The 53028-nt window shown below is 59.0% G+C and carries 44 protein-coding genes, 10 pseudogenes and 1 riboswitch; of the genes and pseudogenes, 23 read left to right on the top strand and 31 right to left on the bottom strand.

Annotated elements, in window-relative coordinates; genetic code table 11:
- Positions 1–33 precede the first annotated feature (33 nt).
- Complete coding sequence (locus tag NKH02_RS26835; RefSeq protein WP_352882724.1) at positions 34–105, top strand: hypothetical protein; 72 nt, start codon at positions 34–36, stop codon at positions 103–105.
- Between the two features lie 317 nt (positions 106–422).
- Here NKH02_RS26835 and NKH02_RS26830 read toward each other — a convergent pair whose 3' ends face one another.
- The 7 genes and pseudogenes from NKH02_RS26830 to NKH02_RS26800 all read right to left on the bottom strand — a co-directional run.
- Positions 423–1256, bottom strand: coding sequence for an aldo/keto reductase (locus NKH02_RS26830; protein WP_352882713.1), 834 nt, complete (start codon positions 1254–1256; stop codon positions 423–425).
- Between the two features lie 97 nt (positions 1257–1353).
- A pseudogene (locus tag NKH02_RS26825) lies at positions 1354–1756 on the bottom strand (2-oxo acid dehydrogenase subunit E2).
- On the bottom strand, positions 1747–1818 hold the full coding sequence (locus NKH02_RS26820; protein WP_352882722.1) for a hypothetical protein: 72 nt from the start codon (positions 1816–1818) through the stop codon (positions 1747–1749). Before NKH02_RS26820 ends, NKH02_RS26825 begins: the two are co-directional and overlap by 10 nt.
- A gap of 140 nt (positions 1819–1958) precedes the next feature.
- Positions 1959–2960 (bottom strand): alpha-ketoacid dehydrogenase subunit beta, encoded by a 1002-nt coding sequence (locus NKH02_RS26815; RefSeq protein WP_352882721.1) that lies wholly within the window; start codon positions 2958–2960, stop codon positions 1959–1961.
- Between the two features lie 5 nt (positions 2961–2965).
- Entirely contained in the window at positions 2966–3982 is a 1017-nt protein-coding gene (locus NKH02_RS26810; RefSeq protein WP_352882712.1) for a thiamine pyrophosphate-dependent dehydrogenase E1 component subunit alpha, read from the bottom strand.
- 264 nt (positions 3983–4246) lie between these two features.
- Positions 4247–4429 (bottom strand): annotated as a pseudogene (locus NKH02_RS26805) (peroxiredoxin); the annotation flags it as partial.
- Positions 4430–4768: 339 nt separating this feature from the next.
- Positions 4769–4897 (bottom strand): annotated as a pseudogene (locus NKH02_RS26800) (hypothetical protein); the annotation flags it as partial.
- An 804-nt stretch (positions 4898–5701) separates the two neighbouring features.
- Between NKH02_RS26800 and NKH02_RS34595 the strand changes: the two are divergent.
- The 4 genes and pseudogenes from NKH02_RS34595 to NKH02_RS26775 all read left to right on the top strand — a co-directional run bounded on the left by NKH02_RS34595 (position 5702) and on the right by NKH02_RS26775 (position 7992).
- Positions 5702–6430: pseudogene (locus NKH02_RS34595) on the top strand (LuxR family transcriptional regulator).
- A 90-nt stretch (positions 6431–6520) separates the two neighbouring features.
- The gene (locus tag NKH02_RS26785; RefSeq protein WP_352882709.1) at positions 6521–7147 is read left to right on the top strand and encodes an acyl-homoserine-lactone synthase; all 627 of its coding nucleotides are present in this window, start codon (positions 6521–6523) and stop codon (positions 7145–7147) included.
- 34 nt (positions 7148–7181) lie between these two features.
- Entirely contained in the window at positions 7182–7439 is a 258-nt protein-coding gene (locus tag NKH02_RS26780; RefSeq protein ID WP_352882707.1) for a transcriptional regulator domain-containing protein, read from the top strand.
- A gap of 85 nt (positions 7440–7524) precedes the next feature.
- Positions 7525–7992 carry a DUF2285 domain-containing protein gene (locus NKH02_RS26775; RefSeq protein ID WP_352882706.1) on the top strand — a complete coding sequence of 156 codons (468 nt, stop codon included), beginning with the start codon at positions 7525–7527 and terminating at the stop codon, positions 7990–7992.
- A gap of 12 nt (positions 7993–8004) precedes the next feature.
- Here NKH02_RS26775 and NKH02_RS26770 read toward each other — a convergent pair whose 3' ends face one another.
- Entirely contained in the window at positions 8005–8280 is a 276-nt protein-coding gene (locus tag NKH02_RS26770; RefSeq protein ID WP_352882704.1) for a DNA -binding domain-containing protein, read from the bottom strand.
- Positions 8281–8444: 164 nt separating this feature from the next.
- On the opposite strand from NKH02_RS26770, the gene NKH02_RS26765 reads away from it, so the two are divergent.
- From NKH02_RS26765 to NKH02_RS26755, 3 genes and pseudogenes are all read left to right on the top strand, one after another.
- On the top strand, positions 8445–8642 hold the full coding sequence (locus tag NKH02_RS26765; RefSeq protein WP_352882719.1) for a helix-turn-helix domain-containing protein: 198 nt from the start codon (positions 8445–8447) through the stop codon (positions 8640–8642).
- A gap of 176 nt (positions 8643–8818) precedes the next feature.
- Positions 8819–9034: a helix-turn-helix domain-containing protein gene (locus tag NKH02_RS26760; RefSeq protein WP_352882703.1), complete on the top strand. Its 216-nt coding sequence runs from the start codon at positions 8819–8821 to the stop codon at positions 9032–9034.
- 445 nt (positions 9035–9479) lie between these two features.
- A pseudogene (locus NKH02_RS26755) lies at positions 9480–9665 on the top strand (ArdC-like ssDNA-binding domain-containing protein); the annotation flags it as partial.
- Positions 9666–10044: 379 nt separating this feature from the next.
- On the opposite strand, the gene NKH02_RS26750 reads toward NKH02_RS26755, so the two are convergent.
- Positions 10045–10740 (bottom strand): OmpW/AlkL family protein, encoded by a 696-nt coding sequence (locus NKH02_RS26750; RefSeq protein WP_502913864.1) that lies wholly within the window; start codon positions 10738–10740, stop codon positions 10045–10047.
- Between the two features lie 49 nt (positions 10741–10789).
- Here NKH02_RS26750 and NKH02_RS26745 point away from each other — a divergent pair, with 49 nt between their 5' ends.
- The 4 genes from NKH02_RS26745 to NKH02_RS26730 all read left to right on the top strand — a co-directional run bounded on the left by NKH02_RS26745 (position 10790) and on the right by NKH02_RS26730 (position 17231).
- The gene (locus NKH02_RS26745) at positions 10790–11041 is read left to right on the top strand and encodes a hypothetical protein (RefSeq protein WP_352882701.1); all 252 of its coding nucleotides are present in this window, start codon (positions 10790–10792) and stop codon (positions 11039–11041) included.
- Positions 11042–12348: 1307 nt separating this feature from the next.
- A complete protein-coding gene (locus NKH02_RS26740) occupies positions 12349–13611 on the top strand; it encodes a lysine N(6)-hydroxylase/L-ornithine N(5)-oxygenase family protein (RefSeq protein ID WP_352882699.1) in 1263 nt (420 codons plus the stop codon).
- 497 nt (positions 13612–14108) lie between these two features.
- On the top strand, positions 14109–14888 hold the full coding sequence (locus NKH02_RS26735; RefSeq protein WP_352882716.1) for a phytanoyl-CoA dioxygenase family protein: 780 nt from the start codon (positions 14109–14111) through the stop codon (positions 14886–14888).
- 339 nt (positions 14889–15227) lie between these two features.
- Positions 15228–17231, top strand: a complete 2004-nt coding sequence (locus NKH02_RS26730; RefSeq protein WP_352882697.1) for a class I tRNA ligase family protein — start codon at positions 15228–15230, stop codon at positions 17229–17231.
- 817 nt (positions 17232–18048) lie between these two features.
- Here the strand turns inward: NKH02_RS26730 and NKH02_RS26725 are convergent.
- The 3 genes and pseudogenes from NKH02_RS26725 to NKH02_RS26715 form a co-directional block, all read right to left on the bottom strand.
- Positions 18049–19356 (bottom strand): annotated as a pseudogene (locus tag NKH02_RS26725) (NAD-dependent succinate-semialdehyde dehydrogenase); the annotation flags it as partial.
- Between the two features lie 13 nt (positions 19357–19369).
- Positions 19370–19962, bottom strand: a pseudogene (locus NKH02_RS26720) (M16 family metallopeptidase); the annotation flags it as partial.
- A 972-nt stretch (positions 19963–20934) separates the two neighbouring features.
- Positions 20935–21162: a hypothetical protein gene (locus NKH02_RS26715; protein ID WP_245260682.1), complete on the bottom strand. Its 228-nt coding sequence runs from the start codon at positions 21160–21162 to the stop codon at positions 20935–20937.
- 372 nt (positions 21163–21534) lie between these two features.
- Here NKH02_RS26715 and NKH02_RS26710 point away from each other — a divergent pair, with 372 nt between their 5' ends.
- A complete protein-coding gene (locus NKH02_RS26710) occupies positions 21535–21747 on the top strand; it encodes a cold-shock protein (protein ID WP_023679670.1) in 213 nt (70 codons plus the stop codon).
- Between the two features lie 218 nt (positions 21748–21965).
- Here NKH02_RS26710 and NKH02_RS26705 read toward each other — a convergent pair whose 3' ends face one another.
- A complete protein-coding gene (locus NKH02_RS26705) occupies positions 21966–22436 on the bottom strand; it encodes a Ros/MucR family transcriptional regulator (protein ID WP_023783325.1) in 471 nt (156 codons plus the stop codon).
- A gap of 398 nt (positions 22437–22834) precedes the next feature.
- Between NKH02_RS26705 and NKH02_RS26700 the strand changes: the two are divergent.
- Both NKH02_RS26700 and NKH02_RS26695 read left to right on the top strand, forming a co-directional pair.
- Positions 22835–23466: pseudogene (locus tag NKH02_RS26700) on the top strand (ISL3 family transposase); the annotation flags it as partial.
- Positions 23467–23625: 159 nt separating this feature from the next.
- Positions 23626–24594: a glycosyltransferase family 10 domain-containing protein gene (locus NKH02_RS26695; RefSeq protein WP_352882695.1), complete on the top strand. Its 969-nt coding sequence runs from the start codon at positions 23626–23628 to the stop codon at positions 24592–24594.
- A 136-nt stretch (positions 24595–24730) separates the two neighbouring features.
- Here NKH02_RS26695 and NKH02_RS26690 read toward each other — a convergent pair whose 3' ends face one another.
- Positions 24731–25084: a hypothetical protein gene (locus tag NKH02_RS26690; protein ID WP_023737108.1), complete on the bottom strand. Its 354-nt coding sequence runs from the start codon at positions 25082–25084 to the stop codon at positions 24731–24733.
- Between the two features lie 949 nt (positions 25085–26033).
- Between NKH02_RS26690 and NKH02_RS26685 the strand changes: the two genes are divergently transcribed.
- The gene (locus NKH02_RS26685; protein WP_352811188.1) at positions 26034–27089 is read left to right on the top strand and encodes a cytochrome-c peroxidase; all 1056 of its coding nucleotides are present in this window, start codon (positions 26034–26036) and stop codon (positions 27087–27089) included.
- Positions 27090–27546: 457 nt separating this feature from the next.
- Here NKH02_RS26685 and metE read toward each other — a convergent pair whose 3' ends face one another.
- From metE to NKH02_RS26650, 7 genes are all read right to left on the bottom strand, one after another.
- Positions 27547–29898, bottom strand: coding sequence for a 5-methyltetrahydropteroyltriglutamate--homocysteine S-methyltransferase (gene metE, locus NKH02_RS26680; protein WP_352882693.1), 2352 nt, complete (start codon positions 29896–29898; stop codon positions 27547–27549).
- Between the two features lie 95 nt (positions 29899–29993).
- Positions 29994–30195, bottom strand: a riboswitch (cobalamin riboswitch).
- A 568-nt stretch (positions 30196–30763) separates the two neighbouring features.
- Positions 30764–32458, bottom strand: a complete 1695-nt coding sequence (locus NKH02_RS26675) for an alpha,alpha-trehalose-phosphate synthase (UDP-forming) (RefSeq protein ID WP_352882691.1) — start codon at positions 32456–32458, stop codon at positions 30764–30766.
- Between the two features lie 878 nt (positions 32459–33336).
- A complete protein-coding gene (locus tag NKH02_RS26670) occupies positions 33337–34329 on the bottom strand; it encodes an adenosine kinase (protein WP_023812682.1) in 993 nt (330 codons plus the stop codon).
- A gap of 49 nt (positions 34330–34378) precedes the next feature.
- A complete protein-coding gene (metK, locus tag NKH02_RS26665; RefSeq protein ID WP_023812683.1) occupies positions 34379–35551 on the bottom strand; it encodes a methionine adenosyltransferase in 1173 nt (390 codons plus the stop codon).
- 53 nt (positions 35552–35604) lie between these two features.
- Entirely contained in the window at positions 35605–36942 is a 1338-nt protein-coding gene (gene glyA / locus NKH02_RS26660) for a serine hydroxymethyltransferase (RefSeq protein WP_352882689.1), read from the bottom strand.
- A gap of 33 nt (positions 36943–36975) precedes the next feature.
- Positions 36976–37296, bottom strand: a complete 321-nt coding sequence (locus NKH02_RS26655) for an ArsR/SmtB family transcription factor (RefSeq protein ID WP_352882687.1) — start codon at positions 37294–37296, stop codon at positions 36976–36978.
- A gap of 263 nt (positions 37297–37559) precedes the next feature.
- A complete protein-coding gene (locus NKH02_RS26650) occupies positions 37560–37904 on the bottom strand; it encodes a recombinase family protein (RefSeq protein WP_352882686.1) in 345 nt (114 codons plus the stop codon).
- Positions 37905–38302: 398 nt separating this feature from the next.
- On the opposite strand from NKH02_RS26650, the gene NKH02_RS26645 reads away from it, so the two are divergent.
- On the top strand, positions 38303–38605 hold the full coding sequence (locus tag NKH02_RS26645; RefSeq protein WP_352882684.1) for a hypothetical protein: 303 nt from the start codon (positions 38303–38305) through the stop codon (positions 38603–38605).
- On the top strand, positions 38602–39078 hold the full coding sequence (locus NKH02_RS26640) for a type II toxin-antitoxin system VapC family toxin (protein ID WP_352882683.1): 477 nt from the start codon (positions 38602–38604) through the stop codon (positions 39076–39078). Before NKH02_RS26645 ends, NKH02_RS26640 begins: the two co-directional genes overlap by 4 nt.
- 802 nt (positions 39079–39880) lie before the next feature.
- On the opposite strand, the gene NKH02_RS26635 is transcribed toward NKH02_RS26640, so the two are convergent.
- The 5 genes and pseudogenes from NKH02_RS26635 to NKH02_RS26615 form a co-directional block, all read right to left on the bottom strand.
- Positions 39881–40402 carry a MaoC family dehydratase gene (locus tag NKH02_RS26635; RefSeq protein WP_352882714.1) on the bottom strand — a complete coding sequence of 174 codons (522 nt, stop codon included), beginning with the start codon at positions 40400–40402 and terminating at the stop codon, positions 39881–39883.
- A gap of 451 nt (positions 40403–40853) precedes the next feature.
- Positions 40854–41249: a bifunctional hydroxymethylpyrimidine kinase/phosphomethylpyrimidine kinase gene (locus NKH02_RS26630; RefSeq protein ID WP_352882682.1), complete on the bottom strand. Its 396-nt coding sequence runs from the start codon at positions 41247–41249 to the stop codon at positions 40854–40856.
- A gap of 101 nt (positions 41250–41350) precedes the next feature.
- Positions 41351–41821 (bottom strand): annotated as a pseudogene (locus NKH02_RS26625) (thiamine phosphate synthase); the annotation flags it as partial.
- Positions 41818–42064, bottom strand: a pseudogene (locus NKH02_RS26620) (thiazole synthase); the annotation flags it as partial. The pseudogenes NKH02_RS26620 and NKH02_RS26625, both read right to left, overlap by 4 nt.
- Before the next feature lie 33 nt (positions 42065–42097).
- Positions 42098–43255, bottom strand: a complete 1158-nt coding sequence (locus NKH02_RS26615; protein WP_352882681.1) for a porin — start codon at positions 43253–43255, stop codon at positions 42098–42100.
- A 1006-nt stretch (positions 43256–44261) separates the two neighbouring features.
- Here NKH02_RS26615 and hemN point away from each other — a divergent pair.
- Positions 44262–45623 (top strand): oxygen-independent coproporphyrinogen III oxidase, encoded by a 1362-nt coding sequence (hemN, locus tag NKH02_RS26610; protein ID WP_352882680.1) that lies wholly within the window; start codon positions 44262–44264, stop codon positions 45621–45623.
- Positions 45624–45799: 176 nt separating this feature from the next.
- On the opposite strand, the gene NKH02_RS26605 is transcribed toward hemN, so the two are convergent.
- From NKH02_RS26605 to NKH02_RS26595, 3 genes are all read right to left on the bottom strand, one after another.
- Positions 45800–45991: a hypothetical protein gene (locus NKH02_RS26605; protein WP_023727257.1), complete on the bottom strand. Its 192-nt coding sequence runs from the start codon at positions 45989–45991 to the stop codon at positions 45800–45802.
- Between the two features lie 499 nt (positions 45992–46490).
- Entirely contained in the window at positions 46491–47270 is a 780-nt protein-coding gene (locus tag NKH02_RS26600; RefSeq protein WP_352882679.1) for an NAD(P)/FAD-dependent oxidoreductase, read from the bottom strand.
- 254 nt (positions 47271–47524) lie between these two features.
- A complete protein-coding gene (locus NKH02_RS26595; RefSeq protein ID WP_352882678.1) occupies positions 47525–49180 on the bottom strand; it encodes an MFS transporter in 1656 nt (551 codons plus the stop codon).
- Positions 49181–49510: 330 nt separating this feature from the next.
- Here NKH02_RS26595 and NKH02_RS26590 point away from each other — a divergent pair, with 330 nt between their 5' ends.
- Positions 49511–49825, top strand: a complete 315-nt coding sequence (locus NKH02_RS26590) for a hypothetical protein (RefSeq protein ID WP_352882677.1) — start codon at positions 49511–49513, stop codon at positions 49823–49825.
- Positions 49826–50392: 567 nt separating this feature from the next.
- A complete protein-coding gene (locus NKH02_RS26585; RefSeq protein ID WP_081726247.1) occupies positions 50393–50680 on the top strand; it encodes a hypothetical protein in 288 nt (95 codons plus the stop codon).
- A gap of 280 nt (positions 50681–50960) precedes the next feature.
- On the opposite strand, the gene NKH02_RS26580 is transcribed toward NKH02_RS26585, so the two are convergent.
- Entirely contained in the window at positions 50961–51113 is a 153-nt protein-coding gene (locus NKH02_RS26580; protein WP_352882676.1) for a hypothetical protein, read from the bottom strand.
- A 38-nt stretch (positions 51114–51151) separates the two neighbouring features.
- Between NKH02_RS26580 and NKH02_RS26575 the strand changes: the two genes are divergently transcribed.
- Complete coding sequence (locus tag NKH02_RS26575) at positions 51152–51610, top strand: hypothetical protein (RefSeq protein ID WP_352882674.1); 459 nt, start codon at positions 51152–51154, stop codon at positions 51608–51610.
- Positions 51611–52042: 432 nt separating this feature from the next.
- Complete coding sequence (locus tag NKH02_RS26570; protein WP_023737084.1) at positions 52043–52216, top strand: hypothetical protein; 174 nt, start codon at positions 52043–52045, stop codon at positions 52214–52216.
- Between the two features lie 21 nt (positions 52217–52237).
- Here NKH02_RS26570 and NKH02_RS26565 read toward each other — a convergent pair whose 3' ends face one another.
- Complete coding sequence (locus NKH02_RS26565) at positions 52238–52999, bottom strand: hydroxymethylpyrimidine/phosphomethylpyrimidine kinase (protein WP_352812273.1); 762 nt, start codon at positions 52997–52999, stop codon at positions 52238–52240.
- Positions 53000–53028: the final 29 nt, after the last annotated feature.

Raw genomic sequence — 53028 nt, 5'->3', positions numbered from 1 at the left:
GTCCAACAGCTCAATCCACTCCTTCGCGGATGGATAGCCTATTATGGCCGCTACAGCCGTTCGGCCCTGTCGACTCTGGCTGATTGCGTGCCAGCCTCTTCGTGAGAAAGCTGGCGCGGGAAAATCCAGGACTGTTTGTGCACTGGAAGGCGTTCGGAACGAACACGTTTGCCTGATGGGAGCGGTGTGAATCGAGAGGTTCACGCACCGTTCTGCGAGAGGCAGGCAGGTGAAATCCCTCCGGCCTACTCACCCATGAGAGGAACGTCCAAACGGGCCCAGCACGTAGCGCACCAATGATGCTGGCACGCTTGCAAACAGACTCGCACGAAAGCGGGGGAATTGCAGCTGTTCCGATCTTCCCCGAGGCCAGAGACCTGCCTCGCTGGTTTGGTCCCGCTCCGGAGCTTTGACGCGGGCCACTAAGCAGGCTCATCCCATTGCGGCGAGTAATCGCGATCGTAGATGCGCAGGTTGCGCGACCGGAGCCGCGAGATCGCTATCATCTCCCCACCGGAAAGCTCGAAATCGAAGACGTCGATATTTTCCGCCAGCCTCTCCTTGCGCTCGCTGCGCGGAATGGCGACCCCACCTTTCTGCTGGACGTGCCACCGAAGCACGATCTGCGCCGAACTTTTACCGTGCCGTCTGGCGGCGTCCCCGATCGCTGGTTGCTTGAACAACGCCTCACCGCGACCGAGCGGAGCATACGCAACCATCGCCATGTTGGCCGCGCGGCAAGCGGCATAGACCTTGGTCTGGTCAAGAAAAGGATGATACTCGACCTGGTTGGCCACAAGCGGCGCATCCGACAGGTGCACCGCCTCCGCAAGCATCACGCTTGGGAAGTTCGACACACCAATATGCCGCGCCATGCCGGAATCGCGAACCGCGTTCAGCGCCTTGATGGATCCCGCCAGCGGGATTTCCGGGTTCGGCCAGTGGATTAGCAGCAGGTCGAGGGTGTCGAGCTCAAGGCGCTTCAGGCTCTCCTCGGCCGATCGCTCCAGGTCTCCCGGAGCGATATCGGTCAACCAAACTTTGGTTGTGACGAAGACGTCGTCGCGCGGCACGCCGGAAAATCGCAGTCCCTCGCCCACGTCGCTCTCGTTGTCGTAGGTCGATCCGGTATCGAGATGGCGGTAGCCAAGCGACAGTGCGTGCGCAACCAACTCCGAGCACATTTCGCCCTTGAGCATCCAGGTCCCCAGCCCGATTACCGGGATTGCCGCGCCGTTCACCATGACGTTATGCATAAGAACTCACTTCCTTCCCCCGCCGGAGCTTGGCGCGCTCTTCTCCAAAGCAAAAACCAGCCCCAGCGCGGCTGAATGGAATTGGAGCGGCTCAAACTCACCCCAATCCGCCTGGATCTGAAATGACGTGCCGTAAGCTCTGCAGGAATTTGCTCGCTTCGGCTCCATTGATCGCGCGATGGTCAACTGAGAGCCTGCAGGTCAACATTGTTGCGACCCTCGTTCTGCCGAGACGGTCTGAAACCACTCGCGGGTCGCGCTCCCAACCGTCAGGATGGCACCTGCGGTGGGTTATGATGGCATCGAACTGTTCAATCCCATAGCCGTCAAGATTAGATATGCTGAACGAGCCCGGATATCTCACTAAACCTGAGCGCGTTGCAACCTGCTCGCTTGGCGAAATCCTTTACTTCCGCTGATATTTCTATCACTGACTTGGCCTCGGTTCCGCGTACTACTGGAGTTGCGAGGCCACCTTCAACAGCTATTACTACGGAAATGTCTGCGCTTTCGCCGGCTCTTCGATTTCCACAGTTGCCTTGGCTGTCTCGACTTCGACAATTATTTCGCCCTCAATGACCTTGTCTCCAATGAATGCCTTTTAGCCAGCGAACTATCGTTTCCTCGATACCCATTCCACTCGACGGTAGAACAATGTCGGTTGTCATTTTTGCTCAGCCTTCTATCGTAACGTTATGCATTTTAGAGCAGCCGCCGTATGGCAGCCATAATGTGCTCCTTCGTGGGGTAGAAGTTCTTCTCGAGGGCCGGACTGAAGGGCACGTGAATGTCCGGAGCGCTCAGGCGCAGGATCGGTCGCTTCAACAGATCGAAAGCTTCTTCCGCCATCACCGCTGCAATTTCACTTCCGACGTTACAGACGGGGTGCGCGTTCTCAACAATTACTAGCCTTCCGGTCTTCGCGACCGATGTTTTGAACGCCTCGTGATCGAGCGGTTTCAACGTACGGGGGTCAATCACCTCGACCGAAATGCCTTCTTCGGCGAGTGCGTCTACAGCTTCCATCGTCGGCCGAATTGCACCGGCAATAGCGACGAGCGTTACGTCTTTTCCTTCGCGCTTTACGTCCGCTTTGCCAATCGGGATTACCTGCTCCGGATCTGTGGACACATCGCCTTTGAGCGGCCAAAGGCGGGTGTCTTGGAAGACGAGGACGGGATCACCGTCGCGAATGGCCGATTTCATAAGCCCCTTCATGTCGGCGGCGCTGGTCGGGCAAATGATCTTGAGGCCCGGCACATTCATGAAAACCGGATAAGGCCGGTCGGCATGCTGCGCCGCTATGGACCCCACTGAGTACATATAGCAACTAACCACGATCGGAATGTTGATCTGACCTCCAGTCATATAACGCAATTTCGACGCCTGGTTAATGATCTGATCGGAGGCCAGATAGACGAAGCTGGCAGTTGAGAGGTCAACAACCGGTCGCAATCCGTTGATGGCAGCCCCGATTGCTAGGCCGGTAAAACTGTTTTCTGAAATCGGCATGTTCCAAATTCGGTTCTTGCCGAACCGCTGAATAAGTCTGTCTCCGCCGAAGACCGCGATGTCCTCTCCCATCAGGATGACGCGTTCATCACGATTCATTTCCTCTATCTGCGCCTCCATGATGGCCTCAAGATAGGTCATCCGAACATGGGTGCCGGGCGCTGCGGCTAGTTTCTGGGCATGAGTTTGCATGTCGATCAATTCCTCTCCAGCCCATCCACGAAGCTGTGACTGTTCGCAAGGGGCGAGTTGAACATGTAGTCCGGCAAAGTTTCGAGCCGAGGCATGGGGCTGGCCAAAGCAAATTCTACAGCCTGCTTGACGGCTTCAGCGACTTCGTGCTCGATCACTCCTAGAGTCTTTTCGTTTACGCCTTCTTCGAGGAGCACAGCGCGATAGAGCAAAATCGGATCGCGGTCGCGTTTGTGAGCCTCGACTTCCTCAATCGGCCGATAAGGCTGCCTCGGAATCACCAAGCCGAAATTGTGCTCATCGAACCGGTAGGTGTTAGCTACTATAAGAGTAGGCCCTTCGCCCGCGCGCGCTCGCACGACAGCCTGCGCCGCAGCTTCATAGACGGCCCTGACGTCCTGCCCGTCAACCCTTATCCCTGGCATGCCGTAGCCCGCCGCCCGCAACGCGATGTCCGGCTGCCCGTGGCTTTGTGCCACCGAGGTGGAGATTGCATAGCCGTTGTTCTCGCAAAGATAGACGACGGGAAGCTTCCACAGCGACGCCATATTGAGGCTCTCATGGAACGTACCCTGGTTCACCGCTCCATCACCGAAGAAGCATAACGTAACCTGATCCACACCCCGCACCATGGCGCTGAACGCGCACCCCGTGGCAAGGGGAATGCCCCCTCCGACGATACCCGATTCGCTGATAATACCGACCGACTTGTCTGCAAAGTGCATCGAGCCCCCACGCCCCTTGCAAATGCCGCCCTCCTTTCCCATCAGCTCGGCCATGAGCGAGTCCAGATGCGCACCCTTGCCGATTGGATGGCCATGCGAACGATGCGTTCCGGTCATGGCGTCATCGCCCCGCAGGGCGAGACATGCCCCTACAACAGCCGCTTCCTGACCCACGCTCGCGTGGAACCAACCAGGGATTTTGCCAGCTTTCGTCTGGCGCATACCCTCTTCTTCGAATCGGCGAATGCGGAGCATACGCCGATAAGCCTCTAGTCTCTCATCAACCTTCAACTGCATGATCCAAACGTTGCTCCAATATCCAAGTAAAAGATGCCGCCGGGGATGGCAGAGCGCAGGTCCTGTAAATTCATCGCGTATAATTCATCCACTTTCCTGGTTCTCTCAAAATCCGGAACGAAGAGCGTGCCAATAAACTATCAGGCCGCGCACTTGGCCGTAGTGATGTAATTGAAAAAATTGCCTGCTCTGAAGTCATGCGGCCTCAGCTTTAACGGCCTTCGCGACGAGTGCCATAGGGGTCGGTATCGCAATTGTCGAAGAAACCTGGTAGGTCGTGCAGGTCGGGGTGAAGGCGTTGGGCGGCGAGAACAGAATGACTCGCTTGCCGCTGAAATGACCGTGGGATGTCTTGTTCTCCCAGCGGTAAGGGTTTGGCCCCTCGATCGATTCATCGCGCACACGCGTGCGAAAGGTGACGAAGGGAACGTTCTTTTTCACGGTCACCGCTATTGCTCCTTTGAAAGAAAACTGACGCATTGCTTCTCGGTTGGGACTGACGCAAGCCGAACTCGATCGGCATCCCAAGGCATAAGATGAGTCTTTGCGGCTCCCACCTCTTTGGCATCCGGTTGTAAAGGAGATCTTGGCCCCTCGCCTTCGGCCGCCCGAACGACCACGTCGGTATGGGTGATCAGGGTGCCTTCGGGTGGATCGAGCAGGCCTTCCAGGCTGATGGCGCCGGAACGGACGTTGATGATCCGCGTCTCGTCCTCGAGGCAAAGGGTGATGGTGATCGGAAGTGTCCGTGCCGAAATAGGCGTGGGATGGATCAGCTGTGATAATGCGCAAAAGCCCCGGCTCGCGAGGCTGGTTCAGCGCTTTGTAAAGGGTTGCGAATGAGAGGCCGAGCTTGGCTTGGCTAGCCCTATGATGGCATCCTTTCGCACTCACACGCGGATGGCCGCCGGTCATCAGCAATTCTGCGAGCGCCACGCGTTGGCGCGTAGGCCTCCTCCGACCAGCTATGCGCAACCCAGCTACCGAGCACGGACCTCTGGAGTGGACGATGTCCCGATGTTCAGCGGGAATGCACGCGGTCTCCTCAGGCGCTTGTATGGAGCTTCGTGTCAGCAATGGCTTTGTTCCGAATCTTCTACGTGCTTTCTCTGGGCCTAGAAAGTCGGAAGCAAGCGCCGTACCATTTGACTGGGGGCTGGGCAATCTCATTACTTCTGCAGCCACGACGCGTCGCCCCAAGAAATCCGCAAGCTTCTTTTGTCCGAAGCTGGACAGGAATGTCGGAACCCAAACAAATGTATGGGGGCCGGGCCGGCGCTACGGAGAAGCGGCGCGCTTGTCCTCGCTTTGAGGTAGGTCTGCTCTTAGGACATGTTGTGCAATTTTGCGAGATTGCTTAGATGAGGCGTATTGGGATGCAGCGGAGCGGGCACAGATCGCCGCTGATGTGCAATGTTTCGTGAGGCTGAACTCCTCGATGGAAACAGTCTCAACAACTGCAAACGGGCACCCCGACCGTAGTGAACGTAAACCAAGGGGACAACTGTCACCTGCTACTGGAAGCTGACGCTGGATAAGAATTTCGGTGTCGGCAAGAGCATCGCCGAAAGCACTATCGCCCTCCCAAGGCGCACCGGCCCGGCACGGAGCTCAGTCTCCGGCCGGGCTTTCTTCCCAGAATGGCTGCGCTTTGGTCGACCCGTCTGGGCTCCGACATGTCGGGCCAGAAGCCGTGGGCGAACTCACCGCAGTTTAGCTATGCAAGACGTTTTTCATAGATTTGTAGAGCAAATCGCAGACAGCGCTGACGCACGGACCTGCGCAACGCTTTGGGGGAGATTGCCTCTTCGTTCGATTTGCCGTCTTTTGCCTATCTTTTCCCTTCGCCTAGCAAGGGCCGCAAGGTGCGCCTGATTTCCACCTACCCTCAATCTTGGACATCTCACTACCTTCACAGTCGGTATGAAAAGATTGACCCGGTTATCCATCAGGCGCGTGGTGGTCAGGAACCATTCAACTGGGATGCGCACGGCGCTGATCTCGAACTGTCGACGCAGCAGCGACAGTTGATGGATGAGGCGACGCAATTTGGCATTCACTGCGGCTTCACGATCTCGATCCACGACAGCACCGGTACATTTGCAGCACTTGACCTTCGCCTCGGATGAAAGGCGACCAGTGTTCTTCCGCTTGATTGACCGATATGACCGCGCGCTCGAGCTCATCGCGATCTTCTTCCATCTTCATGCCTGTCGCAAGCTGGCCGACGGCAGGATCGTGGATGGCGTTACCCTATCTCGAAGGGAAATCGAGTGTCTGAAGTGGGCGGCTCGCGGAAAGACGGCGTGGGAGATCGGCCGCATCTTGGGAATCAGTAGGCACACCGCAGCCTATCATCGGGATAACGCCAGGAAGAAGCTTGGCGTGAAGACGGCTATTCAGGCAGCTGTTCGGCTTGCACTATCCCGGCCATCTTTCTTCACCTGATCTCCGAAACCTGGGCACATACACAGGTTGTATCAACTCCGGCCTTTGCCTTCAATCGTAGGTGTTATCCATGCGAGGGAGAAGGCCATCATGATGCAGTTGATCACGCCGGATTGCTACGCTGAGTTCAGCGACGAGCTCGAGCAGATGCACCGCTTGCGGTATCGCGTCTTCAGAGATCGACTTGATTGGGACGTTTCGTTCAGCGGCGGCTATGAGGTCGATCCGTTCGACGCGCTTCGTCCCCACTACCTGTTGCTGCGTGCGCCCACCGGGCGCATCGACGGTTGCGTGCGCCTGTTGCCGACCACCGGACCGACGATGTTGCGCGACAGCTTCTGCGCTCTCCTTTCAGACCGTTCGGCGCCGGAAGATCCGCGGGTTTGGGAAAGCAGCCGTTTTGCGCTTGATCTGCCGCCTTCCGCGCCCAAACAGGCGGGCGTCGCCATTGCCACCTACGAGCTGTTTGCCGGAATGGTAGAGTTTGGTTTGTCACGCGGTCTGCGCAGCATCGTTACCGTAACGGATCTGCGCATAGAGCGGATCTTGCGTCGCGCCGGCTGGCCACTCGAACGGCTGTCCGATCCGCAAACAATAGGCAACACGCGCGCCGTTGCCGGATATCTCGACGTCTCAACAGAGAGCTTGCAAGCCCTCCATCGCAATGGCGCACTCAAGGGCCCGGTACTGTGGACACCGGTCATGAAGATCGCCTGAGCCTGGAATCCAACCCGTTCCTGGAAACGATGCAATGGACGAAATAATACCTGGCCCTGCCTGGCCGGACAGGCAAGATTATGGTGACTATGGCTATGTCGAGCGGCTGACCAGCCGAGGCTGGGCCTGGGAATTCCTCAGGCGCAATCCGGACTTGCAGAAGGATCTGGCGAACGCGCTGCGCGGTGCCGAACGCAAGAACGCCCGGTCCGTGGATATTATCAGCCTGCCGTCGACCCCTGTTGATTTCTCGCGGTGGGGCCTTCTGTTTTGCAAGCTCGAAAGGAACTGATGCGAGCGTCTTTTGGTGCCCCTGACAATGTCCGCATGTTTTGCCGGTTGCTGCCGAAATGGCGGCGCGGCCGCGCGGGGTCGACGTGCTCGATCTCGCCGCGCTCTCCTGCCGCATCTCCATACTCGTCATGCGGGATGGGCATCAGCACCTCCTTGTCGAGGACAATGGCAGGAGCTTCCAGTTGGCTGCTTCAGGCGTCAGCATCCTCGAACCTGTGCATTTGACATCCTCCGCCCTCTGGTCGCCAGAGGAACTGAAGCAACGCCTGAACGCGCTGGAATGTCTGAACAACCTCCGTTCGACCGGCAGGCTGCAACCAGGATTCTTTCCGACCGAGCCCCGTTGCTCGCGGTTGGGCCGAGTGTTGCGTGCGCTCGACGGCTCCATCGCTGGCGCACCACACCGCGAAATCGGCCTTGCCCTCTTCGGCAGAGCCCGCATCGAGCAGGACTGGGCCGACCCCGGTGACCATCTTCGCGACAGCGTCCGCCGTGCAGTCAGACGCGGGCGCTCGCTTATGAACGGTGGGTATAAGCGGTTTCTTCTATAGCGATCGTCACCATCAGGCCTCTTGGCCAGAGAACAGCTCTTTGTACCCCGCGATCACCAGCCAGTGGGCGCGCGCGAGATGGCTGCGAACCGCCTTTTGGGCGCGAGCCGGCTCTTGCACTGGATCGATGCCCAATATCGCCTGCGCCATCTCTTCTTCGCTGGCATTCCCGGCGCATGCGTCTATGAGTCTCAGATAGATCCTGAAGTGCTCATTGTCATAAGCGGTCAGGCTCTCCGCCCAGGGGACCTCGTCGGGAACAGCAGGTTGGAGCAATCTGTCTTCCATTTCATATCTCGCTATGAATTATCCCGCGTCCGCCTTCGACTGGACAATATCCTAAGATAGGATAATCCGAAACTGGGATTAGTCGGTGAGCCAGTTGTTCCTGGCCGGTTCGTCTGTTGCCGAAATCCCTTCGATCACCTCGCCAGCGCTGGCTGCTGAAAAGGTTGATTGCGGCGCGCAAAAATAACGGATTCACCCAGAGCCAGATTGCTGAAATACTAAGCCGCCCGCAGTCGTTCGTCGCCAAGTATGAGGGTGGTGAACGTCGGCTGGACGTAATTGAGTTTCTCGACGTAACCGAGGCTCTCAAGATCGATCCTTGCGAGCTTCTGGCACAAATGCGTCGCTCTCGTGACCTATAGGTGACGTAGCACTTTGTTTGGGTGTCAAACTTCACGATTTGGTGTCCTTGAGTTCACGGATCAGGAGGATTTGCTCACGCTAAAGCGATGCCGTGCAGCCGCTCCCCATTGTTGTCTTGATCTTTGTAGAGAATACTCCGTGGTGAAATCCTCGACAAGAGGGTGGCTTCTCGTGCATGGAAATCCGAGAGGTCTTTGCCCGCAATCTGCGTAGGCATCGCCAAAAAAAGAAATTGTCGCAGGAAGCGCTGGCGCATGAGGCCGGTGTCGACCGAACATATGTCAGCGCACTTGAGCGCTCGGTCTATGCCGCCAGCATTGATACGGTGGCAAAACTCGCCAGAGTGCTCGGAATCGAGCCGGCCGATTTACTCAACCCTCATTCTGAATAGACCTGGAAGCACGGACGAAACCGCGGTTGATGAGACTCGACCAGAAGGTTTTCAGGCATTTCATGCTGCTGCCAGGAGCGCCCGCGCGCCTTACAGCGCGCACCGGGTGCTCGTGAACCGAGCTCGCTTTTCTTCGGCAAGCTCAGGCGGTCTGGGCCATTCGGCTTCGCCCCTTGGCGTGGGCAACCCTTCGGGCTGTGACAGCCGCCGCCCTTGCGGGCGGCGCGGTGTGTCTGTTGGCCTTTCCCGGTGGCGCGGGGTGGGCGGCACTCCCTTCTAGGCCCGCCGCGGCAGCCCGCAACCCTTCGCGTGCCGCTCAGGGTCCTCCTCTTCGTTCCGGTCCTTCGGATGCGGTCCGCCCACCACGGCGGGCCTTTCCGGTCGCGACTCGCCGCCCACCCCGCTCCGGGGAAAGGCGCGGCGATTGGTGAGCGGAGGATAAGACATGCGTGCAAACAGCAAGCGTTGTGCCAGCACAGAGGCTGGCGCAGGCAAGGGCGGGCGCCCCGGCGCCAGCCTTTATCAGGAGATCACCGACCGCATCATTGCCGAACTGGAGCGCGGCACCGTGCCATGGGTCAAGCCATGGGGCAGGGCAAAGGCAGGCCTTGGCCTGCCGAGGAATGCTTCCGGGGCGCCAGCCACCGCTCCTGCAGCAAAAGAACAGCAGCTGTCGCAGCATGGCTGAACAAGGCATCTTGTCGGCGTCGAGGAGCTCCGTACTCGCCTTACGCAGGCGCATGCTCTGACATGACGTCCGGGAGACTGATGCCTTCCATCAACAATACCCAACAGCCATCCTGATCCGAACCGCATCTAAGCACGTCCATTTCAGGCGTTAGTCGAGGCCGCATTGACCAAGGGTACCTTCTTGGTCCGCTGGAGGAGGGCGGCCGCCCGTAGACAACGGCTGCTTAAGTGTCGCCCGTGCAGGGACGACCGTAAAAAAGGGCGCACGAGGCGCCCTTCATTTCCGATCGGCTATCAGCAGCCGCCTTCACCTTTCGTTGTTAGAAGCGGTAGGTGACACCTGCGCCTATCAACCAGGGATCGAGCTCCGCCTTTCCCGTCAGCTTCGCGCCGTCGACCGTGACGTCGAAGTCTGGCTTGAGGAAAAGCTTCTTCACGTCGAAGTTGACGCCCCAGTGCTGATCCACCATGTAGTCGAATCCGACCTGCAGCGCGGTGCCGAACGTATTCTTAACCTTGAGAGCATCGGCACTGTCGGCACCCTGGTTATGGAAGATCGTGTAGTTCACGCCGGCTCCGACATATGGCTTGAACACGCCGAAATCGGTAAAATGATACTGCAATGTGAGCGTAGGCGGCAGCAGCCAAACCTTGCCGATATTGCCCAGCCCGCCGATCGTACCTTGGCCCCCGATGTTTGCATAGGTGGTGCCGAGTATGAGTTCGGCGGCGATGTTGTCCGTGAAGAAATAGGAGACATCGAGTTCCGGCGTCACGGTGTTCGAATACGAAAGATCGGAGCCGGGCACTGCATTGACGTAGCCCGAATCCTCAGTGACGACCCCCAACGCACGCAGGCGGATCTGCCAAGGGCTTGGCGCTTTCGTGACCGAGGCTCCTGCCTGCGGGGCGTTCGCCGCTTGCGCAAGGTCCGCCGCGACGGCCTGCTCTCCCATCACAATGAGGGCAACGGCCGCTGTTACTCCCCGCGCCGCGCGCATTTGGTTTCTGGCCATGATATTCTCTCCTTGCTGTTCAGAAATGTGGACTGAATTACGAAAAATCTTGCTCGAATTGCTTGATATTGGCGGAGCGCTCGTGCCCAGTTTGCTTCACGGCTGCGACCGCATGTTCGGCGCGCATGATCATGGGATGATTTCTCCTGTTTCCGTGCCGCAGCGCGTTTTGCGGACTGCGCTGCAGGTGTCGTGCCAAATGAAAAAATCGTTTCATAACAATCCGATCACCCTGATGGCGCTGTGTCTCATGTCCGACATCGTCGAAGATCCGACAACGAACGCAGCCGTGACCGCCTGATAGAACCTCCTGTGCCACTCGGTGGGCACTGCGGAATAAGTAGTGAAGCTCACCGCGAAAATGCCCGAGCTTCGGATCGACATCGGCGACGGCACTACGTCGCTGGTGCCGGGCGCGGCACAGCCTGGAGACTCCGCGGCGGCGATCATCGAATAGCTGCGTTTACGATGGCTCCATCTTGGCCCACCGGTGGGCGCGCAGAAGGGTGCTTTGCGGCCTCATCCCTCCGCCTGGATTGAGTCACAGGGACCGAATGGTGCACGTGCTTTTGGAACCGGCAGAGTGGCCATAACGCAATTGTCTTCCGGCTATCTTTACAGAGATTAGACAATCCAGCTGGTGAAGGTCCCATATCGCGCAAAGCATCGATGCGCTTAGGTCTGGGCATGCGTCCATCCGCAACCATCTCACAAGAGTCGATCCGACACCAACATAGAGAATTGCTTCCCTCTGAGAGAGGGCTCGCGGCGGACACGAGATTGCGTCACTCCTCATTATCTCGGCCTCCGAGGATGTCGGGATCGAGCCAGTGCAACGGCACGATAGGGCGAAGAATCTGGCAGCTCTTGCAACTGCCGACCTCGATGGGAGAGGCACATCGCGATCTGTTCGGCAGAGACAGAAGGTTCTGCACTGTCCGTTCATGAAGACGTCGTGCTGGTCTCCATAGGAGAAGTATTCTGGTGCAGAAAGTGCCCGATTAGCTATTCGGAAAAAGGCGACATCGACGTGCAAATCGAGCGCCGCCGTGAGGCGTCCCTCAATGTCGGATTTCCGACAGGATCGCAAATCCGCCAAGCCATTGTTTAATAAGTTTTTCCTTCTCTGGCACGGCCCATGCATGGGACTCTGCGAACGCATCAGCGAGACGTCGTCCATGATCATGCGCACCGAAAATGCCGTCGCCGCAGTGAAACCGCGCTCTCGCCTGCCATCAAGCCGACCGGCGCGTCATGGTCGAGGCGGGCGATTGCGCCGGCTTCAAACACCTTAATGGGCCTGGAAAGCTCCTCGCGTGACGGCGACGCGGGCATCCAGACGGGCAGAAAGGACATACGTCGTTGCCCCACGTCGCCGGCATGACCCGTCGATTGTCACCGCGCTGGAATGCCCGGGTCTACATTCGACGAACCGAACGCGCTGGACAAATTCTCGCAAACCCGGTCGGGACCGGGGCTCGAAAAGTCCGCGAGGGGGCCCAATGGCTATGGCCGATATTCGCCGCGAACAAGCCGCCTAGCGGGAAGACTCTATAGGAGGAAGCAGTGGAGTTATCTTGCGTTGGGGTAGGTGCTGGGCCGTCTAATTTGAGCCTTGCGTGTCAGATACACGAGCAAGTTGGGCAAGGGGCACTGTTCCTGGATCGGCAGGTCGACTTCCGCTGGCATCCAGGCATCGCATTCGATTCCTCGGAGCTCCAGGTCAGCCACTTCAAGGATCTGGTCACACTGGTGAATCCGCGATCAGCCTACACTTTCGTAAACTTCCTGCACGAGAACGGGCGTTTGTACCACTTCCTGAACGCACAGTTCGAGGCTGTGTTCAGAGCTGAGTTTGAGCAGTACCTGAACTGGGCCTTCCACAGGAACCCACTTGTCCATGGCGGCGAGACCGTGCACGAAATCCGCTTTGACGGCGCTTTTCGGGTGCGGACCGATAACGCGGTTCTCGGCGCCAGAAACGTCGTGGTTGGCATTGGCAAGCAGGCGCAAATCCCGCCTCAGTTTCAGGGCTGGACTGGACGCAACCTGTTCCACTCATCTGTTTTACTGCACATCCATCCCGAGGTGCGGAGAAAGCATGTCTGCGTGGTTGGCGGAGGCCAGTCGGGAGCCGAGGTGATGTTGCACCTTGTCGGCCTGCCGAAAGAACGGCGGCCTGCCTCGATCACTTGGGTCTCGCAGCGCGAAAACTATCTGCCTCTGGACAACAGCCCGTTCACAAACGAGTTGTTCATGCCCTGCTTTTCGGATCGTTTCGCGGCGATGAGCGAGTCGCAGCGCAAGCTGCTCCTGCGGCGTTTCGTGCTTGCCTCGGACGGCATTTCGGAAAGCACGTTGCGCGCGATCTATCAGGCGCTATACCGCCACGCATTTTTCGAGCTAAACCGATGCGACATCACACTGCGGCCGGGCTGCACCGTCTCGCACTGCATCAACGCCGGCGCGGGTCACAGGCTGACCCTGCAGCACGGCATGGACGAATTCGAAGAAGTCACGGCTGACATCGTCATCCTGGCCACCGGCTACGAGAACGCGGTGCCAGACTTCTTGGAACCCATCGCACACCGGCTGGAGCAGATCGACAATGAATTAGCTATTCGCGAGGATTTTTCGGTGAGCTGGGACGGACCGCGTGACAGACGCATCTTCGTACAAAATGCGAGCCTCGGGCAGCGCGGCCTGGCCGATCCGAACCTAAGCTTGCTGGCCTGGCGCGCGCGCCGCATCCTCGATAGCCTACTTGGGCGCGCGCCATGCGCGAACCCCGAGCATCCTGGCTTCATCACCCGTACCTCGATCGAGAGCTGGCCCGACCACGCAGCCGAAGAAATGGGCAGTGGAATATGACTCGTATGCTTTTGATCATCGGCGGTGGCATCCTAGGAATGATGTCCGCCTGCGCTGCGGTGAATCCCGGAGGCTTCTCCGATATCATCGTGATCGACCAAGCCCTTGGACCAAGCGGCGCATCGCATCACTCTGGAGGCGTGCATTTCCCCTACGGTTGCCAAGGCCGTACCAAGTCGCTCACTCGAAAGACCGCCGTGGTCTTGGCGGCCATGGCTGGGTCGGCAGGTAGCGGATGGTGCCGGCCTTTGGCGATGCGTGTCGTGGTTGAACCGGGTGAAGCGATTGATCCGGCCCAGTTTACGGAACCCCTGGACCCGGCTGAGCCTGACATAGGCAGTCTCGCGCCGAGCTTCTGCGGACATACCCGCCGGAGCGGAACGCACTTAGCATCGCCTCCCTCACCACGTGAGTCCGTCTCCGTGGACCCGCAACTTGATCAGCGCCCGACCGCTCTAATTGGTATGTCCAACCAAACCCAAGAGGAGGCTTTTCGCATGTTGACTGATGCACAAAGAGAAAAGTGGCAGAAGGACGGATACGTCAGGCTCGAAAGGTTCTTCGCTCCAGCGGCTCAGGAAGATATCTCTACCTTTGTCAAAGATATGTCACGCTGGGATGTCAGCGACGACAAATGGCTCATGTGGTTCGAGAAGACGACGGACAATCGAAAGATCACCTCCAAGATGGAGAATTTTCTCGACTTCCATGATCCATTGCGTCGTTTGCTCTTAGAAGATCAGCGCATAAAGTCAGCGGTCGAGGAGTTGCTTGGCGAAGATTCGCGCAGGCTCAAGGAGCTGCTGATTTTCCACTACCCCGACAGCGGCGGCTATCTCCCGCATCAGGACATTTATCACATTCCACACAAACTCCCGGACCGGATGGTCCATGCGGTGGTCGCCATAGGCATCGACGACTCCGACGAGGAAAACGGCGGGCTTTTCTTCAGCCCCGGCAACCACAAGAAGGGGGTGTTTCCCATGGACGCCGGTGGGGTGATCGATCCTCAAGTTGCCGAAGTGTTCTCCTGGGAACCCGTAGTATGGAAGGCTGGCGACATCTTCATCTTCGACGATTACGCACCGCACTACTCACGACCGAACAAAAGCAATCGTTCTCGGCGGACACTCTATTTGGTGTTCCAGCGTGCTTCAACCGGCGGGCCGACCCGCGCTGAATATAATGTGCTTAAGCGCGCCCTTAACCCGCCCGAAGGTAAAGTGGCCGATCTCGACAATCTCAAGCCCCCAAATGGCATTTTCTATCGCGATTGAGCTCACGCAGCCAGGCGGAGGCATGCACACGAAACTGATCGACCGCTCAAGAATGCGCGGGGAGTATCGCGTTCTGATTTGCGGCTCGCGGAGCATCGACCGCAGCCCGTTACGACGCTTTGGCACGTGGATTGCGGAGGTGGTCGCAGGCGGTCTTCTGTGCGCCTACAGCCCGACGAGTGCCCCCCCTTGGTCGCCCGCTTGCCGGCCCAGAGCTGCACTATCCTGGCCGGGCCGCCAACGGGTCGGGCTGCCGTTTCTCTCCACGAAGTGCACCTGAGGCTGTTGCGTTGGCAGCCGAAGGTCCGTCCCACTCTTCAACAGCTTAGGTTCGTTGTCATGCGCAAATACACGTTTTCTCGAACGGAACTGTCGCGGGCGTTCGGTATCGACATGGCCACGCTTGGAACGGGAAGCGCTCGCACGGGGTTTTCATTCGGAAAGGTTGGATCCGGCGTCACATCCGAGCCCCATCGGCACGACGAAATCGAGGCCTTCGTGGTCCTGTCTGGTGCGGGCAAGGTCACCACCGACCGGGGGAAAATCTCGGTCGAGGCGGGCGATGTCGTTCTGTTTCACCCTTTTGAAGCGCATGTGCTGCGCAATGATGGAAACAAAGACATAGATTTCGTCGCTGTCTATTGGCGAGACGGCGAGGCCGCCCTTCATGCCGCTGCAAAGACCACGACCCCACGCGGCCCAATCTTCGTCTTCTCCACGCCGCCAACGCCAAATGGCGATCTGCATCTGGGGCATCTTTCTGGTCCCTATTTCGGCGCTGACGTCTATACTCGTTTCCTGCGCATGAAAGGAGTCGAGGCCTATCACCTGACCGGAAGCGACGATTACCAGAGCTACGTCGCGACACGCGCCGATGCCGATCAATCGACTCCTGCAAACGTGGCGCGCTACTACGCCGACGAGATTCGCGCCACGCTTGCACTTCTCGATTGTGAGGTCCACAGCTTCCAAGCCACAATGGGCGATGACGGTTACGGCGAGTTTCAAGCCGCCTGTTTCCGCAGTCTTCTGAGCAGCACGGCGATAGATCTACGCCAGAGCCCTGCGCTTTTCGATGCCGTGACAGGCCGTTATCTTTACGAACCGGATGTTAGCGGCCTCTGCCCCGATTGCGGCGGGTCCGCGGGTGGCAACATCTGCGAGGAATGCGGCGCCCCAAACCTTTGCCACGACCTGCGTGCAGCCCAATCACGGCAGTCTGCCGAGGCGCCGGTGGTCGGCTCCCTCAGCCGTCCGGAACTTGCCATGGACCAATGCTACGACAATATCGACCGGCATCTAAGGGCGTCGGGCGTCCCGCTACGGATCTTGGATCTCTTCGCGCGCCTTCGCCAACGCGGCGACTTTTCAGTGCCCATTACCCACCCCTCGGACTGGGGCCTGCCGGCCGAGGGGTTCCCGGGGCAAGTGATCTGGGTGTGGCCGGAGATGGCATTCGGTTTTCTGTACAACATCCAGGCGCTCGGCCGCTCGATGGGTCGCGACTGGAAGGCGGAGATGCCCGGCAACGACTGGCAGATTGTCCATTTCTTCGGCTTCGACAATTCGTTCTACCACGCCCTACTCTACCCCGCTCTTTACGCCGAGGTCTTCCCCCACTGGACGCCACGCATCGGTTATCACGTCAACGAGTTCTACCTGCTCAACGGCAAGAAGTTCTCAACCAGCTGCCGCCATGCGGTCTGGGGCAAGGAGGTTCTGAGCCCAAAGACAGTCGACGTCGTGCGCCTTCATTTGGGCCTGACACGCCCGGAAGGTGAGCGGACGGATTTCACGCTGGACGCGCTGCGCCGCACCGAGAAAGAGGTGTTCCAAAGCATCTGGCTGAACTGGCTTGAGGCGTTGAACCAGGAAATCAAGCACGATTTTGCCGGCCGTGTACCCGATGCAGGCGACTGGAGCCCGGCCGACCGCGCCTTCTTTGCTCGCATAGAGATCTATCGTGCTGCGATGGAGCGCGCCTATTCGGACGAAGGCTTCTCGGTTCGGCGCGCGGCCACTCAGGTCTGCGAATTCGTGCGCGATTGCGTGATCTACCGCGGGGCGCGAGACTTTGCGGCGGCGCGACGTTTCTATCCCGCCCGCAATCGGACTTCGCTAGCCCTTCAGGCGACGGCCGCTGCGATCCTGGCACCGACACTCGCTCCGCTGATGCCCCGCTTCGCCAGAACGCTGGCGCGAGGCATCGATGGCGCCTCAACCGAAACATGGCCCCGGTCCGTCCATCGCCTTGCGCCCGGGACGCGCTTTGACCTCGGACCCGTGTTGGTGTTCTACGCCAAATCCGGCAATCCTCATCTCGATGACGAGGAAACACTATGAGCCGAAAGGTGCACCAGTGAGCTGTCCCCATCTCGACCAGATCTGCGCGGCAATCAAAGCCGACGACGCCAAAAATCTTGACTCGCTGTCACTGGCGAGGGAAGCCGCTCTGAAACGGTAGAGACTAGATTAGCGGACCTGAACCAACGCGTCGTCAAACAACCCTGGCCCGCGCCTTCGAGGACCGCTCGGCCGATCGCTTCCCAGCCCTTGCTGTTCGTGCCGAAAATGCCGTGTGGGCTCGACTGGGCTGACCAACCTCTTCGGCATCGGGATTTCCGTCCTCCAGCCGGTCAAGGCTGTAATGCGGTTCGACCCGCTTGGTCAAGCTGGCGCGCCCTGGACCGTGCGCCGATCACCAATGTGGATGCGAATGCCGCGTGATGGTACCTTCGGTTCTGTCCGAGCGTGTACCGGCGCGGCAGTCAGCCGAAGAACAGCTGAGCTACTGATATCGGAATGTAGCAGGTCCAAATTCTGCCCCTGACGCCGGATATTGCTCAATCAGCGTTGACGATGGCTTGGTGACAAGCTTCCAACCAGACCCGCGCAACGACAGCCCGTCGCCTGAGGGTAGTCGGCGAGGGCCGCCAAATCGCAAGCGTATCCTCCGTCGCATGCGCGCCGTCTTCGCCGAAAATGCAGACGCTTGTCTCGTCGAGAGATACATCCAGCTATTTTAGGGGGCTCCTCAGGATTCGGTGTTTGCTCGGGTGCGGACCGCCCCTCAGTTCCCAATCGAGGAGCGATTCTACAATTCACATGTTTGGAGATCGCTCGCTAGGTAACCCGTCTGTGAACCCTGCAAGCCGATGCTTCAGATGCCGCCCATGCAGAGGTATTTCATCTCGAGGTAGTCCTCGAGGCCATGGCGGGATCCCTCACGACCGATGCCGGACTGTTTTATCCCACCGAACGGCGCCGCTTCCGAAGACATCCGGCCGGTATTTACCCCGACCATTCCATATTCCAAGGCCTCGGCGACACGCCAGACACGCTTCAGGTTCGAGGCATAAAAATAGGCCGCGAGGCCGTAGATCGTTTCATTGGCATCACGGACGACCTGATCCGCATCTTTGAAGCGAATAATCGGTGCGAGCGGCCCGAATGTCTCTTCTCGCGCGACGGTCATCTCGCTGGTGACACCGGTCAGGACCGTTGGTTGGAAAAACGTGCCATTCGTGCCGAGGCGTTTGCCCCCGCATCGAATTGCGCCGCCTTTAGTTACGGCATCGGCAATATGGGATTCAATCTTGGCCAAAGCCTGCTTGTCGATGAGGGGTCCGATGTCCACTCCGGGCGCGAAACCGTCACCAACTTGAAGTTGGCGAGCCCGTTCCACGAATTTCTCGACGAACTCGTCGTGAACGCCCGACTGGACGTAAAGGCGGTTCGCTGAAACGCAGGTCTGGCCGGCATTGCGGTACTTCGCCTGGATCGCACCGTCAACTGCGGCATCGACATCCGCATCATCGAACACGATGAAAGGTGCATTGCCGCCGAGCTCTAGGCTGACTTTTTTGATCTGGTCCGAGCACTGGCGCATGAGTAGGCGCCCGATCTCCGTAGACCCGGTGAAGCTGATCTTGCGGACCTTGGGATTTGTGCAAAGTTCGCGGCCGACGGCGTCACCTTCGGATGCATAGATCAGGTTGACGACGCCTTCGGGAAAGCCTGCCTGATGGGCGAGGGCGAACATTGCTCCAGCCACGAGCGGCGTCTGTTCAGCGGGCTTGAGGACGATCGTGCAGCCCGCTGCCAAGGCTGGCGAGATTTTGCGCGCCACCATCGAGGCTGGGAAATTCCATGGCGTTATCGTGCCGACGACCCCGATGGGCTGCTTGATCACCAACATTCGGCGGTCCGTCGATGGTGCGGAGATCGTCTCGCCATAGACGCGATTTGCCTCCTCGGCGTACCATTGCAGATACGCCGCAGCATGCGATAGCTCCGATTTGGCCTCTGCAAGCGGCTTGCCCATCTCCGCGGTGAGAATTGCAGCGAGATCGTCGGCGTGGTCGATGATCAACTGATACCATCGCCATAGAACGTCGCTGCGCTCACGGGCGGTAAACCCTGCCCATCCAGGCTGCGCGACATAGGCCTTGTCTGGCCAGCGCCTGGTTCTACGTGCCGGCCACCGCGTCGTTCGGTCGGCAATATTTGTTGTAGATCGTGAATGCGTCGGTGCCGTTCAGCTTCTCCATCTCCTGCATCCAGCCGTTGACCGGAATGCGGTAGGGCTGGTTCGCCGCAATGTCGCGTTGACCTCCTCGTCCAGCAGACCTGCGGGTTCGTCTCTCTGCGCCAACGGCGCTCCTCCAGGATCACATTTCGCTCGGTCTTGATATCATCCTCGTTGAGGATGAGGTTGAACATGCGATCGGCCTCGAAGCCCATCATCTCGCCCAAAACGAGCCATAGGCGGTGAGGGCGTTATTGTAGCCGCCACTCACTTAGACGGCTCGGTGAACTCGCTGTCGGTGCGGTTGGTGGTCGCTTTGAAGATCAGACGCTCGAGGAAATGGGCAAGTCCGGATTTGCCGGGTGCTCGTCCGCGCTGCCGACCTTGTACCAGACTATATGAGTGACGATTGGCGCGCGGTGATCGGGGATGTCGACCCATGCCATTGCCGAGCAGGAAATCCGCGATCTTGCCGCCGTCGGTGGCGGCCAGAGCAGGAGCGGTCGTCACCAGGGCCAGGGCGGTGGCAGTAAACGCCTTGCGCAGCTAGGGGGGCGATCGATGGCTCCGTTTGGCAAGGCAAAGGGTTCGAGGCAAAAGTGATTTGTTCCTCATTTTGATGAACGCGCTGCGTCTTCGCCTTCCCGTGGGAGGATCGGCGGGCAGCGCCGAGCCAGATGAATCATGGGCCCAGGGCTCACTCGAGCCTCACCTTCGGATGGACCCAGGAGACCTGCGGCGGTGTTCTTGGGGAGGTGGTCATTGGAGGGATTTTCCTTGGTCCGCGACGTCTTGCGGACGACCGGGCATGCACCGTGCCAGATCAGAAAACCATTGGAGGCTGTTGACAAATCGGGCTCTGCCATGTTGCGCATCCGACATTGTGGGCGATTGAACAGGGCTGAAGGCGACGCGAGCACGGCTGAGAGTATTTTCTTCCTTCGGAAGACAATTAGGCGCGCTGCCGGGGAGGGGTACAGGATGCGCTTCGAAGGCCGCTGCACCGACGGTCAGAATTGAAATGTTGTCGCTCCAGCGGACCGATGTCCTCGACAGTCAGACCGGGCGGTGCTGAAGGGTAGAGGCGTGAGCAGCGTAGCTAAGTGGGCGCGGACCCAGCTCGCGCGCGAAGACGGACCTGAAAAAAACGGCGGGATGGCGACATTCGCGAGGCGCTGGAAAACGAGGTCGTAGGACTGGGCGGGAAAAACGATGCCGTTGCTCTCTTCTGGCGTGATGGCCTGCCGCGAGGCCGTTGAACTTGGTGAGTTGCTGCGGGAAGGGGAGTGTTTTCGCGGGGACCTTGGTCAACGTAAGAAACAAACTTCGAGCTCGCCTTGGATGGGGGCATGCAGCACATTTGCCGCTGCAGGACAGCAGCACGGAAGCTGTCCGCGCTTGCCGTCGTCCCTGGGCACCAAACAGCAGAATTTAGCGGTCGCGATTGATTTCATGTGCGTAAAATACCGCCTGGTGCGCTCGGCTGCAAATGCATGCCTGGCGGAGTGGTCGCTTAGGTCAAGAGCATCGCGTGAGTAACAGCCTGACCTTGCTCAATCTGATGCGCGCTAACCGCCTCGCCGGATTGTGGAACTGCTCGCGGGTGGCTTCTACCACAAACAGCAAGGTCATGAAATCAAGCAGAAAGTCGTCAATCGCTTGGGCGATTGTTTCTGACTTGCCCTTGAACTGGTCCAGCAAAACGCGCGCGCTATCGATCGCTTCCACGCTGGTCGCATCGATCAACCCCTCGACCCTCTTGAAACAATCCAAATCGAAACTCCTTCATGCGCTTGCCAAGCCGTTATGCTCGAAGGCAGTTCCGTGAACTACCCGGCCTTTGACCTGCGGCACGAGCAGCGGTCGGCCTTACGTCCCGTGCCTCCAAACACGAGCCATCGACGTGGCGCTGAGGAGCGTTGGAAGAAATTGGGCGCTTCCGGCCACGCTCGAGCGGTAGTGTAGGACAGTGCTTGCTGGCGGCTACGCCCACAATGGAGTGCGCCAGCTGATCGGGGCTTAACAATTTTTCGCTTTTTGCTGCGCCCAACTCTCGGCTATGACTCGGACAGGCCTAATGGCCTGCCCACGTTGCATTGTAAAAGAAGGAACAAGTATATGCCGACTGGAACGGTAAAGTGGTTCAACAGCACCAAGGGGTTTGGATTTATCCAGCCCGACAATGGCGGTCCGGATGTTTTCGTCCACATTTCCGCTGTCGAACGCGCGGGCCTCTCGACCCTCGCTGACGGCCAGAAGATCAACTATGAGATCGAGCAGGATCGCCGCACGGGCAAGTCCTCCGCTGGCAGCCTCAGCAAAGCTGGTTGAAATTTTCTCCTGCGTCCTGGCAAGAGTAAGCACATAAGTCCTCACGGCCGCTCGATGGGACGAGCAAAAACTGAGGGCAGCAGATTGCTGCAGGCGTCGCGAATTCCTCATGAAACAAGGTTGTTTGAAAGGAAGGCGGGGTTGGCCCCGCCTTTTTATATGACGCGCAGATTAAGCCGATGGCTGCAACGCTCCAGAACGAATCTCGATTGCCGAAATCAAGCCGCGACCTTCTTGCGGGTTCGCTTCGTCGGCGCAGGCTCCGGCGCTTCCGGCGCCTTCGGTTTGCGGCCGAGCCCCATCGTCTTGGCCAATGTCGAGCGCGCCGCGGCGTAGTTCGGCGCGACCATGGGATAATCCGCCGGCAGGCCCCATTTGGCCCGATATCCATCCGGCGTCAGCCCATAGTGGGTCGACAGATGGCGCTTTAGCGATTTGAATTTCTTCCCGTCCTCAAGGGAGATGATGTAGTCCGGTGTCACCGATTTCCTGATCGGGACTGCAGGCGTAAGGGCGACCGGCTCTTGCGCAGAGACACCTCCGGCCGTCGCTCTCAGAGCCGCATGCACTTGGCCGATGAGGGCAGGGAGATCCCCCACCGGGATCGGATTGTTGGAGACATAGGCCGACACGACATCGGCGGCAAGCTCAATGAGGGTGTCGACGTTTTTTCCGGCTTCTTCTGTCATGAAACTCTCCAGGCGGTGAAACATAGTCAGCGAAGCGTCGCTTCATAGGGCCGGTTGCCGCTGAAAGCAACAACGTCTCGACAGCGTTATTGCCAATGCTCGTCCAGAAGCGACATCGATGCGCCATATTTCCCGTCGTGACCGCTGAGCCACTCGTTGTTGGCGACCCTGCCGTGGTGCGTGGCGCGTCCCGGCTGTAACTTTGCGCCGAAGTTGCTAGTAGTCGAGGCTAAGCGCGCTATTTGTGTCCCGCTTTACTTCTTTGGACTGTGAAATCGAGGGATCGTGATCGCTTGCTGGTGGGCGTCAGGACGATGGACGTTCATTGGCAATGGCCAAATGTAAGTTCATCGCCCGGTGAGCCGCTCTTCCAAGGGGCTGGGAACCGCCGCTGGTAACCAAGGACATCAATGTATTTCGAGGCGTTTCTTAGCCGGTCTTCGAGAGACGGCAATCGTTGCGGACGACACCTGTTCCACGATATCGAACAGCGCGGCGACACGGGCAGCTTCTCGAATCTGGAGCGGCTTCTCGCAAGCTGGCGCCGTGCCGAGAGGCCGGGCAAGGACAGTGCGTCGCCTGCTTCAATCATACGCGTCAACCAGCCAGCGACGCTGTCCCATACGGAATCCCGCGACCGGCCGTGTGATCTCGCCGGTAGTCGCCCCGGCCCTCTGCACGAAGCTCGGGATGTGCTGACGATCAACCAGGCCACAAAGGTCGACGTCCTGAAGCAGGGATCACATGAGTTTGCCACTATGCGCAGGCTTGCCATGCGCTTCCGCGGCATTTTGCGGGGCCTGTGAATTCGGCAAGCTCGACACTTCGATCGACGTGGCGTCAACTCCGGGCTCGTCGCCATCACGCGTTTCGGTCTGGTCCTACGCCGTGACGTTGACGCCGTTCGCGATGCCATTGAACTACCGCGGAGCAACGGCCAGGCGAAAGGGCTGATCAACCGCCTGAAGACGATTAAACGTACGATGTAGGCAGAGCGGGCTGCGAACTCCTTAGGGCACGCATGCTGCCACTCAGCCGGCCTGATCACCGCACAAAGCGAGGAAGAACCTGGTCAAGTGCAAAGCGACAATTGCCTCGACAGCGGGTCCCGGAAGGTTTATGCTGCCCAACGTTACCGCAATCCGGAATGGCCATTGAGTACCTTCACGAGTGAGGGAGGGGAACTGCTTTGTCGGCCAAATTGTTGACGGAACGCCCGGCGCCCATTGTTGCTACATGTCTAGATTCTTGGGGCGTTTTGGATGATGCAATCCACCATCTCACTCCAAAGGGCAGTGGAATCTGGAACAATGTCGCTTTTGTTCGCACGACATCCTTCGTGCCCGATTGGCATATCGTCTTTAACTCTGCTTCTCTTTTTGGGCTCCCTGTTGATATCGAGGCGAGCCCAAACAGGACAATTTTTGCAATCGGCGAACCGCCGACGAAAGCTCATCGCGCGTTTCATGAAGGGCAGGGGAAAAATACTATCGTCCTGACGTGTGACACAGAGCTGGCTGCTCGGCAGAATGCAGCGCGCCGATTCGTTTTGTCTCCACCTATCACTCGGTCTTGGTCTGTAAACAAGACATATGACCAACTTCTGGTCAGCGAAGTCGTGGATAAGCCGCTTCGGCTCTCATGGATTACCAGTGACATCGCCCTGCTTAAAGGACATCGATATCGGCTGGCGTTTCTGGAGCGGCTGAGAAAGGAGGTCGATTTTGACCTGTTCGGCCGAGGTTTTCGGCTGATTGGAGATAAATGGAACGCACTCGCACCCTACCGTTACAGTATAGCGTTCGAGAATACTCGTGCTGATTACTATTTTACAGAGAAGCTTATGGACTGCTTCGTTGCTGAAACAATGCCGATCTATTACGGCAGCCCGGCAATCACGAGGTTCTTCCCTTCGGACTCTATGGTTCTGATTGACCCAGAGGACAAGAACGTAATCCCAAAAATTCAAGAAATCATCGACTCGGACCTCTGGAAGGAACGTCGCGGCGCAATAAGAGAGGCGAAGCGGTTGGTGCTCGAGAAATACAATACGTTTGCTTATCTCGCGGGCTTCATCGAAAGCGTTCAGGATAAACCCTTACCGCCGGAAATTATACACATCGATTCGCCTGAAGTCGATTTTGCAATGGACGAATGAAGTACTCCAACGCTCGCTTCGCGTGCCCGGCGGTTGGTGGTCTGGCGAGATCGGTACGGAACGCTCGGCGGAGAATGTCTGCTGCGCAGACGGCCGGCACGGGCGCACGAGGTCATGCGCCCCCGGCTGCCGCTGATCAGACGAACTGGGGAAGGCCAGGAACGGAATTGAGGACCTCGTCCACGAGTTCGTCGCCGGCATGTTCCTTGGCGCAGGCGATCGTCTCGTTGGCGAGGCCGGCGATCTTTGCCATGCTGAGACCCTCACTCATCAATTGCTGGCCGAGCCCCATAAGGCCGCCACCCTCTGGGTCGTCGCCATGATACTTCGCTACTAATTCCGAAGCTCCCGGAATGGCCTCGATCATGCGCGCAACGGGACCGTCGGCCGCGTGGCTTTGCAGGAAACCCAGCATTAACCCAACGCCCTTCTCTGCGAGAGCCGGGCCGATGCCGGCACCAGTGGCGATGCGCGGTAAGAATTCTTCCATGCAGGGTCTCTCTCTCTTTGATAAGGTTTACACGGGGCCGGTCCGGCGCCCAGCGCCCTTCGCCGAACCACAATTGAACTCCACAAAAATAGGCCGGCGGAAGTGCTATTGCGCGTAAAACCGTCTCTGTCAACGCAAGCTGCGTCGGACGTGCGTGTTTCGCAAACCGAAGATCATTCCAATTCACATCATTACGCATTGGCAACCGCACAGTTTGCGGTGGCTCGCTTATGGGCCAATGCCCCGCGCCCGTCAAATGATGACGACAAGGTGGTCATCGCCTAGGATCTGTGGATCGAGGTGTGAGGCAGTTACAGCCGGTGGACCTGCTCAAGCGCCGCGCCGGCACCAGGGCTAGATTGGCGATACTGCGCGTATTGGCCATGTCTTTCCTCGCGTGATGGGATGTTCGTAGAAGCGGAGCTATATGCCGGTGTGACGATCGACAAGGCGGACCGGCTATTCCGATAGGACATCCATACTGTCGCATAGACCGTCGCTGCTTAGGTATTGAAACCGCCATCGCTGGTGACATCGCAGTCGGCGGGTGTCGATAAGGTCGATTCACGCAATCAGCCGGTCAGGAGGAACGAATGAACCCTGAGGTTTCAGAAGCTCACTTTTCGCAAGGCGTGCAGCGCACATCGTGCAAGTGATTGCCAGTCTTGCGGATGCTATCGACTTTCTCAACGATGGCGGGAAGATCGCAGTGACCGAATCTACGAAGCCGCCCCCAGGGCGTGCTTTGATGCATACAAACGGTTGCCGAGCAGGGATACTCCTCCTCCCTGAAGTCCAATCGAGAAGAGCGATCACTTCCAAGAGGGTCCCAGCTCAGCCGCGAAAACAGGTGCCAGACCCCGATCCTCTCCCTCAACTGATCTAGCTCAGGGCGTTCATGAGCCGCAGATCGCATAGTGGCTGCGTGCACGACGCAGGAAGACCATTTATGAAAATCCTATTCAGAACGATGGCTGTCACCTTGCTGGCACCCACCGCCTTTGCTGCGGATTCGATCCCCACCGACCTCAGAGATACGGCATTGGCCACCTTCAGGGCTTTGCCATCCACCACGCCGACAGTCGCCAACAACCCGATCACCCCGGAAAAGATCGCTCTCGGCAAGGCACTGTTCTTCGATCCACGCGTCTCGGCGTCAGGCGTCTTGTCGTGCAACTCGTGCCACAACCTGGCAACCGGCGGCGACGACAATCACGAAACCTCGATCGGCCATGGTTGGCAGAAGGGACAGCGCAACGCGCCGACTGTACTGAACGCTGTCTTCAACATCGCTCAGTTCTGGGATGGTCGTGCCGCAGACCTGAAGGCTCAGGCGAAGGGACCGGTCCAAGCTGGCATCGAAATGGCCAATACACCGGACCAAGTCATCGCCACGCTCAAGTCCATGCCGCAATATGTCGAGTGGTTCGATGCAGCTTTTCCGGCTGAAGCCGATCGGGTCACCTTCGACAACTTCGCCAAGGCGATCGAAGCCTTCGAGGCGACACTGGTCACACCGGCCCCGTTCGACAGCTTCCTGAATGGTGATGAGCTTGCCATGACTTCCGAACAGAAACAGGGCCTGGCGCTTTTCATGGACAAAGGCTGCTCGTCCTGCCATGCCGGCATCAACGTTGGTGGGCAAGCCTATTTCCCCTTTGGCCTCGTGGAACAGCCCAGCGCCGAGGTCCTGCCGGACAAAGACGAGGGCCGATTCGCGGTCACCAATGCAGCCGATGACTACTATGTTTTCCGCGTGGCGCCGCTGCGCAACGTTGCACTCACCGCGCCATACTTTCATTCGGGCAAGGTTTGGGATCTGAAACAGGCCGTCGCTATTATGGGGACCACCCAGCTTGGCGTAGTACTGGCGGACGAAGAAGTTGATCTGCTTGTTGCCTTCCTCAACTCGCTGACCGGAGAGGCACCCGAGGTCACCTATCCCATCTTACCCTCCGAAACGGCGACAACGCCCCGGCCTGTAACGCAGATCTCAGGAAAATAAGGGCCAACTGGCTGCGGACGTCGCAATCGAAAATGATTGCGGCTTTTACTTGGGCCACACGAATTGCCACGTCCATCTCCGAATTGGCGGGACACGCTAGCAATACCCGAAACCTGCAACCTCGCCCGTAGTCTGCGCAAATCAACTGGGGAAGCGGACAGACGCGCAGCATCATATGCAGCATCATATATTGTCGCCGCCTGAGCGAACATGCCAAGCAGTCTACGTTGAGAAACGACGTGTGTACGATTTGTTCGAGGCGCGGGGCCTGTATGTTCCCAAGGACCAATACTATAGCGTGGTGTCACATTTATATTTCTGCGGGATGAGGACACGTGCCGAAGGAAAATTGCACATTTTCGCCGTGTGGCTTATTTTCAAGAGTGTGATCGGTTTGGCATATTCCCGGCCGACATCCGCCAGCCGGCAACTCCCCACACGGTGAGGAAGAGAAGCCTTACGCCTGCACTTTCTGCCGGAGCGCGCGTGCTGCAGCGACCATGTTCATGAGGGCAGGGCGGACCTCCTCCCATTTGCGTGTTTTGAGGCCACAGTCCGGGTTTATCCACAGTTGGCCGTCGGACAGTCGCTCGCGGGCAAGCATGACTAAGTCCGAAATCTCGCCGACTTCCGGGACGCGTGGTGAGTGAATATCATAGACGCCGGGACCGATTTCGTTCGGATATTTGGAGCTCGTGAAGGCGTCCAACAGTTCCATCTTCGAGCGCGACGTCTCAATCGAAATGACATCCGCATCCATTCCAGCAATCGCGTGAATGATCTCGTTGAACTCCGAATAGCACATGTGGGTATGAATTTGAGTCGCGTCCTTTACACCCGTTGAAGCGATCCGGAAACATTCGACAGCCCAGTCGAGATAGACTTTCCAGTCAGATTGGCGCAGTGGCAATCCTTCGCGAAACGCGGCCTCATCGATCTGGACCATCCTTGCGCCGGATCTTTCGAGATCCGTCACTTCGTCGCGGATGGCGAGCGCGATCTGGCGGCAGGCTTCGGAGCGGGGTACGTCGTCGCGAACAAAAGACCAGTTGAGAATGGTGACTGGGCCTGTGAGCATTCCCTTCACGGGCTTTTCCGTAAGCGACTGGGCGAATTGCCACCAGCGCACTGTCATCGGATTGCGCCTCGATACGTCGCCGAAAATGATGGGGGGACGCACGTAGCGCGACCCATAGCTTTGTACCCAGGCATGCTGGGTGAGCGCGAAGCCGGACAACTGCTCGCCGAAATGCTGTACCATGTCGTTTCGCTCGAACTCACCGTGCACCAGCACGTCCAGCCCGATCTCTTCCTGCCAGCGAATTGCAGCCTCGATCTCCTTCTTCAGGAACGTCTCATAGTCGACATAGCTCAGCTGGCCCTTCGCATGAGCGGCCCGCGCCTTGCGTACCTGCGGCGTCTGCGGGAAGGACCCGATGGTCGTCGTCGGGAACGGCGGCAGCCCGAGTGAGCCGGCTTGGACTCTGGAGCGCTCGCCAAAAGCGCTCTCTCGTCGCTTCGCGCTGTCCTCAATGCTAGCGATCCGCCCCTGAACAAGCGGGTCATGGATCCTCGTGGATGTCACGCGCGTGGCGGCAGCCTCGGCAGACGCTTTCAACGCGGCTGCCACCGCATCCCTGCCTTGGGACAGGGCCCGGGCCAGCAAGACCAGCTCGTCGGTCTTCTGGGCCGCGAAGGCGAGCCACGACCTGATGTCGGCGTCGAGTTCCGTCTCCATGCGCAGATCAATCGGCACATGCAGCATCGAGCAAGAAGGCGCGATCTCGACGCGGTCCAAGGGCCAGCCGGCGACGATCGGTTTGATGCGGTCGAGAATGGCGGGCAGGTTCCCACGCCAGACGTTGCGGCCATCGATCAAGCCAAGCGAGAGCACCAGATCCTTCGGAGCGAGCCGACCCACCGTTTCCAGCTGCTCGGGAGCGCGCACGAGATCAATATGCAGCCCGGCCAGGGGCAGAGAAACCGCGGTTTCGAGATTGTCTCCCAGCGACCCGAAATACGTAGCCAGCATGATCTTCAGCTCGGGCGCGGCTTTCGACAGCTGGCCATAGGCGAATTCGAACGCAGCTCGTTCGTTCGGGTTCAGATCGAGGACAAGCGCTGGCTCATCGATCTGCACCCAGTCGGCTCCCGACAGCTTCAGCTTCTGCAGGACTTGCTCGTAAACGGGCAGCAGCCGCGGTAGGAGCGCGATGGGACCGAACCCCTCGGCAGGCGATTTCGCCAGCTTGAGGAAGGTGATGGGTCCAAGGATGACTGGGCGTGTGTGAATGCCGAGAGCTTTAGCCTCGAGGAAGTAATCGACCGGCTTCGATGAAGAGAGTGCGAACGTCTGATCATCATCGAGTTCCGGCACAATGTAGTGGTAGTTGGTGTCAAACCACTTGGTCATTTCCATCGCGGTTACACCAGGTCCATGAGCCTCCTCCTGGTGACCAGCGTGTCCACAATCCTCCGTCTGACCCTGGTTGCCGCGCGCCATTGCGAAGTAGATGTCAAGTGGGACCTCGCCGCTATTCCAGCCGTAACGGGATGGAACGGCCCCGACCATGGCTGCGGTGTCGAGCACATGGTCGTAAAGCGAGAAGTCGTTCGACGGGATTTTCGACACGCCGCGATCGCGCTGCTCTTCCCAGCTAGCGGCACGGAGCGCCTTCGACGTCGTGAGAAGGTCGCCAGCGGACGATGTTCCGGACCAGTAGCTTTCAAGCGCGAATTTCAGTTCTCGCCGACGACCGAAGCGCGGCACGCCGAGCGTTGCTACAGGAATTTCCTGAGAGTCAGTCATGTCATACCCCGATGGTTGGGGCGCCGATGACAAGGAAGGCGCTAGCAGACCGGCACGAACGCCGGCTCGCAGCGGCCACCGAGACACCCCGCCCGTGGACGTAATTCGCCGTGGCAGGTCTCCTGGCTCGCGGGGTCATAGCCTCTACCCGTCTTCCTGAGGGTATTCGCCTCAGTGACATGAGTGGGGTTGGCTCGCCGCTAACAGTTGCGGGGGCAGCGCCGGCATTGCACCGGCTTCCCTCTTAGCTCCGCTGCGGCAGCGCCGCACGCGAGAACCACGACACGCAGACAATCACAGCAGTCCGCTCTTTTGTCAATGACGCATAACGAAATGTTTATGTCGTTATGTGATTTCGCTTTTATGCTTGTCTAACATTGTGAAATATTCAGTCGCCCATTGGCGGCGCTGCTCCGCTGCCACCATTGTCCAACTAATGGATCCCTGTCGGGCTGCGACATCCCTCGCAGGTCGCCGATGAAGGATTTCGGACAAGACTTCAAGCGCGTGACAACGTCATTAGAATGCAGAAGATCGCATTGGTGGCGATGTTTAACGATGCGGCCGCAAGCCGTGCGTGCGTGGTAGAAGCGGTTTTCTCGGAGTGAGCGCCAAACCGTGGTCCGAGGGGAATTGGCACGCCAGTCGTCATCACGGGTGACTAGGCAATCGTGATGACTCCGCTCGGCGGCAAGAGACCACACTGACGGAGCCTGGCTCAAGGGTCTGATGCAAAGCCCGACTGTGGTCCCGATAAGCCGCTTAAGCCGCATTCAGGCGGTCAGTATAAGTATCTCTCTCTCCAAGCGCTCGGCATTGAGGGATGCGCAAATGCAGGCAAAGCTCGCGTGCTTCATATTCTGCATCATACGATCGGCAGGACCCAGTTTTTATCCAGTGCACGCGTCAGCGCGGTGTGCAATTCTGGCTCGGTCCGATACGAAGGCATTTGGGCCTCGCTGATCCAGCCCAAGCCAACATAGTGGAAGTGATCCGCAGGGACCGTAACCCGGCTGCTGTCCAGTTGCCGAACGAAGTCCGCTGACCAATGGTGGATCGTATACGCTTCAAGTTTGTCCATCATCCTCCGCCAGCGTTGGATGCGTTCTTCGCGCGGCATGCTGGCCGCTCTTGAGATCGCGGTAGCTATCTCGTCGGAGAGCCTCGGATTTACCAGCAGGGCGTCCTCGCCGAAGTCTTCGGCCGCGCCGGCAAACTTCGATAACACCAGAACGCCAGGGTCGCTCGGATCTTGTGCAGCAATGTATTCTTTCGCCACAAGATTCATGCCATCGCGCAACGGCGTCACAACGCAAACACGCGCGGCTCTGTAAAGACCCGCTATCTCAGCTTGGGTGAACGACCTGTTCTCATAGATAATCGGCATCCACTCGTCCGTGCCATGCCGGTTGTTGACTTGATTGACGAGTCTTTCGACGTCGCGCCGATATTCGCTGTACGCTTGGATGTCGCCACGTGAGGGAGTTGCGATTTGCAAGAGCGAGACACGTTGCGGCTCGACTGCCAGCAGATCGAAAGCTTTAATCCGATTGTCGATGCCCTTGGTGTAGTCGAGCCGATCGACGCCGATAACTAGCTTTGCTCCGCCAAGTTTCAACTGCGAAATGTAGGCTTTCTGCGCCTCAAGCGAATCTGCGGCACACTGTTCGAATAGCTTCGGATCGATACCTATAGGAAAATTTTGGCATTGCGTCTGGCCATGGTCCGAGAAAACGACCCCGTTCTTGCTCTCCAGCCCCAAATGAGATTGGACACAGGCGAGGAAATTGCTCACATCACGGTCGGTCTGGAAACCGAGCAGATCATACTCGAGCATACATTTCATTAGCTCGCCAGAATTGGGCACGCGCTCCATCATGTCAGACTCGGGCCATGGCGTATGCAGGAAATGGCCGATCGGCCGGTCAATGCCGAGTCTGTGCAAATCAGCGCCGAGCGGCAGGAAATGGTAGTCATGAACCCAGTAGACTGCGTTATCTCCCAATTCGGACACCGCGCGCGCCATGAAGGCATTGACGTCGCGATAACTTTTATAATCCTCTTCCGAGCCTGAGATCCGGTCCGGCAGCGAGTGGAGCGCCGGCCACAATATTGAATTTGCAAAACCTTGATAGTACCGAGAATAGTCCGCTGCCGGCCCATCAAGCCACCCGATTTGACCTTTGCCACGCTGCACGACGGGCACCTGTTGCTTATCCCCGTCGCCCAGATGCTCGGAAAAACCTACCCAGACCGCGCCGGAACGCTCCACGACGCACTCCAGGGCCGCCGAAAGCCCGCCTGTCTTGGGCTGATCAGAATTGACAGTCGCACCGCGGTTGGAAATTGCGATAAGACTCCTATGTGGCTGCTGGGCCGCCGTGTTGAAGCGCTGGTCTGCGGCTGAGACAACAGGACGGGACGGGCCAACTTCGGCTTGTTGTTCTCGCTCCTGTGGCAAGTCTCTCAGGGGTTGTTCAAAAGCGATTAGTTCGTGAACAGCCCCAGTTTGCCATGTGAGGTTCCGGCGCGGCGAGTTGGCGTTGTTCAATGCGTCCATTTCATGCCTCCGTTGAATATTCCCCATGATGGAGCAACTGGCATTCCCAGATTGGCACACCCCCTGCTGACGAGAATCTGACGAGCGTCAGAGCAAATGGCGACCGATTGTCGCGTTTCGGCTTCGGCGCCCTCAAGAACCGGCTTATCGCGAAAATAGCTGGCGACCCGATCGAGCGGACCGTGCTTGCGGTAATTGTTGGATTGTTCGGATAAGAGATACACCCAGTAGATGCCAGCACCTGTTGAAATGAACTGAAACTATGTCGCTGCCGCCAAGGCTGCCGGGCCCCGTGATGCGATCCTGCGTCTGCCGAAGAGTTTTGACACGGAGATCGGAGAGGGCGGGATAGTCCCTTTCCGCCCGTCAGGGCCGGTTTTTGAATCCCTTCCTCGTTGCCCTCGACGATCCCAAAATCGTGGAAGCCAGACCGCGATGTGAATACCAGCCAGGCGAGCACTTCCTGACATCCGCGAATGCCGGGCTCCACATCCGGCGCCTCGTCGAGATTGACGAAGATGAAGCCCTGCTGCCAATTCCGCTGGTCCCATACCAATGGCGAACCAGTCTGCCCGCATTCGGCATCGTGGGACGTGATCGCAAGTCAAGTGCTCCGACGGACGCCGCGAGTTCTCCGTTACCTCAGGAACCTTACTGGCCTTCCCCAAGCTGAGCTTCTGGAAAATGCCGGTGGCGATCTCGATGACGGTGAATGCCGTCAAGGCAAGCCCGCCTTGCACCGCTCTTCCAGCGAGCTTCACGGCAGCAGAATCGGTCAGTTCTCCGAAGCGAATGGCTGTCGCTATCAGCGAGCTTTGACACAGTTCCGCCACTGCGATGATCGCGTCAGTAGGGCGGCTGGTTAGTTGCCCGCGCATCTACAGCAACCCAGCCCGTTCCGCCTCGCGGCGCAAATTCTGCCTTGGCCTTGGGCCGATCTGCTGGATCACCAGGCCGGCCGCCAGCGAGCCAAGGTCGCCGCAGGTCTTGAGGTCGCGGCCCTGCGTGTAGCCATGCAGGAAACCGGCGGCGTAGAGATCGCCGGCGCCCGTCGTGTCGACCAGCTCCTTGATGGCGGTCGCATGGATGACCACGGTCTCGTCGCCGCGCACGATAACCGAGCCTTTTTCCGAGCGTGTGACGGCGGCGATCTTGCAGTCCTTGCGGATCTGCGCCACCGCTTCGTCGAAGGACGAGGTCTGGTAGAGCGACTTGATCTCGTCGCTGTTGGCAAAGACGATGTCGACCGTGCCCGAGCGCATCAGATCGAGGAACTCGTCGCGGTAGCGGTCAACGCAAAACGAATCCGACAGTGTCATCGAGACTTCGCGCCCGGCCTCGTGCGCGAGCTTCGCCGTCTGCCGGATCGCCTCCTTGGCGCGCGGCGGGTCCCACAGATAGCCCTCAAAATAGGTGACCTTGGCGCCAGACGCCTTGTCGGCCTCGACATCCTCCGGCCCAAGCTCGACGCAGGCGCCGAGATAGGTGTTCATCGAGCGCTCGCCGTCCGGGGTGACGAAGATCATCGAGCGCGCCGTCGGCGGCTCGCCCTCGAGCGGCCTGGTGTCGAAGGCAACGCCCTGCGCATGGATGTCGTGCGCATAGATTTCGCCCAGCGCATCGTTGGACACCTTGCCGAAGAAGGCGGCGCGGCCGCCGAAGCTGGCGACGCCGGCCGCCGTGTTGCCGGCGCTGCCACCGGAGGCCTCGATCGCCGGCCCCATGTGGCTGTAGAGCAGCTCGGCGCGCTTGGTATCGATGAGGTTCATGGCACCCTTGATGATGCCGTTGGTCACCAGAAAAGCGTCGTCGCACTGGGCGATGATGTCGACAATGGCATTGCCGATGCAAAGCACGTCATAATCCGGCATCAATGTCTCCGCTTGGGCTTTCCGCTTGCCAATTCGCTCGCCGGCGGCTTCACGGGGCGGCTAGTCCTGCCTCGCGACGCAATTCGTCCGCCCTGTCTGTCTTCTCCCAGGTGAAATCAGGCTCTTCACGGCCGAAATGGCCATAGGTGGCTGTATTGCGGTATATAGGGCGCAAGAGATCAAGCATCTTGATAATGCCTTTCGGTCTGAGATCGAACAACTCAAGAATGAGGCGCTCGATCCTGCTTTCCTCAACCCTGGCTGTCCCGAACGTGTTGACCATGACGGAAACCGGACTGGCCACGCCGATTGCGTAAGCAAGCTGCACCTCGCACACGTCCGCAAGTCCGCTGGCGACGATGTTCTTTGCGACATAGCGGGCCGCATAGGCAGCCGAGCGGTCAACCTTGGACGGGTCCTTGCCCGAGAAGGCGCCGCCGCCATGACGACCCATCCCGCCATAGGAATCGACGATGATCTTGCGTCCAGTGAGACCGCAGTCGCCGCGCGGCCCGCCGACTACGAACCGCCCCGTCGGGTTGACCAGAATTCTGATGCCTTCCGTCTCCAGGTGGGTCGGCAGGACAGGCTTTATGATTTCCTCAATGACGCCCTCGCGGACAGTCTCTTGCGAGACCTGCTCGTCATGTTGCGTCGACACGACGATGGTATCCAGGGCGACCGGGCGCAACCCCTCATAGCGCACTGAGACTTGGGATTTCATGTCAGGACGCAACCAGCCAAGCTGTGCCTTCCGGACATACGCCTGCCGTTTCGTCAAGCGATGAGCGAGCTGGATCGGCAAAGGCATCAGGGTATCGGTTTCGCGGCATGCGTAGCCGAACATGAGGCCCTGATCTCCCGCTCCCTGCTGGAGGTCTTGCCCTCTTCCCTCGTCAACGCCTTGGCTGATGTCGGGCGACTGCTCGGTGAGGGCATGGACGACGGAGCAACGCCGGCCGTCGAAGCCGACGGCCTCGTCGTCGTACCCAATGTCGAGAATCGTATCGCGCGCAACTTGGCTGTAATCCACCTGGGCATCGCTGGTAATCTCGCCAGCCAGAACGACTATCCCTGATTTTACCAACGCTTCACAGGCGACGCGCGCCTTGGGATCTGTGCGGAGGATGGCGTCGAGGATGGCATCCGAGATGTTGTCGGCCAACTTATCCGGGTGCCCCGCGCCAACCGATTCGGAAGAGAACACGAACTGCCTAGCCATGAATACCTCGCTTCGGGTGTTGGATGTGGTATGGGCATTTTGCTTGGCCCACCTTACTTGTCGGAGATGCCCGGGACCTCGAACGCAGCGCACAAGTCGGCAACGTCTCTTCGCACGCAGGCATGGAAATCTTCGTCGTCTGGCCGCTGGAGGACGGAGTCAATGAAGCCAGCAATTTGCTCCATTTCCACATCGCGCATGCCCATTGACGTCACTGCTGGTGCCCCCAGGCGAATTCCGCTTGTGACCGCCGGATCCCGCGGGTCGCCAGGCACCATATTAAAGTTTGTGATGATTCCTGCCTTTGCTAGTCGCTCGGCATAGGCCTTGCCCGATAGTGGCCGATTGCGAAGATCAAGGATCAGCATGTGATTGTCCGTCCCCCCGGTCACCAGGTCATGACCTCGCTCAAGCAGTGCATGTGCCAGAGCCTTGGCGTTCTTGACCGTCTGTTGGCCGTAGCTTCGGAAGGACGGGTTCGCGGCTTCGTGCAAGGCAACCGCTAGCGCAGCGATGGCATTCATGTGAGGCCCGCCTTGCAGGTGAGGGAAGACCGCCCGGTCTATTCGTCTGGCGAGATTGTATTTGCTCTTTGTATGATACAGGGCCTGATAGCGATCTTCGTTCCTTGACAAAATGAAGCCACCGCGGGGACCGCGGATCGACTTGTGGGACGTGCTGCTGACCACGTCGCAATGGCCCACGGGATTCGGGTGCGCTCCCGCGGCAATCAGGCCGCTGATGTGCGCAATGTCGGCTACGAGATAGGAGTTCGCTTCCAGGGCAATTTCTGCCATTGCCGCGTAGTCAAAGACACGCGGGTAAGCAGTTCCGCCGACCCAAATGAGCCGCGGCCGTTCCCGCTTGGCTGTCTCGCGCAAGCGGTCATAGTCAATCTGCTGTGTCGTTTCATCCAACCCATAGGGCACGCGTTGATAGTCAGTACCGGAAAAGTTGATGGCCCAACCATGAGTCAGATGGCCCCCTTCCGGAAGGGGCAAGCCCATGACTTTGTCACCGGGACTCAAAAGCGCACGATAGACAGCCTGGTTGGCCGGCGAGCCGGAATAAGGCTGGACGTTGGCATGCTCGCTGCCAAATAGTGTTTTCAGGCGCTCAATGGCTAGATTCTCAAGCTCATCAACGATCTCGTTTCCAGCGTAGTAGCGCGCACCGGGGTACCCCTCGGCGTACTTGTTCGTGAAAATCGAGCCGTTCGCTTCCAGCACGGCCGAGGACGCAAAGTTCTCTGAGGCGATGAGCTTGAGGGTCGTCCGCTCCTGCCGCTCCTGTCTCAGAAGCAGCTCGTGAACGCGGCAATCAACCGCGGCCAAGGAAGACCGCCCGTGGGTGTCGGGCTGTGCGATCGCACCGTCTGCGGAGTTGTCCATGGTAGCTTCGCGCTCCAATTGGATTGACCTATTTCACGAGCACGCGGTCCCCTTCGGCCGCGTGTCTCGTACCGCTTCGAGCCGCTGCAGGTCCTGTTTATGATAGCCGTCGCGATGGGGCAGGAGATCGACCAATAATTGAACCAGCCCGCCGTCGTTGGATCCTGCGTTGAGATGGTACGAGCGCCACGGAGGCTGTTCGTTGCAGCAAAGAAAGTCGGCTCTGGCGAGCAGCCGGACGTGTCGCGCAACCCGCTCTCGACACACGCCCAGAATCTCCGCTAGCTCGCAGACAGTTAGGTCCGCATGCGCACAAAGGCCCAGGATTCGAAGGCGGTCTGGATGCGCTGCCATGCGTAGGCGACTAACCAGTGTCATCATGGCTCATGACCAAGTCCTACCGAATTTCTCATTTCGCGTCTCCACAGAAGCTGCAGATTTCGAAGGTTGTCCAACGACCGGACAAATCTCGGTGGCCGTGACGACCGTCGATATCCTGTGTCCAACAAACAAATGGGCGCTCTTCCTGCCTTTAGCCGAACCTGCAAGCAGTTGGGCCAGTCGAAGATAAGCGGGGCCACGGTTTGGAACCACTGACCTCAGACGTTGCAATAAGCCTACCATTCACAGCGAGCCGAAGTTGCTAAGAGTCTATGAATTACCTTGAAGGATCTGTTGCAACGTTTGCCCAGCCTGGCCTGCTCCCGGTTTGCAGCGGTCATGGTCAGGCGATCCATCGCCTCTGCGAGCACGATCAGGAATTTGCCCTGCATCGCATCGCTGATCAGCTCCTGAAGGCCGGGACGCAACAGCGACGCGCCGCAGATCGCGCGGTGGGTATTGCTGTGGACGACTGTCCAGCCTCGCTTTTCAGCACGCAAGCAGCAGAGCCGCAACTGATGCTCGATCGAGGCGTCTCGGTGATTGTCAGTTGAGTAGCGAGCGCCAAGCGCGACCTTCATGAGGCGGCCCCTTACTCCGGGACGCGGTCTCGCGTCTGGCTAGCCGTTTCGGCTTGAACGAAATCCCGTGCGGCCTGTCGCGCCAGCGGCCGGACCAGATTGACGAAGCGTCGATCGGGCTTCGGCGACGCAGGCACAGCCGATTCGCGGGCCGCGCCGGCGACCACACGAAGCTTTTCGGCTGTTGCACGTTTCGGCGCGCTATGATCGCGTTCCTGTCCTGGCGCGAAATACTCCTTTTCGCGACAAGGATGCCAAGTCACAGTGCTTCGACAAGATGGAAATTCTTTGTGATCAATAACGCGCGTCGCGCAGGAGCCAGTGCTGGCCGATGACGGGGCACCTTGTGCTCCGAAAAAGCCATGGCTATATATCCGGATAGAGAACGGAGGCACGCGATGGGCAACACTGCACAGAAGAGAGCCATCGAGAATTATCGCTCTCGCCTGGCTGAGCGCGGCATCGCGCGGTTCGAGATCCAGGCGTTCGACGCAGACCGCGATCTACTGCGAACTCTTGCCCGAAAATTAACGGAGAGCGGGCCGGATGCCCGACAGCTTCGTCGGACCATACAGCAAGCCATGGCGGGTGAGCCACCGAAAGTGGGCAGCATTCTCGCCGCGTTGCGTCGCTCGCCTCTGGTTGGCTCCAATCTCGACCTCAGCCGGCCGCGCGAAGAGGGGCGCAAGATCGACCTGTGACGCGCTACCTTCTTGATACCAATATCATCAGCAACGTCATAAAGCCGGAGCCTTCGGGCTCGTTGCTGGCCTGGATGGGCGCGCAGAAGGACGAAGACCTCTTCATTGCTTCGCTTACTGTCGCCGAAATTCGCCGAGGCATCCTAGAGAAGCCGAAGGGGAAAAAGCGCCGCAGCCTTGAAACTTGGTTCGAGGGCTCCGAAGGCCCGCAAGCGCTGTTCGCTGGCCGAGTGCTATCGTTCGACGAGAAAGCCGGCCTCGTGTGGGCGCGGCTGATGGCCAACGGCAAAGCCAGAGGCCGTTCGCGGAGCGCCCTAGACACAATCATTGCCGCTGTAGCCGAAGCCAACGAGTGTGTCGTAGTGACCGACAATGAAAAGGACTTCGAGGACGTTCAGATAATCAACCCGCTCCGTAGCTCTGGAAGCCAAGCGGGTGATGATAGCTCCAACGGTCCGGCCGATTCAATTTGAGGATTTCAGCGGCACGGAGTCCGAACGTCTCGTGTTCGCCTACCTTTAGCGATGGCTGGATTGATCTTGCTTAGTTCGGCCAGGGACGTCTCTTCCAGTTCCGCTTTAATGCCATCCCGGTTCATCTAGTCAGCTCGATCTACCAACAGTTCGCACGCACGAGCGCCGCGGACAAGGCGCGATCGCAGGGACTGCGCGATACGCGTGTCGAGCTCGTCCATCTTACACTCGATCTCGTCTTCGAAGGCTTCTCGCCAAACGCCACTGTAGTCGATCCCGCGTGCGGCTCGGGGGCCTTCTATCGAGGCTTTCTCGCGACTGGTCTGGCGCGCTACCAATGGCAAGTTCGCCCGCCGGGAACTCGTCGGTCTGTACTTCCAGCTCTGGGCGTCCACATCAACTGCGGAGCTCTTGGCATCGCCGTGTTCTGCCTTTAGCTGGCAGCTCTCGAGCTCGACGAGCAGCCGATCAGCGACACCCGCGACCTCAAGTTCGACCCGGTTGACTCGATAACACCCTATTGGCAGATTCAGTGGGGGAGGATCTGCCCACTCCGATCACAAGCCGATCTTTCGACCCCGTGGTCGGGAATTCTGCATGGACCTTCGTGAAAAAGGAATGCAGCGCCGAAAGCCGAAGCGCTTCCGATACATCGACGCCCCTTCCGAGACGGAGCCCCGATTAGGCATTCCTGCCACTCTATCTAGCCGACCCCCGTGGCCGCGTTGTCGATCGGTGCGCACTGGTCGCCTACATCGCCCCGGCACGTGAAGATCGTCTCTGCTGACGCTCGTTGAGCAATTCAGGCCGCCTCCGGCTGGCGTTTGATCAGCGTCAGCGTCAACCAGCGCGCGGTCAGCGCCGGCTTTTTCGAGCCCTCGATCTCAATCGTCACGCCCAGCGCCGTCTGCACCCAGCCCGACGGCCTGACCTTGACGTCGGCCAGTACGAAACGGGTGCGGATGCGCGATCCGGTTTTCACCGGCGCCAGGAAGCGCAGCGATTCGAAGCCATAGTTGACACCCATCTTGCAGTTTTCGAGCGGCCGCATGGTCTCGAAAGTCATCGCCGACAAAAGCGAAAGCGACAGGAAGCCATGTGCGATGGTGCCGCCGAACGGCGTCTCGCGCTTGGCGCGCTCCGGATCGCAGTGGATGAACTGGTGGTCATCGGTGGCCTCGGCGAACTGGTCGATCATCCGCTGCGAGACCACCCGCCACGGCGACACGCCGACTTCCTTGCCGACGCTGGCCAGAAGTTCGTCGAGACTGATCGGTTCCACGCATGTCCTCCATTTCAACCGTCCGAAGCGCGACGGCTTCATTCCGTGAACAGTGTCAGCCAATGCTGCACCGACTGCCGGCCATCCATCGGCAGGATGGCCCCGGTGAGATGACTGCCGTCACAGCTGCACGAATAGAGCGTTCCGCCGGCAATCTCATTCGGCGCACCGATGCGGCCGATCCGAACATGGCTGCAGACGAGCCGGCTTGTAATCGGTCGCGGTGCGCGTCCTGCAAGCCGCCGAAAGCAGCTCGTCTTGCTACGGATGATCATTCCGCCGGCGCCGCTATGCGGTATTGTCGCAGATTGATAAAATCAATTGTCTGGATAGGAACCATCCGTGTCTCGAATGGTGGAGGAGTAGTCCAGCAGACGGGGTGGCTTGTGGTCCTTCTTGAAGCGCGCCGACCTCATTGGCCGCTAGCTCTGAGCCGGCAAGAAGCGCCAGTTCAATGACATTGGGTGTCGACACGGCAAAGCGGCATCAGATGCTACTTCATGATGCGGGATGGCGCTTGCTTCAAGAAGCGCTCGGCCTGACGTGGAAGCCAGCGATGCGCCCGATATTCGCGCAGCACAGCGGCAACCGCAGCGACGATGATCTCAGCCGTTGCGAGCATGCCAACCTTGGTGCCGGCCACTCTGATAGCTTGAAGCGCAGCGCGCATTTGATCCGTCACCAGACCGGGTTGCGTAACTTGGATTTCCAAGGCGTCTTCCTGGGTTTGCACCGTCAGCGCGCTGACAGCAAAGGCAGGTGCGCACGTCAAGGCAAGCGATCGTCTCGATCTCGCGGGCAATTCCAGCCCCACCGCGGGAATCTGACCCGACAACAACGAGCAGATGCGGTTCTCGCCCCAGCGCCATTGTTCTGTCTTTCGATCCATTCTCGCGTGCGCGCTTCTGGGGCGTCGTTCAGCGCAAAGTCGGTGACCACGGCTGCGCTTTCCGCGCCAGCCTCGAAAAACGCCTTCGAGCCGGTCAGGTTGAGGCCGCCGATGGAGACCAATGGGATCGGCGCGACCTGGTGCTTCCACTCGCTGATCCGCTTGAGCCCTTGCGGCGCCCATTTCATCTGCTTCAGGCTAGTTGGATAGATGGGCCGAGCGCCACATACTCCGGCTCGGCCACTGGCGCCGTTTCCAGTTCGGTGTGATCGTGGATCGAAAGGCCGAGCTTCAATCCGGCGTATTTAATCGTCAGCATCGGCGGCAGCCAAATCCTTTTGACCAAGATGGACGAAGTCGCAGCCTTCCTCGATTGCCGTGCGCCAATTGTCGTTGACGCTCACTTGGCAACCATGGACCGCGCAGGCGTCGTTCGCGCGGCGGATTTCCGTCTGCAGTCCTTTCTCGTCCATATCCTTTATCCGGAGCTGCAGCAGACTCACGCCGAGCGGCGCCAGCCCGTCAACCCAGCCGGCACGTCGAAATTCAGATAGAAGGGATCGAGCCTTCATGAGAAGACAGCCCTGCCGACCGTCGGTGAGTAGCGCGGTTCGAGCATTCCAGTGCTAGCTTCACGAATGGCATCGACCGCCCTTGCCGAACGCACGCGCCATGCCGACCGGATCGGCCGCCCTCGGGACCGCCGTGTTCAGGAGCACGGCGTCGAACCCGAACTCCATGACGTCGCCGCGTACGACGGCCGTCCGAGCCACGCATCCACAATCAAACGGAATGTAGGGGAAATGTCCGCGCATCAACTGGACCTCGGAGCTCAACGCTTCATCGCATTAGAATGAGCGTTCGAAACGCAGGATGCCGCCGACACTGCTCTTCTTGTTGGCATTGGCCCAGTTCACTTCGGAAGCTTTCACCTTTCCGACGGCGGAGCCTCCGTAGCGGTCATAGTCGAGTTCAGCCGTAACTGTGAAATCTGGAAGAAGCGCATAGGCGACGTTCGCAGCGGCACCATAGTTCTTGAGCTGATCACCCGAGAGCTGAAGGTTGAACGAAGTTGTCTCGTTGAGCTCGTAAGCGGCGCCAGCCCAGAAAGCCCAGTTCCCGCCCCAGATCTTATAGAAGCCGCGACCATGAGCGTCGATCGCGTTCATGGAGTCGTCGTTGAGCTTGCCATTGGAACCGTAGCCGAACATTCCGAACAGCAACAGTTCGTCGGTGACATTGATGTCGACACGGACCTTGACGGCTACCGATTCGTAGTTGCTATCATAACCAGCAACGCCGGTGATCCCTCCCCAGCCATGTGTGTATTTCAAGCCGCCGACTATGTGCGGAGCGTAGTTGTCGATTGTGCCGACCACGCCTGAGCCTTCTTCGAGCGAAACCACGGCCGAAAAGCCGTTCGCGGCGTCGAAGTAGTACTGGACCACATTGGTATCCAAAGCGCCGTGCGGAACCGGCGTCTGGTTGAGTACGTCACCCGCGCCGCCAATAAACATGTCGAAGGCCGACCAGTCCTTACCAACTCGGAGGCCACCAAGCTGAATCCAGGCGAAAGTCAAGATGCTGTCTCCGTTGAAGGCATAGGACCGAGAACTGTCCGAAACCGAAGTGTGGCGGTTACCGAAATTCACGCGGGTTTCGGTGTAGGTCTTCAACGTGCCGAGTTCGGTCTCCTGGCCGGTCCAAGCTTTCAGTGTGAAGCGCGTGTTGTTTTGCCATGCACCCTGATCCTCACCAGTCCTCACATCTGAGGTTCTTGCGTGGTAAAACAATCCGACATCGCCCAAGCCCACGTAGTAGCTAAGATAGCCGCCGATGCGCAGGCAGGTCTCGGTGCCTGAAATGTAGACGTAGCCCGAGCCGTAGACGTCGCAGATCTTGGCGTACTCAGTCGGGTCAGGCTCGGCGACGATGGTCACCGCGCGAGCGTCGGAAACGGCGATCAGTGCCGCAGTTGAGCCGAGGAGGAGGCTCCCAATGGTCATTGTTGACCTCCGTCTAAATAGTAAAAGGAATCGAGACCGATAAATGATTTTTGCCAAGCAAACGATTGATAGCGCATCAAGCTGAATTATAGGAGTGTTGCTGCACCTGTCGTGCAAATGCTCAGGAGAATTTAAAATGTGATTGAGATTTGTTGTCACATATATCAAGTAGTTATCACTCCCAGACGGTCATACAACATTTTTGTACAATCACCCTTTTCACCTCAGCGGCGGGCCTCACAAAGGGTACTACTGCAAATGACGTGCCACCCTGACGACCCAGCTGCGGCTTGAAGCTCAAATGTGCGGGCGGACCTTGGTTTGCGCTTCCTTCTCTTTGCCTTGCGGATCCACCCAAGCAGGAACGGCAAACGTTTCGGCTACGGTTCGTCTGTTCGCTTCGCGACAGTTTGGCTTAATGGCGACGGCATTGTTTGCTGTGAGCCCCGCCGTTGAGGCATCATCTGGCGGCCACCGCTCGGTACGACGCCGTCACTTTGGCGAGCTGATGGTCGATAACCACGCGCCGCAGCCTTGCACCACTGAGTCAGTAGGCGCCAGCCTTGGCATTGCGGCGGACCTGACGGTCGCGTCGAGCAGGTTCTCGTCCTGAAAGCGGCGCGCCACAGCTAATGCTTCTTGCCAGCAATTCACACAACGAGCTCATCGAGACGGCAGAGATCATTGTGGGCGGCGTAGCTGGCGTGCAAAGTCTGGACCCAACACCGTATTGTCTCATCGGATGCGGCATCTGCGCTCAGAAGAGTCTCCCACGCGCAGATGAAGGGAAGGGACGCTGGAACAAAACGGTGCGCGTGAGGGTTTCGGCGGGAACACCATCGTCAGTCGCTGACCGAGTGCGCTCAGACCATCGCTGTCCAGCCAAGACTGAACGGCGCCCATTGCTAAAAAATTTCGAGCCCAAAGCGGGACGGACTGACATAGCGCAAAGACGCAGGCCAGCGCAGCGGTAAGGTTGGATGTTATCAGCATGGGACGGTGACCGTTGCAGACCACGAAATTTCGAGAGGCCCGGCTGCCTTGGTACACTATCTATCCGCCTGTGTCGGAGTTCTCTGGGGCGGTCGGCGCCGAGGCTTATGAGGAATGGCTCAGGAACCTGCCGGCTGATGATCCGGTGTCACTCTACCTGCACGTTCCGTTCTGCCGATCAGCCTGCTGGTATTGCGGCTTCCCAACCACCATCACCCGCCGTGATGCGCCCATCCTCAACTATCTGGCGGCGCTGCGTGACGAGATCCGTCTGGTTTCGGAGCGAGTGCCGAAGACGTTGCCCGTGAGCGACATACATTTCGGCGGCGGAACGCCGTCTCTCATCGGACCAGCCGAGTTCCTCGCTCTGATGGAGTTCCTGCGATGCCGCTTCGCCATCTCGAAAACAGCTACGGTCGCCATCGAGATCGATCCACGAACACTCACGCCCGAGATGGCGGAAGGCTTGGGAGCGGCCGGCGTGAACCGCGCGAGCCTGGGCGTACAGAGCTTCGATCCCATTGTTCAAAAAGCGATCAACCGAATCCAGAGCGAGGCCCAGACGTCGGCTGCCGTGGAAGTGCTGCGCCGGCATGGAGTAAGCCGCATCAACTTCGACCTCATCTACGGCCTGCCGCGTCAAACGTTGGAGTCGTGCGTCGAAACAGTGAGGGCGGCGGTCGCCATGCGCCCCGACCGGCTTGCCTTGTTCGGCTACTCGCACATCCCATCCCAAGTAAAGAATCAGCGCCTCATCGAGGCGGAATTTCTTCCCGACAGCGCTGCCCGCGCTGAACAGTATGCGGCTGTCGCCGTGACGCTGATTGCCGCCGGCTACCGACAGATCGGGCTCGACCATTTCGCCTTGCCGGACGACGAGCTCGCGCTGGCACAGGAAACAGGTCACCTGCGACGTAACTCGTTGGGCTACTCGGCGGATACCTGCAGAACCCTGATCGGTTTCGGCGCGTCGGCTATCGGCCGCATCGGCCAGGGATACGTTCAAAACGAAGTTACACGGGATTCCTACATCCAGCACATCGCAGCTGGCCGACTGGCTACATCGAAGGGCCATCGCCTCACAGACGACGACCGCGTGCGAGCCGCAATTATCGAGCGATTAATGTGCGATTTCGAGGCTGACGTGCCGGCAATCTGTGTCGCCCACGGATCTGATCCGATCCGTCTTCGCGATTCGGCTGAGCGCTTGGCCATGCTGGCCAAGGACGGGATAGTGGACTTCGAGAACGGTTTTGTCCGCGTACGGCGGGAGCATCGCTTTGGGATTCGCGCTGTCGCTGCCGCATTCGATGTTTTTAGGGATGGCGTTACGTATATCCCGCAGCAGCTTAATGCGATGCAAAGCACGACATAGTCCGGCATCAATGTCTCCGCTTGGAACCGCCGGCCTACTTGCCACGCCGGCCGGGCGCTGGTCTGGCAAGTGGGCTTTCCGTTTGCCAATGCGTTCGTTCCCGGCCCTCACGGGGCGGCGAGTCCCTGCCGTGAGCGCCTCACCCGCGAGGCTACATGGCGGCCGTGGAGATTACCTCAGCAGCGGCGCCCGATCGGAAACCTTAGCACCTCAGCGCTTTGGCGTGGCTGCTTGAACTCTTCGACGGCAACCGCCTCAATTAGCAGGTCCAAGGCTTCGCGGCCCCTTTGACTCATCGGGTCATCCCCACAAAGGTAGTCATACGCTCGATCTAAATGCACTCGGGCGGCGGAAAAATCGCTTGTCATATCATAGAACCCTCTCTACCCGCCCGCATTGCCGTCTACGAGGTGAAGGTAGTGCAATCGTCAATATATACAGACAAATTTGAATTAAATCGGAGATGATCATGGAGGCCGAGTTCCCTGACCTGATGCCGCCATTAAGCCCGCCGACGACCACTCGCTGGCGCTCGGTCGGTTCATAAATGCCGAGCACCCCGTCCCGAGACCACCTCTGACCTCCCTCCTTCGATGCTAGACGCGTGGAAGACATGGCTGCGCCGCCGCTGCGAGAAAGGCGTGTCCCATCGCGCGGCGGCTGCATAGTGGGCAGCCAGTGCTGGGAGCTAATCGGCAAAGCCGCATGTGGCGATTTTGCATAGCGGGCGCAGGCGAATCGCCACGCCCGTCCAGCATGTCCGATGCCGCGTAGGCCGCCAGGATCCCTGAGCGGAGTGCATGCACGATCCCGCGTGATGACAGTGGATCGGCACAGAACAGGCAGTCGCCCGCCGCGACCCAGCGGTCACCGGCGGCGGGATCGATTGCGGTTCCCGCCGCCTTGATCATGCTGGCGGTCTCGATTGCGTTGGGCGGCACGAGCGGCGCGATGGACTGCGTTGCGGCTAAAGCTTGGTACCAATGTCCGGCTTTGCGCAGTTCGCTGCCCAGATCCGGATCGGTGAGGCACGCGCAAGTCGGCGCTGTACCACCAGCCTTCGGAACGCGCCTCGACGACCATGCTGCAATCGCCCGGTGCGCGGTCGAAAAAGCGTGTGTAGGCGGCAAGATGTCCGTGCATGGTGAGCTTGGCGCCGAAACATCGCGCCAGCCTCCAACTGCGACCGGTCGCCCAAACCACGGCGCGGGCAACGATAGCTTCATCGGCCAGCTTGAGCAGCCAGCCTTGATCGTCGCGCACTGCCGAACCCACGGCCGAGCCAAACCGCGTGTCCACACCTGCCGCCTTGGCCGCCTGCACCATCAGCCGGTCGAATCGCGTCCGGTCGAGCTGCCAGCCGGCACCTTGAGCGGAAAACATGCCGTGCCGCTCGCTGGGAACTTCATTGGCCCACACCGAAACAAGCGCACGATTTTCAACGAAGCCGGCCTCGGCGAACGGCGTCCAGACACCAAGCTGACGCAGCAGCCCATTCGCTACTGCCGGCAGCACCTCTCCCGGCTTTGGCCGATCATGCCTTCCTGCTTCCAGCAACAGCACGCTCCGCGCGGGTGCATCGTTGCCAACGCCAGTCCGGATGTGGTCGCCGCCGAACGTGATCGTCTCAGCGAGCTGGCGGGACAAAATGCCAACCTCAAGATAGCGTTGGCCCGGATCAGCGAGGCGGACTGAGGAAGACTTTAAATTCAAAAGGTGACACGCGGCAATAGTCGCGTGCCGCTGTAGCCAGGCTCCGCTTCACCGTGGGGACCGATCGGTCGCACTCTCAGCCTGGGGTTCTTCTCTGCCACCCATCATCGAATTTTGGTGGATTGTCCGTCTCCCGCACCGGTTTGAGCGCGATAGACAAGAATCGCGTTTTCTGTGCCGGCCGGGCTTCAATGACGGGGATGGCGAAAAGCTGCGTGCTCGGGCTTGCGGGCCGAGCTTGTCGGTCGCTCGATGGAAAGTGTCATCTGAGGCACTTCCTCTCCCGCGTGCAACTGGAAGACACGCTCGTCCAGTTCCTTGTCCACTTCCGTCAGACGATGATTGAGGCGAAGGTAGTCCGTCCAGGTCGGCGTGCGGAACGTTTCCGTCCAATGCATAGGCTTCTGCAAGTTCCGCTGGAGCGTCCAATTCCGAGCACCGACCCGGCTGTGTACATGACGCCGCTGCCGCATGAGGTCGAGGAAAGCCTCGAGATTTCTCTCGGCTATCAGGTATTCGACCTTGACCACGATCGGGCCGCTCCTCGGCTTCAAATTGAGAGAGACAGCCGGGGCATCGAATTCCTCCAAGGGATCGGGCTCGGAGTCGCGGCGCTCGCGAAGCGGAAAGAGAACGCCGGCTGCAGCGACGATCAACAGGGCTCCAGCGGAACCCTCTAGCGCCCAGGTCAACGAATGGTTTTCGGCCACCGTGCCCCACACCCAGCTGCCGAGCGCGATGCCACCATCTATCAAAGCATAGTAGATCGAGATGGTGCGCCCCACGACCCAGCGCGGGCTTGCCAGCTGCACGCTCACACCGACCCCTGACCAGGCGGTGACCCAACCCGCGCCGCCCAAAGCGAGTGCAATTGCCGCCACCCCGATCGAAGTTGTCAGTGCCAGGGAAAGTGAGCACGCCGCGCAGGCGACGCAGGAGAGCCTCATCAGCCGCTCCTGCGACAAGCTCCGTCTGAACAGGCTGTTGGAGAGGCCAGCGAAGACGGCTCCTGTCCCGAAGCCGGCCATGAGCGCGCCATAGGCGAGCGGGCCTCCTCCCAGCTGATCGCGGACAACCACCGGCAGCAGCGCGAGTATGGCGATGCTCGCCAAGCCAAAGAGGGTTCCGCGCGCGATCGCGGCCTTGATTTCCGATGACATCGCCGTGAAGCGCAGCCCGTCATAGATCGCCGTCCTCATCGACTCGCGTGGAAGAGGGGAAGAACGAACCTTCCACTTGCAGCGCCAAATAGTGGCCAAGGGTACGAAATAGGTGAGCGTGGTCACCGCGAATGCCGCCATAAGGCCAAACGAGGCAACTACAATGCCGCCGAGCGCCGGGCCCACAGTCCGGACGGTATTGAATCCAACAGAAAGCAGGGTGACGGCAGCGGGAACATCTCGTCGATCCACAATATCGCCAACCGACGCTTGCCAGGCCGGATCATTGAGAGCACCGCCGCTTGCGATCAAGAAGCTGAAGCCGAGGATCATCCACGGACTGACAAAGCCCAGCGCCACCGATGCGGTCAGCATCGCGGAGGCAGTCACCATAAGGCACCGACCGGCGAACATGACCCTGCGCCGGCTGAAATTGTCGGCGAGAGCTCCGGCAAAAACGGACAAGACGAAAGCGGGCAGGTTCGATGAAGCCTGAACCAACGCGACCATCAGATCGGAAGTCGAGATCGTTGCCATCAGCCAGCTGATGGCGACAGTCTGCATCAACCAGCCGAGGCTTGAAACCTGCGTGGCGAGCCAGATCGAGCGAAAGGTGGGCTGCAGAAGTGGCCCAAAGGTCGTTGGTGCAGCCAAATCTTCGTTTGATCCAGCCACCCTACTCATTTTGCGAACCTTTTCTTTCCGTTATTGTCGCTTCCCATGTAATCTAGGCTGAACCGTGGCGGCTTAAGAATAGATGGCCCATTTGCCTACGACGAATGTGGCCACAGTTCCTCCTGACCAGTTGTCAGGCGGCCGGGACGCAGAAATGGGCCGGCTCACTCGCCTTCGACGACATGTTGGTGAGCCGGAAATCACATGTCATTTGAGGCATCATGCTCGTTCGACGCGCTGCCGAGCGATTTTTCGCGAAACGTTACCCTGTTCTTTTGTTGGAAACTCACTCATCAGCGGCGTTCGATGCTGAGTGTGGCTTCCGAAAAGTGAGGACGCTTGCAGATCTTTGACAGGATCAATTCCCTGCTTGACGCAGACGATTGCCACGCCGCGATCGAAGACGCCCGCGCCCTGCTCCTTCAGTTCGGACAAAAGTCTGATGCGCTCACACATGCGATTGACGAGTTTCTGCTCGACCTGATGACATTGGCTTTCATTGTCGAATGTTACGGACGCGGCTTTGAACTCCTGGCGCGAACGCTTGCCCGTAGAAGGCTGGTGAAGATCAGACTTTTGTCGGGAGGATTGGCCGGGCAGAAATGGTTCCAAAGTCTGATGGCTGAACCGGCGATCGCGCCGCGTTGCAATTGACGACGTGGCGACCGCCAAAAAAAAGGGCCATCGGAAAACCGAGGCCCTTTAGGTTAAAGTCAAAACCTTCAGAGGGGAACAGCTGGTACGATGGAATGGGAGGAAACCATCGCGTGCATCAGCTGTAAGCTTAATCGTTAAAATTTGCGCAATGCGCAAACACATATTGTGCAATGCAGCTATGCAGTAACGCAAAGCCTCAAGTTACAAGATCGAGTTTGGAAATGTTTGCTGCTCGTACGGTGATGGGCGAGATCCTTAAGCATGTACGGCGGCATGATGGACGCTTGCAAGCATCCAGACAAGATTACCGCGAAGCTAAAATAAGAGGTTCGGTCCAATCGGCGATGCTCAATAGCCGCGCCATTCTGGTTCCGCCGGGCGTTACATCGCCTCGCCAAGTTGAGGATGTATTGGTCGCGAGCAGCCGCGCGCCAATTTGGAACCCACGACCATATGCAACGATTGGGCACTGTCCGAAGAAGGCCGAGAACTGTTGAAAGTGCGCTAGATGGAGATATTCTGAATTGGAACGGGGGCCTGGTTCATCGCCAAAGCGAGACATGGATGAAAAGCAGATCGCGCCCAACGCCTGATCCAACCATTGCAACGGAAGTCCCCTGGTCGGAAAGCCTAACCGCATATGATGACAAGCATTTCGAGCTCTATTTGAAGCTCATGGACGCTTGCGCCGACAGTGCCAGCGAAGAGGAGATGGCGCTGGATGTACTGGGTATCGATCCGGTCAAAGAGCCCATCCGCGCCCGTAAGGCCCTTCGCAGTCATCTCAAACGGGTGCTCTGGTTTATGCATGAGGGCCATAAGGAACTGCTTCCAAGCCGGCCGCCTCAATAACTGCGGCGCCGAACAAGGTTGCCCGAGAGATCAGGTGGCGCCCTCGGGGGATGCGAGGACACTTGAGCCGCAATCGGGTTATCATCTCCATACTGCGTGTGTTCGGCTCCGCTCGGCAAGTGCCCTTGAGTCGAGGAGGAATGCACATGAAGAAAGTTCATCTGGAAGCCTGCTGACCGATCCCTTGGGGCCCATAATCGGGTCCCAAGTTGTTCCCGACGAGCGTTGCGAGGGGCGGATGCAGGACCAGCCGGAAATCGAGCCCGGGCGTGAAACGAAGTCAACAGGTGCGAGGTTCGGCCTGCTGGGTGTGGCTGTGTTGGCCGTAGGCGCCTTCATCTGGACCGGCTTCGGCGAAGGCATCCAGCAGGGCACGTCCAACGTCGTTCGGACTGTCATCGACAAGAGCATGCAGCGCCTTGGGCTCGGGCAAGCCCCAACGCTCTTACAGAGGGCGAGTGGTATCTCTCGGTGTACTACGGTCCCGACTTTACGGATGTCACCCCCGTCGGCCTGGGGCACCCCTTCAAGGTGACATTCACGTCGGCCCCGGATTTGTCTGGCACCTACGAGAACGTTGCAGGGAGCGGCTCGGTAAGCGGCTTTGAACGACCCGGTCAACTCGTAATGACCTACTCCGGAGCAGATGGGATGTCCCATGGAGTTGCCATTCTCCAAGACATTCAGACCCACCTTTCTTCCAACAACGTCGAGCATGATTACGTGGGAGCCGTTTTGGTCCACGCTTGCTATAAGGCGGACACCCAGCAGTGCGATGCCGCCAAATCGCAATATAAATTCTGCAGGGCGATTTTGTCGAAAAACAGGGAACCCGACAAGGATCCTTCCCTCAAGGGTTACCTCGACGAACCATGTTCGGCTTTTCAGAACGATCTGAAGCTGAAGCTTAGCCCGACGGCACAGCTTTAGGCACGAAGGCGCTCACCAGGGTCGCAGCTCAAAGAGAACGGCGCCCTTCGCCGGGGGCCGTCCGTTCCGCATCCCGCCTGACGGCGGCGCGTTGCTGATGCTCCTACGGCCGCCCTGTTGAGCCGGTCTCAGGGCCACGGTCTTTCTCCTGCACCGATCTGACTTGGTCCCGCTGGCGGGCATTTCGGTGCTTCCGTTTTGTACGCTCTTCTTTCTTGGGCCGCTTCGCGGCACGGCTGCGCCGACATGGATGTGCCTAGCGGCACCTTTCCTATGTAGCGGGAAGAGAGGCGCGCGGCCCTCTCTCCCCACCCTCTCAAACCGGCCTTTGCTTTGCTCCAGCACTGCGGGGCCAGATCCGGCGGCCCCCGCCGCGCTGAAATGGCTCGCTCCTGCGGCCTCACACTCGCCAGGAGGCACAAGTGCATCCCCATGCCTGACTGGCAGTGCGCTTCGCCGCAGGAAGAGTCCCGTTACTTTCCCGGCCTGGCAGGGCAGCTTGTCTCGGCGCCGCTGAATTCCGATCTGCAAAGCGGCCTCATCCCGTCACGCCCTGTGAAAAAAGGGCAGGAGGGCTACGGCTTCCATTTCAGCGTCAGCCGCTGAACGCTTGAGCCGGCTCTACGGCTATTCGGCTGGGGTTTTCCGAAGCTTTTCTAACACAAAGAGCTTGCCCTGGCGCACGGCGTACTCGATTGATTGCGCCTTCGCCAGATGTGCCGCAATCGAGCTGGCCAGCATGCAGCCCGTCCCGCGCATCGATGCGGCAAGACGCGGCGTGTCAAAGCGGACTGGTTCGTGATCGGGGCGCAACAGAATATCGATCGATCGGGGTCCCGCCGCGTGGCCGCCCTTGATCAGCAGGGCCTGCATCCCGGCCACCAGCAATTCCTGGCCTTGCCACACCGCGCCGTCTTCATCAACCGCTGGCTCTAAGCCAACAAGAAGCGCCAGCTCGATGAGATTGGGTGTGACGAGGCGGCAAAGGGGCATCAGGTCGCGTTTCATGGCGGCGATGGCCCTTGCGTCCAGCAGCGCCCGGCCTGACGTCGAGGCCAGCACCGGGTCGAGTACTGCCGGCACCTGTGGATTTTCGCGGAGCACAGCCGCGACGGCTACGACGATCTCGGCCGTTGAAAGCATGCCGATCTTGATTGCCGCCACCTTGTTGGCCCGCAGCGCGGCGCGCATTTGATTGGCCACAAGATCGGGCTGCGAAGGATGGATTTTCATCACGGCTTCGTGCGTCTGCACCGTCAGCGCTGTGACAGCCAGGCAGGTGCGGACGCCAATGGAAGAGATCGTCTCGATATCGCGTGCAATTCCAGCCCCACCGCTGGAGTCAGATCCGCCGACCACGAGCACATGCGGTTCTCGCCTCAGCGCCATGGCTTTGTCTTTTCGATCCATTCTCGCGT

Source organism: Mesorhizobium sp. M1396 (assembly GCF_040317725.1).
Lineage (GTDB): Bacteria > Pseudomonadota > Alphaproteobacteria > Rhizobiales > Rhizobiaceae > Mesorhizobium.
The sequence above is the reverse complement of the archived record's forward strand: the minus strand, read 5'-3'. Positions and strand labels throughout refer to the sequence as shown.

Bases quoted from the DNA above. Each gene is read 5' to 3' on its own strand.
- NKH02_RS26830 (WP_352882713.1), bottom strand. From the start codon at position 1,256: ATGCATAACGTCATGGTGAACGGCGCGGCAATCCCGGTAATCGGGCTG.
- NKH02_RS26815 (WP_352882721.1), bottom strand. From the start codon at position 2,960: ATGCAAACTCATGCCCAGAAACTAGCCGCAGCGCCCGGCACCCATGTT.
- NKH02_RS26810 (WP_352882712.1), bottom strand. From the start codon at position 3,982: ATGCAGTTGAAGGTTGATGAGAGACTAGAGGCTTATCGGCGTATGCTC.
- NKH02_RS26785 (WP_352882709.1), top strand. From the start codon at position 6,521: ATGATGCAGTTGATCACGCCGGATTGCTACGCTGAGTTCAGCGACGAG.
- NKH02_RS26780 (WP_352882707.1), top strand. From the start codon at position 7,182: ATGGACGAAATAATACCTGGCCCTGCCTGGCCGGACAGGCAAGATTAT.
- NKH02_RS26770 (WP_352882704.1), bottom strand. From the start codon at position 8,280: ATGGAAGACAGATTGCTCCAACCTGCTGTTCCCGACGAGGTCCCCTGG.
- NKH02_RS26760 (WP_352882703.1), top strand. From the start codon at position 8,819: ATGGAAATCCGAGAGGTCTTTGCCCGCAATCTGCGTAGGCATCGCCAA.
- NKH02_RS26750 (WP_502913864.1), bottom strand. From the start codon at position 10,740: ATGGCCAGAAACCAAATGCGCGCGGCGCGGGGAGTAACAGCGGCCGTT.
- NKH02_RS26735 (WP_352882716.1), top strand. From the start codon at position 14,109: ATGTTGACTGATGCACAAAGAGAAAAGTGGCAGAAGGACGGATACGTC.
- NKH02_RS26730 (WP_352882697.1), top strand. From the start codon at position 15,228: ATGCGCAAATACACGTTTTCTCGAACGGAACTGTCGCGGGCGTTCGGT.
- NKH02_RS26710 (WP_023679670.1), top strand. From the start codon at position 21,535: ATGCCGACTGGAACGGTAAAGTGGTTCAACAGCACCAAGGGGTTTGGA.
- NKH02_RS26705 (WP_023783325.1), bottom strand. From the start codon at position 22,436: ATGACAGAAGAAGCCGGAAAAAACGTCGACACCCTCATTGAGCTTGCC.
- NKH02_RS26690 (WP_023737108.1), bottom strand. From the start codon at position 25,084: ATGGAAGAATTCTTACCGCGCATCGCCACTGGTGCCGGCATCGGCCCG.
- NKH02_RS26685 (WP_352811188.1), top strand. From the start codon at position 26,034: ATGAAAATCCTATTCAGAACGATGGCTGTCACCTTGCTGGCACCCACC.
- metE (WP_352882693.1), bottom strand. From the start codon at position 29,898: ATGACTGACTCTCAGGAAATTCCTGTAGCAACGCTCGGCGTGCCGCGC.
- NKH02_RS26675 (WP_352882691.1), bottom strand. From the start codon at position 32,458: ATGGACGCATTGAACAACGCCAACTCGCCGCGCCGGAACCTCACATGG.
- NKH02_RS26670 (WP_023812682.1), bottom strand. From the start codon at position 34,329: ATGCCGGATTATGACGTGCTTTGCATCGGCAATGCCATTGTCGACATC.
- metK (WP_023812683.1), bottom strand. From the start codon at position 35,551: ATGGCTAGGCAGTTCGTGTTCTCTTCCGAATCGGTTGGCGCGGGGCAC.
- glyA (WP_352882689.1), bottom strand. From the start codon at position 36,942: ATGGACAACTCCGCAGACGGTGCGATCGCACAGCCCGACACCCACGGG.
- NKH02_RS26655 (WP_352882687.1), bottom strand. From the start codon at position 37,296: ATGGCAGCGCATCCAGACCGCCTTCGAATCCTGGGCCTTTGTGCGCAT.
- NKH02_RS26650 (WP_352882686.1), bottom strand. From the start codon at position 37,904: ATGAAGGTCGCGCTTGGCGCTCGCTACTCAACTGACAATCACCGAGAC.
- NKH02_RS26645 (WP_352882684.1), top strand. From the start codon at position 38,303: ATGGGCAACACTGCACAGAAGAGAGCCATCGAGAATTATCGCTCTCGC.
- NKH02_RS26635 (WP_352882714.1), bottom strand. From the start codon at position 40,402: ATGAAGCCGTCGCGCTTCGGACGGTTGAAATGGAGGACATGCGTGGAA.
- NKH02_RS26630 (WP_352882682.1), bottom strand. From the start codon at position 41,249: ATGGATCGAAAGACAGAACAATGGCGCTGGGGCGAGAACCGCATCTGC.
- NKH02_RS26615 (WP_352882681.1), bottom strand. From the start codon at position 43,255: ATGACCATTGGGAGCCTCCTCCTCGGCTCAACTGCGGCACTGATCGCC.
- NKH02_RS26605 (WP_023727257.1), bottom strand. From the start codon at position 45,991: ATGACAAGCGATTTTTCCGCCGCCCGAGTGCATTTAGATCGAGCGTAT.
- NKH02_RS26595 (WP_352882678.1), bottom strand. From the start codon at position 49,180: ATGAGTAGGGTGGCTGGATCAAACGAAGATTTGGCTGCACCAACGACC.
- NKH02_RS26585 (WP_081726247.1), top strand. From the start codon at position 50,393: ATGAAAAGCAGATCGCGCCCAACGCCTGATCCAACCATTGCAACGGAA.
- NKH02_RS26570 (WP_023737084.1), top strand. From the start codon at position 52,043: ATGCCTGACTGGCAGTGCGCTTCGCCGCAGGAAGAGTCCCGTTACTTT.
- NKH02_RS26565 (WP_352812273.1), bottom strand. From the start codon at position 52,999: ATGGCGCTGAGGCGAGAACCGCATGTGCTCGTGGTCGGCGGATCTGAC.